This window comes from Bordetella sp., from assembly GCF_057362025.1.
Window position 1 is genome coordinate 1 of record NZ_JBMQQZ010000055.1, and the last position, 52,440, is coordinate 52,440.

A 52,440-nucleotide genomic window follows, 5' to 3' on the forward strand; every position below is an offset into this window, starting at 1 on the left:
CTACCCTCAGGACAATGTCTATCTCACAACCCTGAACGGTTACGAACTGGGCAGGCAGCCCATGCCGGCGATGGCCGATGACCAGCCACCGCCGGAAAGCCCGCAGAAGCGGGAACGGTGTCCTCAGAATATGTTCGACCCTATCCTGCAGCGCTTCGCCGCGTCACAGCCCGGGGTCGCGCTGCACTATGGGCACCGCCTGCTTTCCTTTCGGCAGGACGCGGACGGAGTGGTTTCCGAGGTTCAGAATCTGGAAACCGGCCAGATCCGCGAATACCGTTCGAAATTCCTGGTGGGATGCGATGGGGGGCGCAGCACCGTGCGCGAGCAATTGGGCATAGGCATGCAAGGCAAGGGTGTCCTGACCCATACGACCAACGTCATTTTCCGATGCCGGGACTTCAACGGCCTTCATGACAAAACGCCGGGCTACCGCTATATGTTCGTGGGGGAATCCGGCGTCTGGGCGACTATCGTCGCCATCAACGGGAATGACCAGTGGCGGATGTCCATCATCGGCAACGCCACGGAGCGGCACAACTATACGGAAGAGCAGCTCAAGCAGTTTGCCTACCGGGCCGTGGGCAAGCCGTTCGACCTGGAAGTGTTGAGTATCCTGCGCTGGACCCGTATCGAACAGGTCGCCGACAGCTATCGCCGAGGTCGTGTCTTCATTTGCGGAGATGCTTGCCACCTGACATCGCCGACCGGCGGCCTGGGTATGAATACCGGAATCGGCGATGCGGTGGACCTGTCCTGGAAACTGGCTGGCTGCCTCGAAGGCTGGGGCGGCGAATCGCTACTCGAATCCTACGAGGTCGAGCGCCGGCCCGTGGCGCATCGGATAACGCGGTTCTCCACCAGCAACCTGGAAGTCATGCAGAAAGTGCCGCATACCGTGAAGATATTCGCGGAGGGGCCCGAAGGCGACGAGGCGCGGGCGGCCGTCGGCAAGGCGCTGGGCGATGGCCTGCGCAAGGAGTGGTTCTCCAAGAACATGCATCTGGGCAACCGCTACATGCACTCGCCGGTCATCGTCTATAGCGAGCCGGAGAGCCAGGAACAGGTGACACAGGAGTTCCTTGACGCGGTGAACTATCAACCTACAACCCGGCCAGGCTGCAGGGCCCCGCACGTGTGGCTTGCGCGAGGCGTCTCGACGCTGGATTTGTTCGGCAAGAGATTCGTGCTGATGGCGTCCGAGACGCATCTCGGTGAGGCCTCTCGAATGGCCGAGGTGGCGAAAAATGAGGGCGTACCACTTACCGTGCACACGATGAAGGATGCTGGGGTCCAGACGGCCTATCAAAAACCCCTGGTGCTGGTGCGGCCCGACGGCCATGTCGCCTGGCGATCTGATGCGCCGGTCGCGGATGCCGTCGGGCTGATGCGGGCCGTGGCCGGGAGGTAGACAACTAACGACCCAGAGTTCGGGAACGTCTGATGAATCGGCGGACTTCCTGAACCGGGTTATCTACCGCGCACGCGCGCGCCGCTGAGATTCCTTCTTCGATTCGCTGCGTAGATACTGATCCAGCCGCCGCAGGTGCGCTCCCATCACGCCGACGGCCGCGTCCGCATTGCGTGCGCGCAGATGCTTGACCACCGTTCTCCGCACGGCGATGACGTCGCTCTTGGGCACGGGATCGACCTTTGCCAGGAGCGCGCGGCTGAGTTCGGACAGGGATTCCAGCAGCATCAGCAGTACGAGGTTATGCGTGGCCAACGCCAGCAACCGATAGAACTCAGTGATGTAGGTGGTGCGCCGGCTGAAATCTCCCCGTGCGGTCAGCTCTTCGATGTGATCGATATCGTGCTCCAGCGCGAGAAAGTCTTCCTCTGTCCCTCGCTCGCAAGCGAGCCGGATTGCTTGTTCCGTCAGCATAATCCGCGCTTCGGTCACATCGTCCCAAGGCACCTGGCCCAGCATCACCATATCGCTGACCGCCTGGGTCACGATGCCGGAGTCTCGCTGGCATATGAATGCGCCGCCGCCCATGCCCTGCTGGCAATACACCAGCCCCGCGTTTTCCAGGCTGCGCAAGGCTTCGCGCACGGCGGTACGGCTGACGCCGAGTTGCTCGCCGAACTCGCGCTCCGGTGGCAGGCGGTCTCCCGGCTTCAGCCTGCCCATGGCGATCTCGCGGCGGATCTGGTCGCAGACCTGTTCGAAGGCGCGCTTGGTTTTTATGGGCGCAAACGAGGGACCGTTTGCCTCATCCGCCACCGCAGGCGCGCCACGCGCCGCCTTCATTGCTTTAGTCATCGTCGATGTTTCCAATGCGATTCCGATAGTCTGCCACTAGTAGCATAAGCTGCGACCCGCAGCCATCGGAGATTATACCAATCATAAGGTCAGACCATATGATGTATTATGGCGTATCGGCAGAACAGGATCGATAGGCTGGTGCGCAGCGCTGGACGGAACCGGCCGGCCCAGGATGGAGCGATGGAATGAGCGAAGAGTCAACGATGCAGGACGCGCTCGCGCGTCAGAACCTAAAGGCAGAGCTGGCAAGGTTTAATTGCCGGGTGCACCAGCCGGACGATCCCCCCGTATTCACCCGCGAGCCGAAATCGACCACCCAGACCGTTCATTGGCGGTGGGCTGACTTGAAACCGCTGCTCGAACGCCTTGGCTTGGAGCTCGATATAGGATCGGGCGGTCAACGTCGTACATTGCGGCTGGCGAACCCCGGGCTGCCCTATGGCACGACGCACACTTTCTGGGCGTCCATCCAGGTGATCCTCCCTGGTGAAATCGCCGCCGCGCACCGGCACACCGCGAATGCTTTTCGGTTCATCATGCAAGGTGGCGGCGCCACGACCACCGTCGATGGCGAACGATATGCGATGAACGAGGGTGATCTGGTTCTCACTCCTTCGATGTGCTGGCACGACCATGAATACCATGGCGACCGGCCCATGATTTGGCTGGACATTCTGGACGTTGCAGTAATGCAGATGCTCCACGCCAGCTTCTTCGAGCCGCATGTTTCGGAGCAGCAGGCTGTTTTGCCCGTGCCTGACCGGTCCGAACGCTTGTTCGGAAATGCCTTGATGATGCCTCCGGGCGTGGATGCCACGGGTACGGCGGCGAATCCCTTGTTGGTCTACCCGCGGGCGATGGCGCTCGAATCGCTGGAAAGAATCGCGGCTCTGGGCAGCGATCCGGTCGATGATCTGATCCAGGAATATCGCAATCCCGTCACCGGAGGGCCTGCCATGCAGACCATGGACATGCGACTGCAACGGCTGCGCGCCGGTTTCCGCGGCGTGGCCCGCCGGCATACGGGAAGCAAGCTTTACTACGTCGTCGAGGGCGCCGGCAGGACGGTCGTGGACGGCGTGGCGTACGACTGGCAAGCAGGCGACTTTCTGACCGTCAGGCCGTGGACGTGGCACTCGCACGCGAACGACGGCAGCCGCGATGCGCTGCTTTTCCAGGTCAATGACTTTCCGGTGATGCAGACATTGGGCTACTACCGCGAGGAGACCGCCGATGAACCCGTTTCCGTATCGAAGAGCAACTGAACAATGAAGATCGCCTCTTTCAACGATTTCCAGGTCGGCGTCGTCACCGACGATGGCATCGCGGACGTCACTGCCGCATTGCCGGAGTTTCTCGGCGAGTTACCGCAACAGCGCATCAACTGGCTCATCGCGAACTGGGCCCGGTGCAAGCCGTTACTCGACAAAGCCGTAGCCGGCGCTCCCATGCATCGTCTTGGCGATGTGACGCTCCTGGCCGCCAATCCCGCGCCGCCGCATATTTTTGCGGCGCCCGCCAATTACCGTAAGCACATCGGGGAGTTGGGCGACCGCTCCGTTACGACAGGGGGGCGAAGCGCGAGGGAACAGGGATTCTTCCTGAAGGCGCCAGCCAGCGTGGTGGGGGCGGGCGGTACGCTCTGGCTGCCGAAAGGCTCCAGCAGGCGCTTCGATCATGAGTCCGAGCTTGCGGTCATCATAGGCAAGACGGCGCGGGATGTCCCCCGGGCCAACGCGTTCGAGTACATCTTCGGATATGCCTGCCTTATAGACGGGACGATGCGCATCGAGAAGGGGTCGGGCGAAGAAGAGCGCACGATGCGCAAGTCCTTCGACACTTTCACGCCACTCGGTCCCTACCTTGTCACGGCCGATGAGATTCCCGATTCGGGAAAGCTGCAAAATCGCCTTTGGGTCAATGACGATCTGCGGCAGGACGCGAACACCTCGGATTTGATCGTAGGCGTGGCCGAACTGATCGAAATGATCTCGTCGGTGCTGACCCTGCGTCCCGGAGACGTGATCGCGACGGGTACGCCGGAAGGCGTGGGGCCGATGTCTCATGGCGATACGGTACGGATCGCGATCGCCGGGGTCGGGGAAATGACGGTGAACGTGCGGGAGCGTGCAGTCGCCGCGCCGCGTCCTTATTGATTCGAGGGAGGTTTCAAGCGTCTCTTTACGCCGGGCGCGCCGAGAGACGCATGAAGCCGGCCCGCGATCCCGGATAAAGTCCCACGCCGCTATGACGGTATCCCCAGGCGCCGCTGTTGCCCCGCCGCCAGATCCCACCAGCCGGCATGAGCGGAGGCCGATTCATAAGCCTTTTCCGGCGGCTTGGCGGTATCCCAAAGATTTGCCCGGATGCGCCTGCAGGTCACGGCGTCCGCCGCCCTGGACAGCAGCCAACAAAGAGGCGGCGTCATGACATCGGCAGGTAGAAGCGCCTCGCGCGCGAGGTTCGGAAGGTCCGGCACCATGGGGGTATCCACCGTCCCTCCGGGGACAAGCACGTTTGCCGTGACTCCGGAGCCGTTCAATTCGCGTGCGAGAATTGACGTGTATGCCTCCAGTGCGGCCTTCGACGGGCCGTATGGGCCCGAGCCATTGGCCAGCATATGGTCCAGGCTGGTGGTAATGGTAACTACCCGGCCCCATCCGCCGGCCCGAAAGCGGCGGACTGCGGCATTTGTCAGCCGGATGGGGCTCATCGTATTGGCGTCGAACATGCTTTGCCACGCGGAAAAATCGATATCCCAAACCGGTGGGGGATTCTTCAGCAGGTCCCTGGTGTATATGGCGCGCCCGAGGCCGGCGCTGTTGACAAGTACATTAACGCGGCCGAAAGCCTGTTCCGCGGCCTCCAGCAAGCGGAGTGGCGCATTCGGATCGCTGAGATCCTGGCGAAGCAGCTTCAGGCTCGCGTCGCGAACGCTCGGCAGCGCGTCCTGCAAACCATCGAGTCGGGCGCCATCGATATCGGTTGCCAGGACCTTGGCGCCACCTTCCAGCAAGGCGCGCACGATTTCGCGCCCGATTCCGCCAGCCGCGCCTGTCACGATCGCGCTTACATGATCAAGTTGCATGTTCCCGCTCCATTCTCGAATGCGATTGTATGGTCGGACCATAATACATTACTATTGAGAAAAAGCGAGTTCGTACGGTTCCGGCGGACCGCATGTATATAACCAAGGAGAAGGAAATTGGCCCTGCTCGGAAAGACAGCCGTTGTGATCTATAGCAATTACCCGCCCGAATACCGCGAGGAGCACTGCAGGTTTCATTCATACGAACATCTGCTGGAGCGCGTAAGCACCAAGGGTTTCCTGCGCGGCCGGCGCCTGAATGCCCTCGATGCAGCATCGCCCTCCGCTTTCGCGCTGTACGAAGTCGCGGACAAATCCGTGACGGTCCAAGGCGAATACATCGACAAATTGAACAACCCGACGCCCTGGACACAGAAGTTCCGCCCGCTGGCCGACTACGCGAGCCGGACGCTCTGCGAAGTGGTGGCCAGCGCGGGTTTGGGAACCGGGTCGCGCGCTATGACGGTGCGCTTCTCCCCTCAGGCGGGGCGCGAAGACGAACTGAAGGCGTGGTTGCTTCAGACGGTCTCCGGCGAGTTCGCGTCCAGCGAATCCCGTGTCGGCGCGCATTTTCTCGTCCGCGACAGATCGATTGAAAGGCCCATGACCGAAGAAGAGCGCATTTGCGCCCGTGGCGCGGGTTCCGTCGAATCCGATTGGATCCTGCTTATAGAAGGGTGGGACGAGAACGCGCTGCGCGATCTGAAGCGCGGCATCCTGGGAGAAACAAGCCTTGCGTCGCACGGTGCGCGGCCAGGGGTGACTTTTGATTTCTACGCGTTATCCCACGTACTTAGCCACGAGGAAATGGTTCGCTCGGCCACCGTCGGCGTTCCACGGTAACGGGCCCTGCAAGGCGCCTCCATTAGAAGATCCTGTTGGGAGACACACATGAAATTCCGCAAGTTGTTCGCCGCCTTGGCGACGTTCGCGGCAGCCGCCTGCGTGGCGGGTGCCGCACATGCCGCATTCCCGGATAAACCCATTCGATTCATCATCCCGTTTCCGCCTGGCGGGTCGACGGATACCTTGGGCAGGATGGTCGCCAAAGGCATGAGCGATCGGCTTGGCCAGCCAGTCATCGTCGAGAACCTGGCCGGCGCGGCGGGTGCGCTCGGCGTGCAAAACGTCGTTAGGGCCAATCCGGAGGGATACACGTTGTTGTTTACCGTGTCCGGCCCGGTCACGCTCATACCCCTGGTGAACAAGGCGGTCCGCTACAAGATGGAAGACCTGGAGCCCATCGGTATCGTGGCGCACACACCGCTGCTGCTGGTAGTGCCATCGAGCTCTCCCTGGAAGAGCTTGAACGATCTCGTCGCTGCCGGAAAGAATACGAAGAAAGACAACTTCGCGTCACCCGGTATCGGGTCGGTCACGCATGTCGCCAGCGAAACGGTCAACCTGCGGGCGGGTACTCAGTTCCAGCACATTCCCTACAAAGGCACGCCGGACATCCTGATCGCGATGGCTGCCGGCGATGTGCAGTGGTACACGATTGCCGGCATCGATGGCAAGGGTCCCATCGCGGACGGAAGATTGCGGCCGCTTGCCACGCTAAGTCTGGAGAGGTCGCCCAACTTTCCTTCCATCCCTACCATGCAGGAGCAAGGCATCGCAGGTTTCGACATCTCGGCCTGGTTTGGTGTGTTCGCACCGCGCGATATCCCTGCTCAGCATCGGGATATATTGAATCGAGCGGTCAAGGCGGTGATGGCAGACCCGGCGTTCGTCAACCGCATGAAGGAGTTCGGCGCAGACGTCAAACCGGACGACGCCGATATCGGCCGCGTCAAGGCCTTCCTTGGCGAAGAGCGGGCGACGTACGAGAAGACGGTGAAGGTTTTGAACCTGGGCCAATAAGCCCATGCGGTAGGGGCGGCCATCGCCTTCGTCCGGGGATGAGACACTCCGGCAGTATCGCGCGGCGGGTCGCGACATAACGCGAGCCGCCCTTTTTCATCAATCGTCCAGCGCTATTGGTACTTCTTCCGCGATCATGTACTGATTCAAAGAGAGTTGCATCAGCCGTGCGCTGCTTGCTTTGCGCTTCTCGCTTTGCCAACCCTCCGATCGGATCGCGGCCTTGAGCGCTTCCAGGCTGTCGAAGTGCAACTCGACGATCGCATCGCAAGACAAGTGACGTCCGCTGGCGAGCGGTTCGGACTCCGAGACGTCGACCGGGAAATTGGCGACATACTTGCGCAGGCCGGGCAGCGTGCCTTTGACGAGCTGCGAGTGCACATTGAGCCAATACGCTCGGAAATCCGCGACGGACTCACCTTCGTGACGGTTGATCAGGCTGATATGTTTGATCATGGGTATCTCCATTTCGGTTGCGTGCAATGCGGCCGCCTTCCGCCCGCATCGACTTGGGGGGGCTGGTTCTATTGGCTGCGGATATTCAGTTGTTTGATCAAGGTCGACCACCGGCTGCGATGGCTTTCGAGGAGTTCTGAAAACTGCTCGGGAGACGAGCTGGCCGCGTGGATTCCCATCGAGGACAATGACTTCTGGTATTCGCTATCGCGCGCGACGGTGGCCATGGCGCCGGCCAGCTTCTCCACGACGGCTTGCGGCAGGTTGGCCGGACCGACCAGGCCGAAAAAAATCGGCACTTGCATATTCGGCACCCCTGCCTCTTTCACGGTGGGCACTTCAGGCATGGTGGGTTCGCGGACGTCACCCGACACCACGATCCCAACAAGCTTTCCGGCGCTCACCTGCGGAATGGCGATCTGTGACGAGACCCACGCAATGTCGACCTGGCCGCCCAATAGGGCCGAAATGCATTCGGCATCGCTCTTGTACGGCACATGGAGCAAATCGGTCTGGGTCTCTGACTTCAGAAGCTCCGCCAGCAAATGAGTCGATGTGCCGATACCGCTGGTGCCGAATGACACGGAGCCCGGTTGGGCCTTCGCCTTCGCGACCAGTGCCTGCAAGGTGCGCACGTCCAGTCCTGGACGCGCCAGCAGCGTGGATGAAGACAATCCCGCGAGGCTGACCGGCGTGAACGCCGTGGCGGGATCGTACGGAGGTTTGCCCTGTAAATAGGGCGCGATGGTAAGAGGGCTATTGCCGGCCCAGCCGAGGGTATATCCATCGGGTTTGGCCCTGGCCAATTGACCCAGGCCGACCATCCCGCCCGCGCCCGCCTTGTTCTCGACGACGAAGGTCTGGTGCAGTGACTTCGTCAGTAATTGCGCGGCAAGGCGGGCGGATTGATCCGTACCTCCTCCGGCCGCAAAGGGGACGATGATCGTTACGGGGTGGGTGGGATATTCCTGCGCGCCCGCGCAGGCACACGTGGCCGCCAGCGCGACGCCGATGCCTATATGCCGAATCATGATGTCTCCTGATATAGTATTATGGTCGGACCATATGACTATATAATAGCCAAGCGCGAACGGCAACGGTGAAAGTCCCGCCGGGGAGATTCCGCGTGGCGGACGACAAACTGGACGCACGCTAGTGGCGGTGCGCAGACACCGGTTGGCGTGCCTGGCGCCGGCGCACCGCCGACAGACCGATCCGACGCCGCCGGAAAAGGGTGATTGAGAGGAGACCAGGGAGATGGATGAGGCGGCAACGTATGACCTGATCGTGATCGGTGCGGGTATGGCTGGCCACTGCGCTGCCCTGGAGGCAGCGCGGTTAGGCGCCAGGGTCGTGCTACTGGAAAAGACCGGCACTTTCGGAGGTAGCACGCGCATGTGTGGCGGGGCGTTCGCGTTCGCCGGCACGGATGTGCAGCATCGAAACGGTATCGAGGATTCTCCGGAAAGACTCGCCGAGGATCTCTTGAAGGCCGGGAAGCACCGCAATGATCGCAGCCTGATCGAAACGTACGCGGCCAGGCAGCTCGACGCCTACCAGTGGCTGCGCGGGCTGGGCCTGGTCTTCGAGAAGGTGTCGCTAAGCGGCGCGCAATCGGTGCCTCGCAATCACAGCATCGATCCCGTGTTGGTGCTGGATACCTTGCATGACGCCGTGCTCGCGGCGGGTGTGGGATACCGGCCGATGGCGCACGTGCGCAGCCTCATCAAGGACCAGGAAGGGTGTGACGCTGTGGTTGGCGTCGAATTGATCGACGATGCACGAGTCCTGGCTGGCCGCGGTGTGGTCATCGCGACGGGCGGCTTCTCGCGTTCCGCGGATATGGTCGAACGTTTCGCTCCGCATCTCAGGTCCGCTCGTCCCATGGGGGGATACGGCAATACGGGTGACGGCCTGCGCATGGCCTGGGCGCTCGGCGCCGACCTTGTCGACATGGGCTACGTGAAGGGAACTTTCGGTGCGCCCGCATGGTACGGGAAGCAGAAGGAAGTAGACGAAGAACGGGCACCGCGCCTGATCTCGGCGATGTACAGGGGCGCGATCGTGGTCAACCAGGCAGGCAAGAGGTTTTGCGACGAGTCCATCTCCTACAAAGAGATCGGCGAGCTCTGCCTCCGGCAGGAGCATGCGCGAGGGTTCCAGATTTTCGACCAGCAAGTCATGGACCAGTCTTCCGAACTGCCGACGGTGGCGAACTTCAAGGCGGCGCACCGCGCGGGACTCTTCGTGGAGGCTCCATCGATCGACGCACTGGCCCGCGCTCTGGATATCGATCCCTTTGCTCTGAGCGAAACCGTCCGGAGCTACAACGAGGCATGCGACGGGAACCGCCCGGATGAGTTTGGACGGACGTCCCTCAGCACGGGTTATGGGCGCCCCACCCGCATCGATCAAGGGCCGTTCCTCGGCTACGCCTGCACGACGGGGTTGACGTCCACGTACTGCGGTTTGCTGGTGGATACCGACGCCCGGGTGCTCAACGTGTTCGGACACCCCATTGCAGGCCTGTACGCGGCGGGAGAGGTCATGGGCGGGTTCCACGGGGAGACCTATATGAGCGGTTCGTCCCTGGCCAAGGGTTGCATCTTCGGGCGACTTGCCGCCCAGCACGCCGTGGGCCGCGTGGGCGATGCATCGTTAACCAGGTAGAAGAATCAGGCGCGAATGGCACCGGGCGCCTGGCGGGTGCCATGCAAATAGAAGATGGAAAACTGGAGCAAGGAGACTATAAATGAACACTTACCTCAAATGGCTGAAGCGGGTTTTGATCATCGTGGCCGTCGGTTTCGCGAGCGCAGCGGCCAGCGCGGCGTACCCGGATAAACCTATCCGGATGGTCATCCCGTTTCCGCCTGGCGGTTCGACGGACCTCATCGGCCGCATGCTTGCGAAAAGCATGTCGGAAAAGCTCGGCCAGCCGGTTATCGTCGAGAACCTATCCGGAGCAGGGGGGACGATCGGCGTCCAGAAAGTGATCCGCTCCGAGCCGGACGGCTATACGGTGGTGCTGACGGTGTCCGGCGCCGTTACGCTGATCCCCTCTGTCAACAAACGTGTCAAGTATTCCGCGGAGGATCTGCAACCGATCGGGATGTTGCTGGAGAGCCCGCTGTTGCTGGTGGTGCAGTCTTCCTCGCCCTACAAGACACTCGGGGAGCTGCTGGCAAAAGGCAAGGGCGATGCGAAGGAGGCACCGGCGTTCGGTTCCTCGGGCATAGGGGCGATTTCGCACGTAGCGGCCGAGATGATCAACATCAAGGCCGGCACGAAGTTCATGCATGTCCCTTACAAGGGAACGTCCGAGACTCTGCAGGCGTTGATGACGAACGATGTCCAATGGGCGCTGATCAGCGGGATCGATGGGCAAGGTCCCATCCATGACGGCCGGCTGAGACCGCTGGCGGTAATGAGCAAGGAGCGGTCGCCGACCTTCCCCTCTGTTCCCACAATGGAAGAGCAAGGCGTGAAAGGGGTAGACGTGAGCGCCTGGTACGCGCTTCTCGGACCTAAGAACCTCCCGGCGCCCGTCGTGGACTTGCTTAACAAGACGATCAGAGAAATTGTCGCCGACCCGGAGTTCGCGAAGCGGGCAGTCACGCTTGGCAGCGACGTGCCCAAGCGGGATAACTCGCCTGCTGCCCTGGAGGCGTTGATCAAGACCGAGCGCGATAACTATCTGGCGACCGTACGCGCCCTGCACCTGTCGATCGAATAGCGACGCCAGGACCCGAACCGATAGACCGCTAGACCCGATTGACCCAGCGCGAGACGAAAGCCACCCTTATCAATGCCGGGAACCCTACAGTCTTTGTCTAAGCAACCGCGCTGGGCCTGGCTGGTACCGAATTGCAGGAAGACGTCAACGGCAATGCCGCTATCCTCGACCGGCTCGAAGACATCCGCTGCAAAGGGCCCATAAGGATGGGGCTTGCGAAGGCGGGCGACGACGTCGGGTGTAGCCATCACGGTGCGCGCTGGCCACACCCGCCGGTCCGGTGCGCTCAGTATCCGAGCGCCTTCAAGTCGTCGAGCGTCTTCCGGATGATCGCGATGGTCTTTTCGCGCTCCGCGCCCTCCAGATTGAGCCTTGGCGGCTTTACCGTCTCTGCCGAGCCCGATACGATGCTCTCCGCCAGTTTGATGTGCTGGACCAGTTTGACCACCGTATCCAGATGGAAAAGCGGAATCAAGGCGCCATAGAGCTTGCGCGCGCGCTCGAAGTCATTGTCCAGCGCCAGTTTCAGCAGCTCCACCGATTGCCTGGGCAGCGCATTGGCCATGCCGGAAACCCAGGCCTTGGCTCCCAGCGCCACGCTTTCGACGATCAGGTCGTCCACGCCGCAGACGACTGCAAGTCGATCGCCGAAGCGCGAAACCAGGTCGGTGACTCGCGTCGTGTCGTACGACTCTTCCTTGATGGCTTCGATGGTCGGTTCGGCCAGCAATTCCGCGATCACGTCGGGAACCAGGTCTACGCCGTAGCCGCGCGGGTTGTTGTACAGCAGGATGGAAAGCCTGGACGCTTGCGCCACGGATTTATAGAACGCGACCGTTTCGCGCGCATCGGACTTGTAGGTCAACGCGGGGAACACCATCAATCCGTCGACGCCGATGCGCTCAGCTTCGCGCGCGTAGTCGGTCGCTCGCGCCGTACTGGTTTCCGCCAGGCCGGAGATGATGGGGATGCGGTTCCCGATCACGTCCTTGGCGGTCTTCAGGACGGTGATCTTTTCGTCCGGCGAGAGCTGGGCATTCTCGCCCACCATGCCCATCATCACGACGCCGCTGACGCCGTTTTCGATCAGCCGCTCCAGCCCTTTTTCTATCGCGGGAGTATCCAGGGTGAAGTCCGGCTTGAGTTTCGTGGTAACGGCGGGGAAGACCCCATTCCAACGTATCGACATGCAGCTACTCCTTTGAACACGGTATTTGGGGCGGGGTACGACCGCGCGTCCCCGCCGAGGCAATTCATTCCACGGTGATGCCAAGATCCCGGATCAGCTTGGAATACTTGGCATCATCGCGTCGCAGCACCTGGGCAAACTGGTCCGGCGTCATTTCGATCGGCACGACTCCCATGTCGAGCATGCGCTTCTTGATCTCCGGCTTCATGAAGGTCTTGTTCATGGCGGCATTCAGGCTGGCCACGATATCGGGCGGCGTGCCCTTGGGGCCGAATGCGCCGTACCAGATGGTCATTTCGTAGCCCGCGACGGTCTCGCCCACGGTAGGGGTATCGGGCAACAGTTCCGAGCGCTTGCCTTCGGTCACGGCAAGCAGCCGCAGCCGGCCAGCTCTGACGTGGGGCAGGGTCTGCGTGCCGGCGCTGACGTCCAGTTGAGTTTCGCCGCTGACGGTGGACAGGATCGCCGGTGCGCCGCTACGGTAAGGTACATGGGTCATCTTGATGCCGGCGAGCCGTTCCAGCAGCAGCACGCCGATATGGTTGGTGCTTCCGACTCCGCCGGTCGCATAATTGATCTTCCCGGGGTGCTTCTTGGCATAGGCCACCAGTTCCTCGATGTTGTGCACCGGCAGGGTGGGATTGACCACCACGGTGGTCATCACATTGGCCAGGTATGCGATGGGTGTGAAGTCGTCGACGCCCTTGAACGGCGTCGAGGGGATCAACGTGGGATTGACGACGTGGTTCGTCATGGCGCCGATCAGCAGCGTGTAGCCGTCCGGTTTGGCTTTCGCTACGTAGCCTGTGCCGATGTTGCCGCCCGCGCCGGAGCGATTCTCCACCAGAAAGGACTGGCCATAGACCTGCGATAGGTCGGCCGCCAGTTCGCGGGCCAGGATATCCGTCGATCCGCCTGGGGCGGCCGGCACAATGAGCGTGACGGGTCTTTCGGGCCACGCGGCATGCGCCAGGGCGGGTGTCAGTACGGTCAGCCATAGGCCGACGAGCCGTCTCAATCCGGCTGTTCTCATGGTATTTCCCCTTGTGTGATTCCTATTCGCGCGACACTGGACCGCACATGGCGCTTCCGCGCCGCGTCGAACTCCGCGACAGGAAAAACCCACCGCATGCCTTCATGTTAGGAACGTGACAATCGCGGGGAAACCTGTTTTTTTTATTGCGCGATTAGGTGCAGCTTATGGCTGCGCCGCGGCGGCATGCATCTCGTTGCGCAGCCTGATGAGGCTGGCCGCCAGGTGCTCTTCCGCGGGCAAGGGATGGTCCCGCGTCTCGGAGATAAGGTGGATGGCGGGCAGCATCCATTGAAGCCGCAAGTCCAGCGTGGCGACGCGCGCGCGGCCGCGGAAGTCGTTGGCGACATCTTCGGGCACGATGGATACCATGCCTTCGTCGCTGGCGATCATCTCTTCGATGACCTCGGATGACTCCGTCTCGATGATTGGCGCCGGCGGCACCAGCTTGTGCTTGCGGAACTCATCGTTCAAGCGCTGGCGTGTAGGGGTGTCGGGTAAAGGCAGTAGCCAGCGCGCTTCCGACAGGTCCTTCAGCTGCACGTCGCGCGTGTGCAGGCGCCGGGCCAGCGCGGGATGGGCCACCAGTGCCGGCCGCTGCTCGTACAGCAGGCGATGGCTCAATCCGACCAGGTCGTCGTCCGGCGGCAGGCGGCCGACGACGCAGTCGACCTTGCGCTCGCGCAGCAGTTTCAGCAGTTGGCGCGTGTTGCCACGGTGCAAGGTCAGGCTCAGATTGACCTGTTGAACCAGGGTGCGGACGGTGCGCGCGAGCAGGGCGCTGGACAGGTGGGGAACCACGCCCAGGTTCAGGTGAGTGCGGTATCCGGAGCTCATGGCCTGTACTTCGCGTTCCCAGAACTCCACGTCCTGCAGGAAGCGGCGCGAACGCGCCAGCGCCATGACGCCGAGTTCGGTCGGCACCACGCCGCGCGACGAGCGGGAAAACAGCGGGCTGCCGAAGATGCCTTCGACTTCGGCCAGCGTCTGGGTCAGTGCCGACTGCGAGATGCCCAGGGCGTCCGCGGCGCGCGTGACCGAGCCGTGCTCGGCGATCGCGATCAGGACGGAAAAATGGCGGATTTTCAGGCGCCGCACGAAATTCAATGCGCTGGGGTCCATGGCTACGCTCCTATAAGCACTAGCTTATCCCACAATGAGAAGATCCGATGATGGCCGACGACCAACCCACTATCGTGAAGGCCCCATCGATAGATAAGAGTCTCGGAATGTCGGATGCCTTTACCACGCGGCCGGAAATCAGGGGTACGACCGGGGTGGTCTCCAGTACCCATTGGCTTGCCTCGCAAACGGCCATGAGCGTGCTGGAGCGCGGCGGCAATGCTTTCGACGCGGCGGTGGCTGGCGGATTCGTGCTGCAGATCGTGGAGCCGCACCTGAATGGTCCCGGCGGCGAGGTCCCCGTGCTTTTCTGGAGCGAAGGCGAAAAACGCATGCGCAGCTTGTGTGGCCAGGGCGGCGCGCCGGCATTGGCCACCACCGACTATTTCCGCCGGCTGGGGCTTAGCCAGATACCCGGCATCGGTCTGTTGCCGGCTGCGGTACCGGGCGCTTTCGGCGCATGGTTGACGCTGCTGCGCGACTACGGCACGTGGGAGCTGGCGGATGTCCTGGCGCCAGCGATCGAGTACGCCCGCGAGGGCTTTCCCATCGTTTCCCGGGTGTCGGCGTCCATATTGGCGGTGTCGCCGCTGTTTCGCGACGAGTGGAAGACGTCCGCACAGGCCTGGCTGCCGGGCGGGAAGGTACCGCGCCCCGACCGTCTGCTGCGGTCCACGGCGATCGCCGCGACCTATACCCGCATCCTCGATCTGGCCGGCGCGAAGGCCGGCGACAGGGCGGGGCGCATCGAAGCCGCGCTCGACGCCTGGTATCGCGGTTTCGTGGCTGACGCCATCGACCGCTTCTATCGCGATGAGCGGGTCTGGGATACCACCGGAGAAAGAAACGCCGGCTTGCTGCGCAAATCCGATCTGGCCGAATGGCGCGCAACGTACGAAGACCCGTTGACGGTGGTCTACGGCGACTACACGGTGGCCAAGTGCGGCACCTGGTCGCAGGGCGCGGTGCATTTGCAACAGCTCGCCATGCTGCGCGAGCTGAAGGTAGAGCGCCAGGATCCGCTGTCCGCGTCGTTCGTCCACACGATCGCCGAGGCGGCGAAACTGGCTTTCGCCGATCGGCTGGCATGGTACGGCGATCCCGAGTTCGCCGCGGTGCCGGTCGGCGACCTGCTGGGCGCTGCGTACGCCCGCGACCGCGCTGCCCTGATCCAGGCCGTCGCCAGCCGTGAGATCCGGCCCGGATCGCCCGGTGGCGCGCGGCCGAAGCTGCCCGATCTGGGCATCGCCGAGCGCACCTTGCGTGACGCCGATGTGCGTTATGGGGTGGGCGAACCGACGTTCGCCCAGTTGCCGCCCCTGGACAGGTGGGCCGACGATGAAATCTTCGTCGGAGATACCTGCCATCTGGACGTCATCGACCGGCACGGGAATATGGTGTCGGCGACACCGTCGGGCGGCTGGCTGGCGGCCAGCCCGACCATACCGGAACTGGGCTTCTCGATCACGACGCGGATGCAGATGGCATGGCTGGACGATGGCCTGCCGGGTTCGCTGCAGCCGCGCAAACGGCCGACCACGACGCTTTCCCCGGGGCTGGCGTTGCGCGGGGGGCGTCCGTATATGTGCTTCGGCACGCCCGGAGGCGATCAGCAGGATCAATGGACGGTGGCATTCCTGATCCGGCACATGCAGGGCATGAATCTGCAGGAGGCGATCGACTGCCCGGCCTGGCATATCGAACACTTCGTGACGTCCTTTTGGCCGCGGCCGGTAAAACTGAACAGGCTGATACTGGAAGATCGTTTCCCGCCGGAAACGGTCGAAGCGCTGCGCCAGGCCGGGCACGACGTGACCGTCGGCCCGTCGTGGTCGGAGGGCCGGATTACCGCATGCACGCAGGAGATGCTTCCCGGCGGACGCAGGTTGCTGAAGGCGGCGGCGAATCCGCGTGGCATGCAGGGCTACGCCGTGGGCCGCTGACAGCTGGATGGCGGGAAGGATGGCGCGAGACCGGATATCGAAGGAGCAGGGCGGATGCGTTGGAACAAGACATTGACCATGGTGAACTGCCACGCGGCTGGCGAGATCGGCCACGTGGTGACGGGCGGCGTCATCGACGTACCCGGCCAGACCATGTTCGACAAGATGGTGCACTTCGAAGAGCACCGGGACGATCTGAGGCGGATCTGCCTGTTCGAGCCCAGGGGCGGGCCGAACCAGAGCGTGAACTTCGTGCTGCCGCCCACGGATCCTCGTGCCCGCATGGGTTACGTCATCGCCGAGTCGATGGAATATCCGGCCATGTCGGGGTCGAACACGATATGCGTGGCGACCGTGCTGCTGGAAACGGGCATATTGCCGATGACCGAACCCATGACCGAAGTCATGCTGGAGTCGCCTGCCGGCCTGATCCTGGTGCGCTGCAGGTGCGCCAATGGCAAGGTAACCAGCGTGGAATTCACCAATCAGCCGGCTTTCGCCAACCATCTGGATCGGATGATAGAAGTGCCCGGCACGGGAACCCTGAAGGTGGACGTCGGCTTTGGCGGCATGACCTACGTCATCGTCGATGCCGCGGCGCTCGGGTTCGGGCTGACGCCCGACGAAGCTCGGGATATCTGTGAACTGGGCCAACGCATCAAGGCCGCGGCCGCCGAACAGCTGCCTTCCCCGCATCCATTGAATCCTGATATCAAGGGCATCACGCAAACGGAATTCGTACTGCCGCCGCGCCGCGCGGATGGCGTATTGCGGGCGCGCAATGCGGTCGTGGTGTCGCCCGGCCGCTGCGACAGGTCCCCGTGCGGCACCGGCACGTCGGCGCGCCTGGCCGTCATGCATGCCAAGGGGCAGATTGGCGTGGGCGAGACCTTCATACACGAATCCATCATCGGCACGGAGTTCGAGGCGCGCATCACGTCGACCACGACGGTGGGCGATTATCCGGCCGTTGGGTCCACCGTGGCGGGGCAGGCCTGGATCACGGGTATCACTCAGTTCGGCCTCGATCCCACCGACCCGTTTCCGCTCGGCTTCACGTTGGCCGACACCTGGCAGGAAGCGGTGGACGACAAGCTGATCAGATCGCGGAAGTGAAACATTCATATCGCGGGACAAGGATATACAGATGCTTGAACGAATTGGCTTCATCGGGACCGGCAGCATTACCGAGGCGGTGATACAAGGGCTGGCGGCCTCGCATGACAGGCCGGCCCAGGTGGTGGTGTCGCCGCGCAACGCGGAGACGGCAGCCCGGCTGGCCGCGCGCTATTCCTTCGTGCGGGTAGCGGCCGACAACCAGGATGTGCTGGACACTTGCGATGTCGTCTGCCTGGCCGTGCGTCCGCAGATCGCGATGGACGTGCTCGCCGGCTTGCGCTTCTCGCCCCGGCACCATGTGCTCAGCTTCATCGCAACCTTCAGGTTGGACCGGCTTGCGGCGCTCCTGCCCGAGGTCGCGCGCATTACCCGGCTGGCACCGCTGCCCATGGTGGCGCGGGGCCTGGGAACGACCATCATCCATCCCGCGGACCCGCTGGCCGCGCGCCTGTTCGACCAGGTCGGCCTGGGGCTGGAGGTCGAAGACGAATCCGCGTTCGACGTGCTGTTCGCCGCGACGGCGCTCATGGGCAGCTTCTTCACCATGCTGCACGCGCAAGGCGAATGGCTGCAGGAAAATGGCGTCGATTCCGCCACCGCGCGGTCCTACCTGGCATCCTTCTATTGCGGCTTGAGTTCCGTTGCCAAGGACACCGGCACCCCCTTCCCGGAACTGGCCCAGGAGTTTTCCACGCGCGGTGGCTTGAACGAACAGATGATCCAGGACTTGTCCGCGCAGGGATCCTTCGGCGCTTTCGCGCCGGCACTGGATCGGATATTGCAGCGTATACGGAAAGCCTGAGCCGTCCGGCTCAGCGCGCAAGCTTCCGGATGTCGTCGTAGAGCGACCCGCTGATCCATACGCCATGCTCGATACTCTTCTTCCTGGCTTCGAAGCGGCGCTGCGACGGCATCCGGGCGCCCTGGCCCACGATGGCGTCGAACAGCGCCTCCGCCGCCTGGCTGCCTTGCGCCGATCTGCCGCGTCCCAGCAGAGCCGGATCCATTGCGATGATCAATTCGCCATGGAAAGGCGTGGCGCCCGCGCCGGCATCGAAGGCCTGCGATTGCAGGCTGGTCAGGTCGCCGATCAAGGGGCCGGCCAGCAGTTCTATCATCGTGGACAGGGCCGATCCCTTGTACGAGCCGAAGGTCAGCAGCGCTCCCTCCAGGGCATCGGCGGGGTTCGTGGTGGGACGCCCCTCTTTGTCGAGCGCCCAGCCTTCGGGGATGGGCCGCCCCGCGCGGCGGTGCAATTCGATCTCGCCGCGCGCCACCATGCTGGTGGCGAAGTCGAAGACATAGGGATCCTTGCCGTCGCGCGGCCAGGCGAAGGCGAAGGGATTGGTGCCGAACACGGGTTTGCTGCCGCCGGCGGGAGCCACCCAGCTGTGGCTGGGCGTCATCGCGATGGCCGCCAGGCCATGGGCCGCGATGGCTTCGACTTCGGGCCATAAGGCGGAGAAATGGAAGCAATCGTTGATCGCCAACGCGGCAATCCCGTAACGTTGCGCCGTCTCCGCAAGATGCGGCAGGCCCTGTTGGAAGGCCAGCAGAGAGAAACCGCGCTTTGCATTCGCCTGGACGATGGCGGGCGCCGGATGCGAGATATCCGGCAAGGCGGCGGGATCGACGCGCCCGGCTCGCATGGTGTCCACGCACATGAACAATCGATACAGACCATGCGAATGGCAGTCGTCGCGCTGCCCGGCGGTGATCGTATGCGCGATCGCCGCCGCGTGAAGCCCGGAAAAGCCGCTGCGTGTCAGGACGTCGAAGGACAGGTTATAGACGTCTTCCAAGGACAAGTGGACGGCATCTTCCATCGTTGTGCCTTATTCCGTGTCCGAGGTTGCGCCGGCGGCAAGCCGGGTGTCGTGGCGGGGACGGCCCCAGTCGCCTGCTTCCTCGACCGCGCGCGGCAAATCTTCCTGCAGCATGAACCCTTGTTCCACGAGGCGTTGCGCCGCTTGCGCGATCGCGTTGCGATAGCCGTCGGCGCTTCCGTAGCGGCTCAGGATGGAGGGACGCGGGTCGCCAGTCACGCGTTGTTCATCCGGCGTGTCGGGCAATGGAATGTAGCTGCCGGTAGTGCCCAGCATGGCGCCATTGCCGAACTCGCGCCTGCGCATGCTCCACCCTGTGTAGGTGCCCAATGGCGCGCGCACGGCCGGCGCATGTACGCCGGCGACGTCCAGGCCGTCGCTGTCGACCGCCGGGACGAGGGTAGGGTAGGCCTGGCCCGGCAGTACGCGCGGTTGCGGATACACATCGCCGCGATCCAGGTCCGGCCCGAAATCCACGCGCTCCAGGGTGCTGGGCGACCCCGGAATCATCTGGCCCGGGATGGCGGGAAATTGCGTCTTCCAGGTGTCGTAGTCGCACAGCGTACCGTCGGCGCGCCGGGGAATGCGGCTGGCGGGCGGTGGCGTGCCGTGCGTGGCCCATTCGTCCATGCGGTCCAGCAGCGCACGAAAGAAGAACGACGTCGACACGCAGTTCTGGTAGTTCGTGCTCAGACCCGCGCTCGGGCGGATGGGGCCCGGCGCGCTGAAATGCTGAGAGGACGACCACATATACATGCGGACCGTATCGGGCTGCGGCAAATCCTGGCCCGCCGTATCCGTGTGCGCCAGGCTTGCGCGGCGATGCCAGTATTCCGAGGAGCTGTCGGTGTGGATGACCAGCGGATCGGTGTCCGGCCGTTTCAAAACGGCATCCGTGCGTCCGCTATGCACGTCCGTGCAGGAAGCGTAGGAAAACGGGAAGCGGTCGGCCGGGGTGTCGTGATTCTCGTAGTGCTGTCCCGGCAGCAGCGTCACATTGGCGAAGCGCTGATTCATCCACATCTTTCCTGCGCCAGCGACATGCGGCATGACGCCATCGAAGACGCGCCGATCCCGTGCGTCGGCGTTGAATCCGCCATGGACGAAATCGCGGATACAGCGGCCGGTTTGCGAGCGGCCCCAGGCGTAGGCCTTGCGTGGACGCATCTCGCCCTGGCCGAGCGGGTTCGGTTGCCCGGCCGCGTCCATGTCGTGGTACTTCAGGAAACTGACGAAATCGCGCACCGCGACATGGCCCAGGCCGAGCACCCGCGGATCCTGGGCCCGATAGCAGAGCTCGTAGATCCAGCCCGGCTCGAAGCCCTCGTGCAGCAGTATGTGATGGCGCGACGCGACGATGGCCCGCTCTTCTCCCTGGCTGTCCACGCCTATGCCGTCTTCCAGTCTTGCGAAGGCCCAGGCATCCTGGGGGATATCCTGGCGGCGGGAATGCGCATATCGGCGCCGGGTCAGCCGGGCGTGGCCGGTATCCAGGTCGGACGTCGGATAGCTGCGGGTCGACGCCAGGCTGGACAACGGGTAGACATAGGTCCCCGCGCGCGTGGGGACGAATTCGGTCCTGACCCACCCGCGGATGGGGTCTCCGCCATCGGTCGCGATCGGGACTTCAAGGATGAGCCGGCCCCCGCCCGGCAGCAGGTCGCCCTGCCAGCCGAGCCACGCAATCGCGTACCCGCGCCGCATCAGGAAGCCGTTGCCGGCATGTTCCAATCCGGTCGGAAAGTTGACCGGCGGCGCATCGTTGAAGAACTGCAGGGCGCGCTTGTTGCCGCGGTTGCCGTAATCGAAGAAAAGCCGGCCGTTGCCGCGCGCCATGTCGCATGGTTTAAGCAGCTGGAAGTCCGCCCGGTAGGCAACCAGCCCGTCCGCGTTGCGCTCCGCCTTGTCCAGGTCCACGACATTAGCCAGGTCCGGCGCCCTGGGGTCGGCAAGAAACCCGACTTTTCCGCTCAGCAGTTCATAGGCGCCGGCATCCGCGAATTCGTGACCAGGCGCGAATGGACGCCGATCGGTCAGGGTGTACCGCAAGGTGGGGGGCATGCGAATTTCCAATGGGGGGTAGGCGTAGGCAGGTGGCGCGGCGCGTATCCTTCATTCGGCCTTGATGCCGAATTGATGGATCAGCCCGGTCCATACCTTGATGTCGTTCTTGATGCTGTCGGTCAAGGCGGGCCCGGCGATGCGGTAGATCGACAGGTATTGGGCCTTGAACTGGGCTTGCAGCCGGCTGTCCTGCTGCGCGTCCTGCACGGCCTTTTCGATTACCTTGATCGCTTCGGGGTCCATGCCGGCCGGCCCGACCACGGCGGTCCAGGTGGGCAATGTGGGCAGATCCAGGCCCGCCTGCCGGGCGCTCGGCACGCCGGGCAGTTCCGGGATGGCGTCGGCACCGATGATCAGCAAGGGCGTGGCCGCGCCCGCCAGGAGCTGCGGCAGCGCGGGCCCGACCACGCTGGACATCAGGTCTGTCTGGCCGCCGATCACCGAACTGAACGCGGGGCCGGAACCGTTGAACGGCACGTGCATCAGTTTGATTCCCGCGTGGTACGCGACCATCTCGGTTGCCAGATGGGTGGAATTGCCGATGCCCGCGCTGGCGAAGGTGTAACGCCCGGGGTGGGCGGTGGCCGCCTTTTTCAAATCCGCGAAGGACTTCAACCCGCTTGCCTTGCTCGCCACCAGTACGAAAGGATTCTCGGCCACGCCGGCGATATAGGTGAAGTCCTTGATCGGGTCGTAGGGCAGATGCTTGTACAGGCCCGGATTCAACGTCATGGGCGAAGAGCCGCTAAGCAGCAAGGTGTAGCCGTCGGGCTTGGCCTTGGCAACGTAAGCGGTGGCAATCACGCCGTTGGCGCCGGGCCTGTTCTCCACCACCACGGACTGTCCCAGCGTTTGCGACATCCTGTCGCTCAGGATGCGCGCCACCGAGTCGACTCCCGAACCGGCGGACTGCGGGACGATGAGCCGGATCGGAGCGGCGGGATAGGCGGCGTGGACTTGGGTGGCGGCCAGCGATACCGCCAGGCCCGCCGCAATGCTGGCGGTAAGACGCATGAACATTATGGAATCCCCTTGTGCATTTATGCATGTATGTCTTCGCGACACGGTCCTTGCCAAGCAAAGAACGTTGTCACGAACGATTCTATGGACGCTCGCGAGCGGTCACAAATATGCAATAACGATGGGGCCATAGGAATTCACGATGGCCTTCGCTGTTTTCCACGCAGGCAGGCGTCGACAAGAGGTGCGCATGGATCTACGTCAACTTCGGTACTTCATCCAGATCGTCGATCTGGGCAGCATTTCATCGGCGGCCCAGGCATTGCATGTCGCGCAGCCGTCGCTGAGCCAGCACGTGGCCAACCTGGAAGGCGAACTGGAGACCCCGCTGCTGATACGCGGGCATAGCGGCGTACAGCCGACGAAGGCGGGCGACATCCTTTATCGGCACGCCAAGAGCGTGCTGCGGCAACTGGAGGAAACCCGGGCTGCCGTGAAGACGCATCGCGACACGCCGGCCGGCCAGGTAACGATAGGCCTGCCCACCAGCACGTCGCGGATCCTCGCCATCCCCCTCATGCGAGTCATTGCCGATCGTTATCCCGGCATACGCCTGAAGCTGGTCGAGCGATCCACCGCGGAGCTGGCCGAAGCCGTCGCGACCCAGAAAGCCGACCTGGGAATTTGCGTGGAGGTTCGTCCTCATGCCGGCATGCAGATCACGCCGGTACTGGACGAAGAGATCATGCTGGTGGCGCGACGGGACCATCCCGGGCGAGGACCCATTCCGATAGAGGAACTCGTGGAACTGCCCCTGATTCTTCCAAGCTTTCCGAACTCGGTGCGCGTGCTTTACGAACAAGTGCTGGCAAGGGGCGGACTGCCCTTGCGCCTGGTGGCTGAAACGTCGTCGACCGGTATTTCGCTGGCGGCGGTCGCGGCCGGCATAGGACACACGCTGCAACCCTGGTCGGCCACGCGGGGCTGGGAGGCTGGGCAAGCGTACGACTTCGTGTTGAGACCGCTGGCACACACGCCGCTGTTCAGGCGGATGTCACTATGCATATCGCATAGTGCATCGGTAAGCCGCACCTGCCAGACGGTCGCGCGGACCCTGTTGGAACTGATGCTGGAGATGGCGCATGGCGGTGCATGGCGAGGTGTGCGCCCGGTGGTGTCGGCCGGGGGCGACCGCGTTTCTGTCGGCGAGAATAAATAACAAAAGGTCATACCTTTCTCGGTAGGATGATAGGTCTGGCGCCGCGGGCCGCGATTGCGGCGGTTTCCCGCGGCGTATCCCTTCGACCTCTTCCGACAGGAGTTGACCGATGTCTGTCGCATTGAATCGCCGACGTGATTTTCGAGCGCATACCGTCTTCAAGCCCGAGTATCGCTTCGGCCTGGGCGGGGTGCCGCTGGGCAGCGAATTCGAAGTCGTCACGGATAGGGATGCCTACAGGACGCTGCAGGCTTCCTGGGACGCCGGTGTACGTTACTTCGATGTGTCGCCGTGGTACGGCCTGGGCAGCGCCGAACGCCGCTTCGGCATGTTCCTGCATAACAAGCCTCGTGACAGTTACCTGATTTCCACCAAGGTCGGCAAGTTGCTCAAGGCATCGCCCAAGAACAACGGCAGGGAGATGTTCCCCTTCAGCGACTCGCCGAACAACGTGGTGTTCGACTACACCGCGGATGGCGTGCGCCGGTCGGTGGAGGATAGCCTGCAGCGCCTGGGCATCGACTATATCGATGTGCTGTTCGTTCACGACATCTCGCCTGACAACCTGTTGTTGCCCAGGCCCTGGACCGAGGAATTCGCGATAGCGCTGAAAGGGGCGTTCCCCGCGCTGTCGCGCATGCGCGATGAAGGAATGATCAAAGCCTGGGGAATAGGCGTGAATACGCCGGAGCCCATCATGCGCGTGATTCGGGAGGCCGACCCGGACGTGTGCCTGCTGGCTTCGCAGTACTCGCTGGTCGACCATGCCTATGCCTTGAACAATGTATTTCCGCTGGCGCGCGAGCACGGCGTGGGGTTCGTCGTGGGATCCTCCCTGAATGCGGGCTTTGTCTCGGGCAGCGCGCGCTATAACTACGGCGCGAACCGGTGGAACATTTCAAGCGAGCACATCGCCAAGCGCGACCGCCTGCGGGCTGTCGCGAGCCAATTCGGAGTCGACCTGCGCGCCGCGGCCTTGCAGTTCTCCGCGGCGCCCGATGTGGCCCTGGCCTTGATCGTCGGGGCCCACACCGAAGCCCAGGCACTGGCCAACGCCAGCTCGATGAAGGACACGATTCCCGCCGCGTTCTGGGAAGAGCTGAAACGGCAAGGGCTTATCGAGCAGAATGCGCCGGTGCCGGAAGGCGGCAAGGTGGTATGAGCCGATCGCCGCGGGGGGCAGGCCGCCTGCGCGCGCTACCCGGTTGTCAGCGAGGCCCAGTTGGTGCGCGCCCGGAAGTGCTCCAGGCAAAACTCGATGAACAGTTGTACCTTCAGGGACCGATGGCGGGCCTTGTGCGTCACGATACACACGTCGTCGTCGAACCCGAAGGCGCTCGCCTGGTATTCCGCGAGCAGCGGCACCAGGCGGCCGGCGGCCAGATCGGGGCCGACCATCCATGTGGGTAGCAGCACCACGCCCAAGTGGCGCAATGCGCCTTCCCTCAGCACTTCGCTGCCGTCGGAACGAAGGCTTCCCGACACCGCGACTTCGGTCAATTCGCCGTCCTTGATGAATCGCCACGCCGGGCGCGGCACATCCGACCGGAAGGTCAGGCAGTTGTGTCCCGCCATGTCGGCGGGGCGCTGCGGCCTGCCGTACTTGTCCAGATAGCGTGGGCTGGCGCAGACGGTGCGCGGGCTGGAAACCAGCTTGCGCCTGACCAGCGAGGGACTGGTGACGTCGCCCCACAGAATCGCGACATCGATTTTCTCCGCCACCAGATCGGTGGGGTGGTCCGACAGTATCAACTCCACGCGCAAACCGCCGTGCCGGAGCAGAAACTCAGGCAGGATGGGGGCAAGATGCTTGTTCCCGAAGGCGACGCGCGACAGTACCCGCAGCGTGCCTTTCGGCGTGGCCTGCAGTTGCCCGATGTCGGCTTTCAGTTCGTCCATTGCGCCCAGGATGGACTGCAATCGCTCGTAGTAGAGCATTCCCGCCTCGGTAAGCGCGAGCCGCCTGCTTGTGCGGTTCAGCAGCTTGGCGCCTATCGAATCTTCCAGGGCATTCACCGCGCGGAATACGCTGGCCGGCGCGATCCCGGCCTGGCGCGCGGCGGCGGAGAAACTGCCCAGTTGCACGGAACGGGCAAATAGCTGCATGCAGACGATGGTATCCACGCGGCGGTCTTCATCTTTTCAGAAAACGAAAAGGTAGTTTGCGCGTCGGCGCATTGTCAATGGATTGGCGCTCTCCTACCGTAGCGGCTGTAAGCAATCATCAGAACGGAGACAACGATGGACGCACCATTTGACGGGCGCGTGGCGGGAATTGCATGTGGCTGGGCGACGCCCGGGATGCGACTCCTTCGAGGAGGACGCGGCCATGCCCGATGATTCCATGAAAAGCGTCAGCGGCCGCTGGGCGAGTTTCGCGAGCGGCCTGCGTTTCGAGGAACTTCCCGCCGGGATCGTCGAACTCGCCAAGGAGCGTCTGCTGGACTGCCTGGCGACCTCCATCCCGGCCACGCGCCTGCCCGTACCCACCGTGGCGATGGCGCTGGCGGGGCAGGGAGGCGGTCGCGCCACCATCATCGGTCATGCGGGTGGCTACGCCATGCCCGACGCGGCGTTCGTGAATGCGACCTTGATCAATGGCAGGACGCAGGATGACGTCCTGTACAAGTCGCATCCCGGCGCCGTCGTGGTGCCGGCCGCGTTGGCATCCTGTGAAGAACAGCATCGCGGCGGGCGCGATCTGCTGGCGGCGATGGTGGCCGGCTATGAGATCGTCGCGCGCGCCTATATCGGCGGCCCCGGCATGCTGCCGCGTTTTCGGGCCACCGGCGTGGCGGGGACCATAGGCGCCGCCGCCGCGGCTTCCCGGGCCCTGGGCCTGGACGTCCTGCAAACGCGCGACGCGCTCGGCTGCGCCGGCGTGTTCGCGGGCGGCTTCGGTGCCGGCTTCCTGACTGGCACGATGGACGTCAAGCTCAATGTCGGCATGGCCGCCCGCAACGGCGCATGCGCCGCCATGCTGGCGGCAGCCGGCGCGACGGCCTCGCCCCTTGCGTTCGAGGGCGAGGCGGGTTTCTACAAGGCCATGTCGAACACCGCGGACCAGGCGCACCGCGCGGTGGCCGGCCTGGGCGAACGACTGCTGATAACGGAGACGGTCTACAAGGAGTATCCGATCTGCATGTTCGTACAGACGCCGGTGGCGTTGGCATTGGCGCTCGCGAGCCGGCATGGGCTGGACGCGGCCGGCATCGATCATGTGCGCGTCACGGTCTCGGATGCGACGTTCACCAATCCCGGGTTTACCAATACGGCGCCCTTCGCCAGTGCCTTGCACGCCAGGATTTCCGCCAGATTCTGTGTCGCCGCCGCGCTGCTGGGCCGCCCGATCGACGAATACGACTATTACGAGAACCTGCGAGACGAAGGCGTATTGAGGTTGGCGGAGAAGATCGAACTGGTACGCGACAGTCAACGCGGCGACCAGGTGGACGTCGAAATCGCCACCTCCGACGGCCGGCTTCTGCGCATGACGGGATCCGAAGGCGAAACCATGAAACCGTCCAGGGAAAAGACCGAAACCAAGTTCAGACGCATCGCCGCGGCGGCCAGCCATGGGCGTGCCGAGCGGATCATCGAGATGGTGGGCAGTCTGGAGCATATCGGCGATGTCAATGAACTGACCGTTCTGCTGCGGGCGTCCACCGCCTAGCTTGCCGGCCACGTCGAAAACGAAACATTTACAGGAGAGGAAGATGTACGGCTGGAGAGCAAAGATCGGATTCATGGTGCCGCCGGGCGCGCCTACCGTGGAGGTCGAAATGCCGCGCCTGGCGCCCCCGGGGGTCTCGGTGCATTTCACGCGCATGGACGCTTCCGAGGGCGTGGGAACGCAATGGGGCCAGGAAGAGCGGAACCGGCGCCAGGCCGCCAGCGTGGACGAGTGCGCACGGTTGCTCGCAATGGTGAAGCCTGCGGTCATCGTCATGGCCCACACGGCCACGAGCTACACCATAGGCGCGGAACGCGAGGCCGAGATTACGGCGCGCGTCGAAAGAACCACCGGCTGCCGCTTCATTACGGCCTTCGGTAGTTCACTGGCGGCGCTTCGGGAATTAGGGGTTAAGCGTATCGGATTGGCCACACCTTACTCGGAGGAAATTACGCTGATAGGCAAGACGCATCTTGAGCAGCACGGGATCAGCGTCGTACGGTATGCGCACCTGCAGGATTGCCCCAACGTTTATGACGAGACGCCCGAGCGAGCGTATACGGTGGCGCGACGTGCCGATAGCAGCGACGTCGATGCGATCTTCCTGAGCGGCGTCGGGATGCCGACCCTGCCAGCTATCCAGCAACTCGAGGACGATCTGAAGAAGCCCGTCGTGTCGGCAGCAGCCTGCATGATGTGGAACGCTTTGCGTACGGCCGGGGTGGACTATAGGCAGCCCGGCTACGGCAGGCTTTTCGCACGGTAATCACGTGTACGGCGTGTACCGGCCGGCGCGGAAAGAAGCTTCCGGCCGCCGGGCGATGCAAAACCATAATCGGAGACATGAATGAACAAAATCAATCGGCGCCGTGCCATGCAGGCTATGGCCGCTGGCCTGCTACTGCCCGCATTCGCGAAAATCGCCAGCGCGAAGGCCTATCCGGACCAGCCGGTGAAGGTGATCAATCCCTTCCCGCCGGGCGGGTCCAGCGATGTGATCGTTCGCGCGGTGACTGCCAAAATGAGCGAGTTCCTGGGCGGCTCGATGTACGTCCAGAATCTGCCTGGCGCGGGTGGCACCATAGGGTCTGACCGCGCGGCCAAGTCGGCGCCCGACGGCTATACGCTCCTGCTGTCCAACAACGCGTCGCAGGCGATAGCGCCGAGCTTGTACGCACGGTTGCCCTACGACCCGATAAAGGACTTCGACCACATCGGGTTGATAGGTACGCTGCCCAATGTGCTTCTGGTCGGGCCGGCTGTAAAGGCGACGAACTTCCAGCAGTTCCTGGCTGAAGCCAGGGAACGTTCGGCTACGAACCCGATGGCATTCGGTTCCGGCGGCAATGGATCGTCGCTGCATCTTTGCGGCGAGTACTTCCGGCACCTGACCGGCATCAACGCGCTGCACATACCGTTCAAAGGCAATGCGCCCGCGCTCGTGGCCCTGCTGGGTGGAGAGACGGCATTCCAGTTCGACAATATCACCACGGCGATTCCGCAGATTCGCGCGAACAAGCTGCGGGCACTCGGCGTCACCAGCGCCAAGCGCTCGCCCGCGCTGCCCGACGTGCCCACAATGGTGGAGCTCGGCTACAAGGATTTTGTACTGGGATCCTGGAATGGGCTTTCGGCGCCCGCCGGTACGCCGGCGGACATCCTCGATGCCGTCGCCAAGGCGCTAACGAAGGCACTTGCAGACCCGGCGGTCGCTTCGCAGTTGACCCAATACGGCATGCAACTGCCCGACTTCCCGCCATCCGGCTACCGCGGCTTTGTCGAGGCCGAAGTCAAGCGGTGGGGCAGCCTGGTCCGGTTGACCGGCGCGAAGCTGGACTGACGTCGCTTCGCGCGGCATCCCCGAGGCGCGGGCGGGGATGGTCAGATAAGCTTCTCCATTGTGATGGGCAGGTCGCGTACCCGTTTACCGGTGGCATGGTAGACGGCATTGCCGATGGCCGCGGCAACGCCGACTATGCCCAGCTCACCCACCGCCTTACCGCCGAGGGCGGTGGCCTGCAGGTCCGGTACGCCGACCGAAATCGTGGTGATGTCGGGCACATCCGCGTTGACGGCGACCAGGTAGTCCGCCAGGCTGGCGCTGACGACGCGTCCCGTCCTTGGATCGAATACCCCATCTTCCAGCAAGGCTTGGCCCAGGCCCATGATCATCCCGCCCATCCACTGGCTGCGCGCCAGCTTCGGATTGAAGACCCGGCCGCTGTCGAAGGCGCCCACCATGCGGCGAACGCGTACCGTACCGAAATCCTCGTCGACACGGACTTCCACGAATTGCGCGCTCCAGGCGTGCGCTGATACGCCGTCAGCGGTCGGAGACACCATCTTCCTGAACGTACGGTTGGCCTCGTGGCGGTCCTGCTGATTCGCGCCATCGGCGAAGGTGTCTGCGTTGACATCGACCCGGTCGCGCCCGGTGGCTCGCAGCAGCGCGCCGAAGTCCATCGCGATCCCGGGTGTGCGGCTCGAGAGCACCTTGCCGTCCGCCAGCACGAGTTCCGACGCCCGGGTGTGTCGCAGGGGCGAGCCGGAGTCCATCGCCGCAATCCGCAGCAGCTCGGCGCGCAAGGCAAGCGCAGCCTTGTGGACGGCGCCCACCAGGACATTGGCCAACTGCGATCCGCCGGCCAACGGCGCCAGCGGCAGCGAGGTATCTCCGAGGATGACGTCAACCTGTCCGGCGGGCAGGGCCAATGCCTCGGCGACGGTTTGGGAAAGAATCGTATAAGTGCCTGTTCCCAGGTCTACGCCGGCGCTGCGGACTTCGATCCGACCGTCCTGGAGCAGGGTGATCCTGGCCTGGCCGGGTGTGCGGCGGACCGGGTAAGTCCCCGTGGCCATGCCCCAGCCGATCAGTTCGCGCCCCTCCCGCATCGACCGGGGCCGCGGCGAGCGTCCGGCCCAGCCGAAGGCCTGCGCGCCCGCGGCGTAGGCTTCTTTCAACTGGCGCGTGGTCCACGGCAGTCTGGCTTCCGGATCGCTCTCCGCGTAGTTCTTCAAGCGCAACTCGAGAGGGTCGATGCCGAGTTCGTACGACAACTCGTCCATGGCCGTCTCTAGCGCGTAGGCGCTGGGGTTTTCTCCCGGTGCGCGCAGCCATCCGGGATTGACGGTGTGCGTGCGCCGCAGGCTATGGCGGGAAGAGAAATTCGGCACGGCGTACATCAGCGGCGTCACCGCGTTGCAGGGCTCCTGGTGGATGTCCTCCATGGCGGTCTCGTTCCAGCTGCGATGGTGAATAGCCACCAGCGTGCCGTCGCGCTTCGCGCCCAAGGTCAATTCCTGATGGGTCCTGGGGCGGCCGCCATAGCCGGTGAACGTCTGCTGCCGGGTCAGCGAGGTCTTGATCGGCCGGCCCAGCGCGCGAGCGGCGGCGCAAGTAATGGCGACATGGGGATGGGGAGACACCTTGCTGCCGAACCCTCCGCCGATGAACGGCGAGACGACGTGGACCTTGTCCACAGGGATGCCCATCCATTCCGCAATGACCGCCCCGGCTCCGCCCACCCATTGGCTGGGCTCCCATACCGTGAGTTCATCGCCTTGCCATGAAGCGATGCAGGCGTGGAGCTCGATGGGAAGGTTATATTCCCGGGGCGTCGTGTAAACGCCATGGACGTGAACCTCGGCCTGCTGCATGGCGGCCTGGGCATCCCCCCAGCTTACGTCCAGGGCGTCGATGGGCACGACAGGCGCGTCGGGGCTGCCGGCGTCCAGGATGGGCGTGGACGCCTCGTACTGGACTTCGATAAGGTGCGCGGCCCCGGTGGCCTGCTCCAACGTTTCCGCCACGACGAAGGCAATGTGCTGTCCATTCCAAAGGACGCGGTCGTCCTGCAGGGGGAGGAAGCTTTCGGTGGCGGCGCCGCCCTTGGTGTAGACGGTTGCCGGCAATATCCGTGGCGCGTTGGCGTGCGTGTACACGGCCAGAACGCCAGGCGCCGCTCGCGCCTTATCGGTTTCGATGCGCGAGACGCGACCGTTCGCGATGGCGGACTGCACGAGAACGCCATGGGCCAGGCCTTCGACGCGATGCTCGATCGCATAGGAAGCGAGCCCGGTGACTTTCAGCTGCCCGTCGACCCGGGGGATGGCGGCACCGAGCGCGTCGCTGGAAGCGGCGGCGGCCGGTGACGGCGCGGCCGCCTGCCCGGCGTTCGCGCTTGCGAGGGCAGCGGCCGGCAGCGCGCTGGAGGTGGCCCCCGCCGCCAGCAATTGCAGGAGTTCCCTGCGCTTGATCAGGACATCCAATCCGTGACTCATGCGAGACTCCCGGCTTCCAGCAGTGCCCGGGTTACGACCCGCGGGATCAGCGTGATTTTGTACATATTGTGTTCCCTGGCTACCGCGCCATCCGTGGCGCGGTTCGCCGCGGTTCTGATGACGCTCTCGGTGAAGGGCTTGCCGACCAGCTCGGCCTCTACCGCGCGAGCGCGCCAGGGCCTGGTGGCGACACCGCCCAGGGCGATGCGGACGTCCTTGATGGTTTTTCCGTCGCTTTGCAGTTCCACGCCGGCCGCCGCGCTGGCGGCGGCAAACTCGTACGATGCCCGATCCCGTACCTTCAGGTAATGCGAGTGTCGGAGCGCGGCGGTGACGGGGACTTCGACAGCCGTAATGATCTCGCCGGGCAGCAAGCTGTTTTCGATATGGGGCGTGCTGCCCGGTGACTTGAAGAACTCGTCGGCCATGACGACCCGCTCGCCGCTACCCTGGATGTGGATCCTGCCGTCGAAGGCCGCCAGCGCCGTGGCGAAGTCACCCGGATAGACGGCGATGCAGGATTCGCTGCCGCCCAGCACGGCGTGATTGCGATTGATGCCATCGCGCGCGGCGCAACCCGAGCCCGGCATCCGCTTGTTGCAGGGCGCAGCTCCCGCAGCGTCGCGGAAATAGGGGCAGCGCGTCCGTTGCAGCAGATTGCCACCCATCGTGGCCATGTTGCGGATCTGCGCCGAGGCCGCGCGCGCCAGGCTTTCCGCCAGGGCGGGTGCGGCAGCCTTGATGCGCGCGTGGTCGGCCACCGCGCTCATGCGAGCCAGGCTGCCGATGCGTATCCTTGTATCGTCGACATCGATGTGGTCCAGCCCCGTGAGGCGGGTAATGTCGACCAGGCGCCGCGGCCGCTCGACATCGCATTTCATCAGGTCGACCAGGGTGGTGCCGCCAGCCAGGATGCGGCAGGCCGGGTCCGCCACGAGGGCCGCGGCGCCGGTGACCTCGGCGGCGCGTGTGTATTCAAAGTCTTGCATGCGTCGCCTCCCCGTTGAGCGTGCGGGCCGCATCCTGGATCGCGGCAACGATGTTGGGATAGGCACCGCAGCGGCAGATATTGCCGCTCATGTATTCGCGGATCTCGGCCGCGCTGCCGGCATGGCCCTCCCGGATGCAGGCCACGGCCGACATGATCTGGCCAGGCGTGCAATAACCGCATTGGAACGCGTCATGCTTCACGAACGCGGCTTGCATGGCGTGCAGCACACCCGACTCTTCGGCCAGCCCTTCGATCGTGGTGATCGGCAGGCCCTCGGCCTGCGCGGCCAGGGTCAGGCAACTCAGCACGCGCTGTCCGTCCACGTGGACGGTACAGGCGCCGCACTGGCCGTGATCGCATCCTTTCTTGGTGCCGGTCAATCCGGCCTGTTCACGCAGTGCGTCGAGTAAAGTGGTTCGGGGATCCAGCGGCAGCGTCCTGGCGCCGCCATTGATCCGGAGCGTGATGGTTTTCGATTGAGTCATGCGCGAGCCCACATAGTCCAGCCTGGAGGCAGGTATTCCAGGTCATGTACCGACTATATGTTGCGGACCGTGCAGTCGCTGAGCCCGATCCTCTGCGATGATTGCCCAATCCTGTCGCTATGGGAGCGCCATCAAGGAACGTACGTCGCGGATCGGCGGCTGGCCGAACTGCCGCCGATATTCCCGGTTGAACTGCGTGCTGCTCTCGTAGCCTACCCGGAAGGCAACGGTGCTGGCGTCGGCCTGCTCCGTCAATAACAGGCGCCGGGCCTCGTGCAGGCGCAACTGCTTTTGATACTGAAGCGGGCTCATGGACGTAATGGCCCGGAAATGATGGTGAAAGGTGGAGACCCCCATGCCGGCCAGCGCGGCCAGCTCTTCGACTTTGACGGAACGGGGGTAGTTGTCCTTAAGCCAACTGATGGCCCTGGCGACCTTGCTGCCCTGGGTGCCAAGCAGGACAGTCTGCTTGAATCTCGCGCCCATTGGTCCGACCAGCAGCCTGTAGATGATTTCGCGCTGGAGTATTTTCCACAGGTACTCCGGATTTCCCGGATATTCGCAAAGGTCCAGCGTCCTGCGGACCAGATCGAAGATCTCCGGTGTCGCCGGACCCGTGGCCATGGCGGAATCCGGCGAGATATCGCCCGCGCCGTTCAACTCGATTTCGGCCAGCACTTCGCGGGCGATTGCCAGATCCAGCTTGATGAGCACCGAGACATAGGGATCGCGTTCGCTCGCGCCCAGTACCTCCGTCATGGTCGGCAGGTTGATGGACGTCAACAGGAAGCGCGACGCGTCGTAAAGATGGATGGAGTCGCCTAGTTGGACCCGTTTCCTGCCCTTCAGTATGACCGCCAGACTGGGTTCGTAGAAATAACCCGTGGGCGGCAGGGGGGTATCACGGTAATACACGTAGACACCCGGAAGCAGTTCAGTGTCCGGTGGATGCTGGTCGAACAGCTTCACCGCGGCGCGTGCCAGCTGCTCGCGTACCGCAGCGGTTTCGCTCAGCAGGCGGCTATCTTCCTCGGTCGTTGCATCGCGCATGGCAAGTTCCTTGTGGCGGACACGCTATTCCATGTTCAACGTGAACGAGTCTACCAGCCGGCCCGGCGATCCGGAGTGTCGGGCATCTGATCGACGACTCTTGCCTCCTGGACAGGTCGGATCTTGAACCAGATGGCATACAGTGCCGGCAGGAAGACAAGCGTCAGAACGGTCCCGCCTATGGTGCCGCCAATGAGTGTATAGGCAAGAGATCCCCAAAAGACCGAGAAAGTCAAAGGGATAAAGGCCAGCACAGCGGCAAGCGCCGTCAATACCACAGGCCGGGCCCGCTGGACCGTCGCTTCGACTACCGCGTTGAAGGGCGACAATCCTTCCTTCTCGTTGATGTGTATCTGCCCGACCAGGATCAGCGTATTGCGCATGATGATTCCGGCCAATCCGATCAGGCCCAGAATGGCGTTGAATCCGAAGGGTTGGTGGAACAGCAAGAGCGTTGGGACGACGCCCACCAGGGCGAGCGGGGCCGTCAGCACTACCATCGCCATGGCGGACATCGAACGTACCTGAAAGATGATGACGACCAGCATCAGGATGAACATGAGCGGGAATACCGCCGCAAGCGCCTTGTTTGCCTTGGCGGCCTCCTCCAGGTCCGCTGCCGTCTCGATGCGGTAGCCCGCCGGCAGTTTGGCGATAATAGGCTGCAGCTGCGGCAGGATCTGCAGCGAGACGTCGGGCGGCTGCATGCCTTCGGCGACGTCGCCGCGCACCGTGATTGTGACGTCGCGGTCCCGTCGGCGCTGAATGGGGTTCTCCATGCGCACTTCGGTACGACCGATCTGGTCCAGCGGCACGCGCTGCCCGGCGGCCCCGGTCAAGGTGAATGCCCCAATGCGCGATGGGTCCAAGCGTTCATCGCCCGCGCTGCGCGCCACAACGTCGACAGATCTGATGTCCTCGCGTACGCGCGTCACGGTCACCCCCGTTAGCAGGAATTGCAACTGTTGGGCGGCATCTTCGGAGCTAAGTCCAAACGCGCGCAGCCGATCCTGATCCAGAATGAAGTGAAGCGTTGGCGCCCGCTCGCCCCAGTCCGAATTGACCTGGCGTATGGACGGGTTGGCCAGCATGACTCGCTGCACCTGCCGGGCAATGTCGCGCACGACGACCTCTGAAGGTCCCATCACGCGGAAAGCAACCGGGAAGGGGGAGTAGGGCCCGAAAACCAGTTGGGAAACCCGTACACGCGCCTCGGGAGCGAGCTGATCGGCAACCGCCTGGCGCGCCCGATGCTTCAGTGCATCCCGGTCCTTTTCGCTTCCTGTCAGTACGACGATCTTGGCAAAGGACGGATCCGGGAGTTCGGGTGACATCGCCAGGTAAAAACGAGGCGCGCCTTGGCCGATATAGCTGGTCACCAGTTTCGTCTCCGGCTGGTTCTTGAGCCACCGCTCTATTTTGGCGACTGCGCCGCTGGTGGCCTCGATGCTGGTGCCTTCCGGCAGCTGCACTTCGAACAGGACTTCAGGCCGGTCGGAAACGGGGAAAAATTGTTGCTTGACGTGCCCCAGCCCCACAAAGGCAACGAGGAAAATCGCGCCTACGCACAAAACGACCTTCTTCTTGTGCGCCACTGCCCAGACGATGAGCGCACGCAAGCGGCGGTACCCGGGGGTGCCATAGATGGCGGCATGACCGCCCGCTACCCGCTTGATATCCGGCAGGAGCTTTACGCCGATATAGGGAGTGAACGCGACCGCGACGACCCAGGACGTCAGCAGCGCGAAGGCGACCACCCAGAAGATATTGCCGGCATACTCGCCCGCGCTGGACTTCGCGAATCCTACCGGCATCAGGCCGATGGCGGTCACCAGCGTGCCAGCCAGCATGGGCGCCGCCGTGTGGCCCCAGGCATAGGTGGCCGCGGACACGCGATCCAGTCCTTCTTCCATCTTGACGACCATGGCTTCGATCACGATGATCGCGTCGTCCACCAGCAGTCCTAGTGCGAGAATCAGGGCTCCCAGGGTGATTCGGTCGAAATCCCGCCCTGTTGCCAGCATGATGATGAACACGCCAGCAAGTGTCAGGGGGACCGCCGCGGCAACGACTACGCCGACGCGCCACCCCAGGCTGATCAGGCTGACGACGATCACAACCAGCAACGCGACGAAGAACTTCAGCATGAACTCGTCGTAGGCTTCCTTGATGTTTACCGCCTGGTCCGTGATCTTTGTGAACGTCATGCCCAGCGGAAGCTCATGGGAAATGCGGCTTGCTTCACTTTCGAGTGCTTTGCCCAAGTCCAGGCCGTTGTACCGGTCTCTCATGACGACGCCCAGCAGAAGCGCCGGTTCACCCTGGCTGCGGATCAGGAAGGTGGCGGGATCCTCGTAACCGCGTTTGACCTCCGCGACGTCGCCGATACGCAGCGTGCGGCCGTTGGCCACGATCGGTGTGGCGCGAATCTGCTCCAAGTTCTCCAGGGCGCCGTCGAGCCTGACCTGGACCTGCTGTCCGTGGGTTTCCACCGAGCCTGCCGGGGTGACGGCGTTGCGCGCGTTGAGCGCGGTGAAGATGTCGCGTGCGGATATGCCTAACGTGGCCAGTCGCTCATATGAGAATTCGACGAAGATGCGCTCGGGCCGTTCGCCCAGGATGTTGACCTTCTTGACGCCTTCGACCTTGAGCAGGCGTTGACGCAGGGCCTCTGCCTCGCGGACGAGCTTGCGCTGCGGTTCGCCTTGTGCCTTCAGGGCATAGAGAGCGAAGGTGACATCGGCGTATTCGTCATTAATGACGGGCGGCAGCACGCCGGGCGGTAGCTTGACTGCTTCATCGCCCAGCTTCTTTCGGGCTTGATAGAACTCCTCGGGTACTTCGCCGGGGGGCGTGCTGTCCTTGAGCGTCACCGTCATAAAGGCCAGGCCAGGGCGCGTGAACGTTTCCGTGCGGTCGTACCACTTCAGCTCCTGCATGCGCTTTTCCAAGGGCTCCGCAACCTGGTCCTGCATCTCCTGGGCTGTGGCGCCGGGCCAGGCGGTCACAACCGTTAAGGTCTTGATGGTGAAGCTTGGGTCTTCGGCCCGCCCCAGCTTCAGGAACGCAAAGGCACCGGAGACCGAAACCGCAATAATCAGGAATAGGGTGACCGCCCGTTCGCGCACGGCAATAGCGGAAATGTTGAAACCGCTCATCGTGTCACCTCGTTACGTGCGACGGCATCGCCACCATCGCCGCGCGGCGCTGTGGCGTTAGTTATCGCACCCGCCGCTCGAACCTGCTCTCCTTCATGAAGCAGGTGGGCCCCCAGCGCCACGAAGCGCTCGCCCGGCGCCAATCCTCCGCTTACCGTGACGGTCTCTATACCCAGGCCGGCGACATGCACGGCTCGCCAAGCGACCTTTGCGGGGTCTCCGGACACAATCCATACGCCAGGGCCCGCGCCCCGGTCATAGAGCGCCGCCAGGGGGACCTGCACCACGCTGGTACCGGTGGCGTCGGCGAAGCTGACGCTGATCGTCGATCCCAGCGGCGCCTGCGCGGCTGCATGGTCCAGGACGTAGCGGGCCTCGAAGGTGCGGGTGCGCGGATCCGCATAGTCGGATAGTTCGCGCAACCGGACGGCCACCGCCGGTCCTTTGCCGCCATATAGTCGTGCCTCGCCGATGGAGCCCAAGGCGGGTCTTAGCGTTTCCGGCAGATCGATGACGGCCTCTCGCGGGCCGGCTCGCGCGACTCGGACCACGGTCTGTCCCGCCGTTACCACCTGGCCAGGTTCGGCCAACGTCGTCATGACAACGCCGTCGGCGTCTGCGTAAAGGGTGGCGTAGCCAGATTCATTACGCGCCACGTCAGCCTGGGCCTGTGCGGCGCTGAGGTCAGCACGCGCGGTGTCGGCGGCGGCTCGTGCCTGATCGTAGGCCGAGGCGGACACCGCACCGGCGCCGACCAGTTCCCGGTAGCGTTTTTCATCCGCGGCAGTCTGCAGGGCGCGCGCGCGCGCCGCGCTAACGGCCTGCTCCCGCGCTCGCATCGCCAGCGCCAGATCGGTTGCGTCGATGCGCATCAGCGCCTGGCCGCGGCGGACATGTTGACCCGTATCCACCAGCCGCTCGACAACCTTGCCGTTAACGCGGAACCCAAGGTCGCTCTGCACGCGAGCGACAACAATGCCGGTGAAGGTGCGTGTGCTGGGGCGGGGCTGCTCGACCGTGGCCACTCGTACCAGCGGAGCCGCGGTCCGAGGATCGTCGGCGGGTGTCGGCGTGCAGCCGGTTAGCGCACTGACCAGGAAAAGGGCTAAAGCGGCCGGAAAGGGCGGCAGCGCCGAACGAAGCAGATGTGGCATTGGAGTCCCCGGGGACAAGCAGAATGCCGGCAGTCTGATTCTAATGACCAATATTGTCAATAGTCACCAAACTAACGAAATTGGCCACCATCGACGGCCCGCGAAGAAAATTCCGCTGGACGTGTCGAATATCAAGGGCTCACGGGGCGAGGCTTCGGAGCACCAGGCTCGCAACCTCGCGAGGAGCCTCCGGCAACCGGTCCAGGTTGTACTGAAGCATCAGGGGGTTGATGAAGGGATACATCACCAGGTAGATCGAGCGGGTGGCCTCGTCGAGCGGGGTTTTCCGCTCGAACTCGCCGGCCTCGCGGCCTTCGCGCAGAATGCCGGCCAGCAGGCTTTGAATGCGTGCTTCGTAGGCGCGCGAGCTCTCCCACTTTTCCGATACGGAGTGCGCCGCAATCTCGTAGAGCTTGCGGTCTTCGAAGAAAAGCTGCGCGGAGAGCTCCACAAGCGTGATGAAAAGCCGGCGAAAGCGCTCGGTGGCGGATTGCGCGCCGTCCATGGCGCTGACGACGCCATCCATCACGTGCGCCAGGCAATCCGCGCAGATTGCCTCGCCGATGGCCTGTTTGGAGTCGAAAAACTTGTAGATGTAGGCCTTGGAAAAACCGATCTCGCGGGCCAGGTCGGACACCGTGGTCTTCGCGTAGCCATAGCGGCTGAAATGCTCGTTGGCCGCTTGCACGATCTGGTCGCGCACACTGTGATCGGCGGGGCCGCGTCGGCCCTGCTGCATAGGCAAAGTCTCAGTCATGGTCAGCAATGTCCCTGGAGTGGGTCGAAGTGCCGATGGGGAGACGGCAACTCATGCGGCGGCGCCGCGGGAAACAGGGTGAGAAAAGCATAAGTTGACTACTAATGACCATATCGTACAATGGTCACTAAGATCTTACTCAAATTGTATCTGCCTGCGAGCCATTCCGCCGACGTCCACCAGGATCCACCATGCATCCGCTCAAACCCGTCCTTCCTATTGTCGTCGCAGGCCTGCTGTTGACGGGCTGCGCGGTCGGTCCCGACTATGAAGCGCCCAAAGTTGCCACCAGCGATCGTTTTCAAGGGGAGGCAGCGGTCGAGGCCCGCCACGCAAGACCTGGCGCGGATATGCGAGTCTGGTGGGAGGGGTTCAACGACCCGCTCCTGTCGCAGCTCGTCACGCGCGCGCTGGCCGAGAACCTCGATATCGCCCAGGCTGTCGCACGCGTTAGTCAGTCGCGCGCCTCGCTGCGCGAAGCCAACGCCGCACTCCTTCCCTCGGGCACGGTGGATGGACTGGCGGGACGCGCACGGCAGTCATTGGAAACGCCGCAAGGGCGGCTTCTCAATGCCAGCCCGGGGTACAACCGCAACGGGAACTACTACGAACTCGATCTGAACACGGCGTGGGAGCTCGATCTCTTTGGAGGGTTGGGGCGCGAGCGGGAGGCAGCCATTGCCAGTTACGAAGCAGCGCAGGCTTCCGCGGAGGCAGTCCGGCTTGCCGTGGGCGCACAGACCGCGGATGTGTACGTGACCATCCGGGGCCTGCAGGCAAGGTTGGCTATTGCGCAGGATCAGGTCAGAACGAGGGCCCGGCTCTTGTCCACCGTCAAGCTCCAATTCGATAAGGGACTGGCCGCCGAACTCCAGGTCCGTCAATCCGAAGGTGCGTTGGCGGACGTCCGCGCAACGGTCCCCGTGCTGCAGGATGGCCTGCAGGCGGCGATGAACGCGCTTGACGTCTTGCTGGCAAGGCCGCCGGGCTCCAGCGCCGGCATGCTGGCCCCGGCAACCCCTATCCCCGTCGCCCCCGCAATTGCCGATGCCGGCACACCCGCGGACTTGATCCGGCGCCGGCCCGACCTGATCGCTGCCGAGCGGCGGCTGGCAGCCAGTAATGCGCGCATCGGCGCGGCGATCGCCGAGTACTATCCGAAATTCTCCCTGGGGGCGGTGCTCGGAACCGCAACCACGGTATCGGGCCATCTGTTCAATGACAGCGCAAACCAGGTGCAGGGTGTCCTGGGTTTGCGTTGGCGCCTGTTCGACTTCGGACGGATCGAGGCTCAGATCGCAGATGCGCGGGGGCGCAATGCCGAAGCGCTGGCGGCTTATCGGCTGGCTGTCCTGCATGCATCGGAGGACGTGGAGAACGCGTTCTCCACTTTGGTCAAGCGCGAGGAACAGGCACGGTATCTTGACGAAGGGACTACGGCCTACGAACGGGCGCGGACGACCTCGTTCACTGCCTATCAGAGCGGCTTGGTAAGTCTCATCGAAGTGCTCGACGCCGACAGCGCCTTGCTACGGTCCCGCGATGCCGGCGTGATAGCACGTACGGAGGCTACCCGGGCGGCGATCGCATCCTATCGTGCCTTGGGGGGAGGCTGGGATCGCCCCGCAACCGGCGCCGCAGTCGCTGCGAAGTAGTAGCGGGCAATTCCAGCTTCGACATTAAAGTATCCCTGGGTCGAGACGGAACGGGCGCCCGTGCACGCCCGCGTCTACACGTACTCTGCCGGTTGAGGATGAGAAAATGATGGGACTTGGCGCGCGATTGCGGTGCCCGGCATCATTCACCATCCTATTCAGAACGAAATGAACCAGCGGAATGTCACCCATCGGATGATCGAGGCTTTCCAGGCTGCCATGCAGCACGGTGGCGTCAGTGCCGGCGCCGATGCGCTTGGGATATCGCAGCCGGCAATGAGCCGGCTGCTTGCCGGTCTGCAGAAATCGGTAGGCTTCCCGCTGTTCGCCAAGAGCGGGCGCACGGTCAAGCCCACGGATGAAGCGCATGCCCTGATGGCGAAGGTGCAGCAGTCTTTCCTGGGCCTGGAGCAGATCGTCGATTTTTCCGCCCAGCTCCGCAAGCAGAAGCTGGGCCGGCTGAGCATCTGCGCCATTCCGTCGATTGGACACTCGATCATGCCCAGGGTTGTCGCGCAGCTCCGGCGCAGGTTCCCCGACGTCCTGATCAGCCTGCAGGTCAGTTCGTACGTCGACGTGGCGCGCCAGGTCAAGACGCGGCAGGCCGACATAGGATTGACCGGCGATACGTTCTCGCTGGGGGGAGTGGAGACGGTCGCGGAATTTTCCGCGGATTGCGTTTGCATCGGCACGTCCGCGTGGCTGGCGCCGGGGGCGACGCACGTGGACGTGGAAGAGCTGGGCCGGTTGCCCTTCATTGCCTCGACGGGCACGTTTCGCCCGCGCCTGGATGCCTGGCTTCGGGCGAACGAGGTGCGGGTCGATGCCATGGCCGAAGCCTCGCTCTTCCAGTCCATCAGCGATCTGTGCCTGGAAGGCCTTGGCGTGGCCGTCGTGGATCGCTTGACGGGTATCAAGCACCGGGAGCGCGGCGGCCTGACCCTGCCGCTGCGGCCCTCCATGGCGTACACGGTATACGCCACGGCGATGAGCGACACACGTATGTCGGCGCCGGCACGCGAACTTATCCGGCTTGTCGCCGCGGCGCACGGCTGAAAACATAACATTCAGGTATGGGTCGATGACCTGGCATCCATGGATACCGGGGCGATGCCTTTTTAGGATGGAGCCTCAATAAATTTCTAGGGGAATCCTGATGTCCTGGAGCATTGCGTATCGGCCGTGGATAGTCGCGGCTTCGATGGGGCTGGTCTTCGCCGTGCCGGCGGCGCATGCCGAGTGGCCCGATCGGCCCATTCGGTTCATCGTCAATGCCGCCGCGGGCGGCGCCGCCGATGGCACCGCCCGGGTGCTGGCCGAGGGACTGGGAAAGCGGTTGGGCCAATCCGTCATCATCGAAAACAAGCCGGGCGCCTCCGGTGCCATCGGTCTGGATACCGTCGCCAAGGCGGCCCCCGATGGCTACACCATCGGCAACGCCAACCTGGCGACATACACCGTCACCGCGTTGACGGCGAAGTCGCTTCCCTATAACCCCGATAAAGACTTCACGCCCATTGCGAAGCAATGGACACAGCCGAATCTGCTGGGCGTCAGTCCCAAGCTTCCGGTCAAGACCGTCGCCGAGCTGGTGGCATATGCCAAGGCGCATCCCAACGAAGTGTTCTACGGCTCCACCGGTACCGGCACCGCATTGCATGTGCTCGGTGCGTTGTTCGCGAATCTGTCCGGGGCGCAACTGATCCATGTGCCCTACAAAAGCGCGCCCGCGGCCGAACTCGATCTGTCGACCGGGCAGATCCAGATGATGTTCAGCAATTTCACGTCCATGGAACCGCAGGCGCGCGCGGGCCGCATTCGCGCTTTGGCCATCACCGGCCCGACGCGTTCGCCCATGCTTCCCGATGTGCCCACCATCCGCGAGGCGGGTTACCCGGCGCTGGAGATGGAAACCTGGGGCGGTGTCGTCGGTCCGGCGAATATGCCGCCGGCTATCGTGGACAGGCTGAATCGCGAGATCAATGCGGTGCTGGCCGATCCCGCCGTGATCAAGAAGCACGCTGCCCTGGGCGCGACAGTGGCGCCGGCCTCCATTGCGGAGTTCAAGCAGATGCTCGATGCCGACAGCGCCCGTTGGGGTGAAGTAATACGGCGCAACAACATCACGCTCGAGTAGCGAAGCTTAGTGATCCTCTGAACGCACGCGGCCGGGGCGGACCCCGTCGCCGCGCAGAGGACAGATCATTCCTGGAAGACCTGGCCATTCGTATGTCCTCAAATGAAATCATCGTCGTAGGCGGCGGCCTGGTCGGCGCCGCCATTGCGTACGGAATAGCCAAAACCGGCGGTACCGTGACCCTGCTGGACCAGGGAGATATCGCGCATCGTGCCTCGCGCGGCAATTTCGGCCTGGTCTGGCTGCAAAGCAAGGGCGCCGGCTTCCCGCGCTATGCCCAGTGGAGTCGCGACGCGGTAGACCACTGGGGACCGCTCGCGAGAGAACTGGCCCAACTTACCGGCGTCGATGTCGATCTGCAGCAGAACGGCGGCTTCTGGATCGGCTTCAGCGAGAAGGAGGTCGTCGAACGCGCGGCCATGCTGGCCGAGATCAATGTCGACGGCCGCACGCCGTTCGAAATGCTGGATCACGTGGAACTGAAAGCGCGCCTTCCGGCCATCGGTCCGAAGGTAGTGGGCGGCAGTTGGTGCCACCTCGACGGGCATGTGAATCCCCTGAAACTGCTGCATGCCTTGCATGCCGGTCTGAAGTTGCGCGGTGGACGGATCTGCAACGGCGTCGACGTGCGTGAGGTCAGCGCGGACGAGAAATCGTCGCGTTTCCTGGCCAGATCGGTCGACGGACGATCCTGGACCGGCGACAGGATCGTGCTGGCCGCGGGATTGAGCAACGACACGCTTGCGTCGCAGTTGGGACTGCACGCGCCCGTCGTGGCCAATCGGGGCCAGGTGCTGATTACGGAACGGCTGAAGAGGTTCCTGCCGTATCCGACGAACAAGGCCCGCCAGACGGCGGAAGGGACGGTTCAACTCGGGTTCTCCGTCGAGGACGTGGGCCTGGACGACGGCACGACGGTGTCCGCCATCGAATGGATAGCAAAACGCGCGGTGACGACCTTTCCGGTTCTATCGACCGTGAAACTGGTGCGCGCATGGGGCGCGCTTCGGGTGATGACGCCCGATGGCGCTCCGATCTACCAGGAGTCGGCGAAGTATCCGGGCGCATTCGTTGCGACCAGCCATAGCGGCGTCTCGCTGGCGGGTTCGCATGCCTATGAGATCGCCCCCTGGATCGCCGGCGTCAAGCCGCCTCCGCGCGGCGTGGAGCAGTTCGCCGGGGAGCGCTTTCTCGACCCCAACAGGAAATTCAGCAATGCGCACTAACGACCAGGACACCGCCATTTCGCTATTTGTCTCGGAAGAAAGTCCCGGCGCGAGAACCGTCCGTATCCATCTCGACGGCAAGCCGCTGTCGGTGCCGGAAGGGATCAGCGTCGCCTCGGCCTTGCTGATGTCGGGCCTGCGCACATTCAGGTCTACCCCGGTCTCCGGATCGCCGCGGGCGCCGTACTGCATGATGGGTGTGTGCTTCGAATGTCTGGTGGAGATCGACGGCCGCCCGGGCCGGCAGTCCTGTCTTGTCCAGGTCCGAGATGGAATGCATGTCAGGCGCCAGGAAGGCGCCACAGAACTGGATGATGCGAGCGATAAGGGCTGATATGGATTCGAATGTCGAGCAATTCGACCTGGTGGTCGTGGGCGCGGGCCCGGCCGGTCTCTCCGCCGCGCTAGAGGCCCGGCATGCCGGATTGAGCGTCGTCCTGCTGGACGAGCAGCGGCGCGTCGGCGGGCAGATCTACCGGGCCGTCGAGGAGGCGCCGCCGCGCAGGCGCAGCGTGCTGGGCGCGGATTACGCCGCCGGTGCGTCCCTTGCGGAGTCGTTCGCGGCCAGCGGCGCGGTTCACCGGGCAGGCGCCGCCGTCTGGAACGTCGATAGGGATAAAACGGTTTCCTATCTGCAGGACGGCCGTGGAAAAACCGTTCAAGGCCGCGCCGTGGTGCTGGCCAGCGGCGCGATGGAGCGTCCCTTTCCGGTTCCCGGTTGGACCTTGCCCGGCGTCATGGGCGCCGGTGCGGCCCAGATACTCTACAAGGCGTCCGGGGCAATCCCGGCCGAGCCTGTCGTCATCGCCGGATGCGGACCGTTGCTGCTGCTTCTGGCGCAGCAGTATCTGCGCGCCGGAGTCAGGATCAAGGCCTTGGTGCAGACCACCGGCGCCGCGGATTACTGGCGCGCGGCCTTGCATCTTCCGCATGCCGTGCGAGCTTGGGAAGACCTTGCAAAGGGCGCGAAGATGCTCAGGGCTATCCGCGCGCATGGCGTCGACACGTACAACGGCGCAAGCGGCTTTTCCATTGAAGGCACCGATAGGGCCGAGGCCATTGCCTTCACGCATAAAGGCCGGCGCAAGCGCATCGCGTCCCCGCTGGTTCTGCTTCATCATGGAGTGGTCCCCAACACGCAGCTGAGCTGGTCGCTGCGAGCCGAGCATCGGTGGGATGACGCGCAACTCTGCTGGGTGCCGCGGACCGATCCCTATGGCCAGATCCAGGACACGCACATCTATATCGCCGGCGACAGCCGGGGCATCGTCGGCGCCAAGGCATCGGCTGCGCAAGGGCGCCTGGCCGCCTTGGATATTGCCCGTCGCCTGCGGACTATCGACGCGAAGGCCATGCAGCGCCGCGAGGCCGAAGTGCAGGCGGAGTTTCGCAGGCATGTACGTATCCGGCCCTTCCTGGACACCCTGTATCGGCCCAGGGACGACCATCGCATTCCGGTCGACGGGAACGTGATCGTCTGCCGTTGCGAAGAGGTCCCCGCCGGAAAGATCAGGAAATACGTGGAGGTCGGGTGTCTTGGGCCCAACCAGACCAAGGCTTTCGGCCGGTGTGGGATGGGCCCGTGCCAGGGCCGGCTCTGCGGATTGACGGTGACCGAAGTCATCGCGCACGAACGCAATGTCAGTCCAGGGGACGTCGGGTACTACCGGATCAGGCCGCCCATCAAGCCCATCACGCTGGGCGAACTAGCCAATCTCGACCAATAGTTTTTTCAACCTGCCCCGAGGAGTCTCAGACATGGAAATCAAACGCATCGCGACCGACACGCGCCGATCGCGCGCAGTGGTCTACAACAACATGGTTTTCGTGGGTGGCCAGACCGCCGACGATCGCAGCCAGGACATCCGCGGCCAGACTGCCCAGACGCTGGCCAAGATCGAGAAATTCCTGGCCGAAGCCGGTACGGACAAGAGCCGTCTGCTGACGGCGCAGATATGGATCAAGGATCTGGAGCGCGACTTCGCCGGCATGAACGAGGTCTGGGATGCCTGGACCGCGCCGAATGCGGCACCGACCCGCGCGACGGCGCAATGCGATCTGGCGGCGAAGGATATTCTCGTCGAGATTATCGTCACTGCTGCCGTGTAAGTGCGCCGCCTGCCCCCTCAGGGCAACACCAGCGCCAGGGTTTCCTTGACCTCTTCCATGACGACATAGCTGTGCGAAGAGGCCGAGGCGGGCAGGCGCTTGAGCAGATCGCCCAGCAGGCGGCGATACGCGCTCATCGCCGTCAGTCGTGCCTTGACCAGATAGTCGAATTCGCCGGATACCAGATGGCATTCGAGGACCTCCGGCACCTTGAGCAATTCCGCGCGCACCTTGTCGAACACATCGCCGGACTTCGCCGACAGCTTGATCTCCAGAAACACCAGCAGCTCCAGCCCGAGTGCCCGCGGATTCAAGTGTGCGTGATATCCCATGATGATGCCATCGCGTTCCAGACGACGGACACGCTCCGCGCACGGCGTGGCGGATAGGTTCACCTTCGTGGCGAGTTCGGTGATGGCTATCCGGCCGTCACGCTGCAGGATGTCGAGGATCTTGTAATCCGTGCGATCGAGGGTGCGCATGTTTTCTCTGTGCACAATAGAAAATCAGATTCGATGTAGCGACTTTAACCAAGATTCAACGGAACTATGGTTAAAAACACTGGCGACACCAAAATAAAATAGCGATTTGACCATGAACAAGGGGAGTCCGGCCATGCATGTGGTCGTTCTGGGCGGTGGCGTTATCGGCACCACCACCGCGTATTACCTGGCACGCGCAGGGGCGCGAGTCACTGTGCTGGAACGGCAGCCGGGTGTCGCGCTTGAAACCAGCTTCGCCAATGCCGGGCAGATCTCGCCCGGGTATTCCACGCCGTGGGCGGCGCCCGGTATTCCTTCCAAGGCCCTCAAATGGATGTTCCAGCGGCATGCGCCATTGGCCTTGCGCTGCGACGGCAGCCTGTTCCAGCTGCGGTGGCTGGCGGCATTGCTGGCCAATTGCAACGCGGCACGCTACGCGACCAACAAGGAGCGCATGCTGCGCCTGGCTGAATTCAGCCGCCATTGCCTGCAGGCCGTGCGCGCGGAAACCGGTATCGAGTACGAGGGCCGGAGCCTGGGATTGCTGCAGCTCTTTCGCGATGCCGCGCAGTTCGAGGCCGCGCAGCGCGATATTTCGGTACTGCAGGAACAAGGCATACCGTACGAACTGTTAAGCGCCACTGAGCTGGCAAAGGCCGAGCCGGCGCTGGCGCGCGCACGTTGCCGCCTTGCCGGCGGCCTGCGGTTGCCGAACGACGAAACCGGCGACTGCCACCTGTTCACGCGGGAGCTCGCCATCCTGGCGGCCCGGCTGGGCGTCGACTTCCGCTACGGCGTTTCCGCCGAAGCCCTGGTCGTGGAGGGCGACCGCGTGGCGGGCGTGCGCGCCGGCGGCAAGTTGCTGGCCGCCGACCGCACGGTCCTGGCGCTGGGTTCGATGTCGCGCGCAATGGCCGCGCCCCTGGGCATGGACCTGCCGGTGTATCCCGTCAAGGGATATTCGTTGACCGTACCGATCGTCGACGAATCGGCAGCGCCGGTTTCCACGCTGCTGGACGAGACCTACAAGGTAGCCGTCACCCGGCTGGGGCGGCGTATACGCGTGGGAGGCATGGCGGAGCTGGCGGGCTACGACCTGCGTCTGAAGCCACGCCGGCGCGCAACGCTGTCCATGGTGTTGCAGGACTTGTATCCCGGGGCCGGCGACGTCGAGCGAGCCGACTTTTGGACCGGCCTGCGGCCCATGACGCCGGACGGCACCCCCATCGTCGGCCGCAGCCGCTATCGGGATCTGTACCTCAACACCGGACACGGCACGTTGGGATGGACCATGGCTTGCGGTTCAGGCCGTATCGTCGCCGACCAGATCTGCGGCCGCGCGCCGGAGATTTCCATCGAGGGCCTGGAATACTCCCGGTACGGCGCATGAGCAGGCCCGCCCATGCCCACCGGGTTTTCGCGATGCGCGACGTGGACGCCGGGCACGGCGAGGGCTACGGTGCCCGATTCGTCGCGCGGCAGCCGGCTCAGAACCGATAGCCGACCCCCACGGCACCATAAGCGGACGTGCGCCGCTCCACGATGGGGCTGTCGCGGGCATCGCCCAGCAGTGTGCGCACTCCCACCGTGGTAAACACGCTCCATTGCCGGTCGATCGCGTAACGCCAGTTCGCGTACAGGCCGACCGACCGGAATCCGGCGCCGGCCGAATAACTGCCCAGGCCGGCCTCGCTGCGCGCGGCTTCCGAGCTGCCGACGCCGAACCAGGTCGACATATCGTCATGGCTGGCCCAGGCCGTTTGCGCGCCCAGCCGGACGACGTTGCGGCCCGCATCCCAGACCGCATAGGAGCCATTGAGTTCGATGCGAGTGCCATAGCCCGCGTGCAAGGCCTGGATCGCCGTGGTGGTGATGCGCCAGCGGCCGGGCTGCCAGCGCAGGAACGCGCCCACGGTGGCGTGCGCGTCGATATCGTCCAAGCCCTTCAGGCGGTCGTGGTCGTCCGCATCCCGGCCCAGGCGCATCCCGGCGAAAACGCCTGCCTGCCAATCCGGGGCCAGCCGCGTGCGCAGCCCCACGTTGGGCAGGCCGTCGTGCGTGCCGACGAAGAACGCGCCGCGCTGGTAGGAAAGCCGCAGCACCGGTACGGCGTGGTAGTCTTTCGCGCCAGCGTATTCGGGTGCGATGCCGACGCCCAGCCCGACGCTGTTTTCGGCCTGGGCTTCGGTGCTCGCCAGCAGGGCGGCGATGCTCCACAGGGCCGTCCATGCATAGGCACGCCGGCGGCGCGGAATCGGCGCGCCGCGCGAGCGCAACGCCTGTGTTCTGATGGTCATCGATATACCTTTGCGTGCGGCCACCGGATAGGCAGCCTTCCGGACCGGCATTGTCGGGAAAGCGTTTTAAAAGTTTTTTAATGCCCCGGCTGTACGCTGCGCATCGTTACCCACGGAGGCCCCTTGCACCTACTGCTGATCGAGGACGACCCGATGCTTGGCGACGCGCTGTGCGGAGGGTTGCGGGAAGCGGGCTACACGGTGGACTGGATGACGGACGCCGCGCAGGCGCGGGCCGCCGTCACCGACCACGACTACGGCGCAATCCTGCTGGACCTGCAACTGCCGCGCGGGTCCGGCCTGGCAATACTGAAAAGCGTGCGCGAGCGCTACGACGCCACGCCTATCGTCATCCTGTCCGCGCGCGACCGCCTGAGCGATCGCATCAAGGGCCTGGACGAAGGCGCGGACGATTACCTGGTCAAGCCGTTTCCCGTCGAGGAGTTGCTGGCGCGGCTGCGCGCGGTCACGCGGCGCGCCAGCCATCGCGTGGTACCGCTGATGCGGATTGGGGACGTGCAGGTCGATCCCGCGCGCCGGCACGTCACGCAGGCGGGCAAACCGGTGAAACTGAGCATCCACGAATACCGGACGCTGGTCGCGCTGCTGGAACGCCAGGGCCACGTCGTCACGCGGGAACAACTGGAGGACGCGGTGTACGGCAGGCACGGCACCATAGAGAGCAACACCGTGGCGGTCTACGTGCATCAGCTGCGCCGCAAGCTGGGCAATGACCTGATCGCGACCGTCCACGGCTTCGGCTATCGGGTCGGCGAGGCCCTGCAATGAAGGGGTGGCTTGCGATTGCCGCGAGAGCGAACAGCCTGCGCGCCCGGCTGCTGTGCGCCACGCTGATCGGCATCGTCGCCTTCGGTGGGGCATGGTATTCGCTGCGTACCTGGGAGATGAATATCCCTGAAACCGGTCGTGCGGACGAACGCTTGCGCGACATCGCCGGCCTGGTCATAGAGTCCATCCCGCGCACCCTGTCCGCGGATGGTTCCGTCGCGGCGTACAGCAGCCCCCAAGGTTTTGGCCCGTCGACGCCGAGCACGATTTTTCAGGTTTGGCATCTGCCCTCCAGGAAGCTGATCCTGAGGTCGCCCACTGCGCCGGATATCCCGATGAAGCCGGACTTCGCCACGGGCTATGGACACGCTTCCGCGCGCGATGAAGCGTGGCGCGTCTATGCCCTGTCGGATCGCACCGGCACCATCCAGGTCCAGACTGCCACCAGCCAGGAAACGCTGGACGAGACCTACCGCGATTGGGTCAGGGAAGGCACGTTCGCGGCCATCGGCATCTTCCTTTTGCTGGCCTTGATCCTGTGGGGCGCCATCCGCCTGAGCCTGCGCCCGCTGGATCTGGCCCGCGACACGATCGCGCGGCGCTCGCCCTTCGACAACTCGCCCCTGGCCGAGCGCAGCCTGCCCGGCGAGATCCGGCCATTCGTGTCGGCCATCAATCACCTGCTGGAGCGCCAGAACGCGGCGCTGGTACGAGAGCGGCAACTGATCGCCGACGCCGCGCACGAGCTGCGCACGCCGCTGGCGGCCATCCAGGCGCAGGCACAACGGGCCACCTCGGCCCTGGATGCGGAAACCGCGCGCGCGGAAGCCGCCAAGCTGCAGGGTGTCGCCGCCCGCGCCGCCCGCATCGTCGAACAACTGCTGGACCAGGCACGCCTGGACTCGGACGACGCCCTGCCGATGGAGCCGGTGGACCTGGCGGATCTGGTCGACCTGGTAGTGCGCGACTTCGAGGGCAAGGCCGCCCGCAGATCGCAGAAGATCTCCATCGCCGCGGAAAGCTGCCCCGTGCGGGGGAATATCGATGCGCTGGGCATCCTGCTGGGAAACCTGATGGACAATGCCGTGCGCTATACGCCGGAGCATGGGCATATTGCGGTGTCGTGCGGATTGGATCGCGGGATACCCGTGCTGGCCATCGCGGACGATGGCCCCGGCGTCCCGGCGGCATACCGTGGTCGAGTCTACGACCGGTTCTTCCGGGTGCCGGGCAGGGCCGCGGGCGGTACCGGCATAGGCTTGTCGCTGGTGGCCCGCATCGCGCGCTTGCACGACGCGCAACTGGTTGAACTGGATGCCGCCAGGGGCTTCCATCTGGCGGTGCGATTTCCGACGGCCCCGGCGTCCCTGGATGCCTAGTGGCTGGGCAGCATCGTTTGGGCGTATTGAATGCCGACGCCGAAGGCCCCGCCGAACCTGCGCGAAATGCCCACGGTCAGGTCGTAGGTTTCCAGTCGGGCCCAGTCGCGCTGCAGCTCCAGCAGATAGGTCAACGAGGTGATCGGGCGCGCGCCGGCCTGAACCATGCGTTGGACGGCGCGTTCATGCGCCTCGGCGGTGCAGTCGCCGCACGCGTCCGTCACGACGTAGACTTCGAATCCCTGCTCAAGGGCGGAAATGACGGGGCCGTTGCAGCAGACGGAGGTCCACAGGCCTGCCATTACCAGCCGGTTCTTGCCGGCGGCATTGATGCGGGCGATGAAGTGTTCGTCTTCCCAGGCGTTGGAGGTCGTGCGATCCGTGATTTGCGCGTCGGGAAAGGCGTCGGCGATCTCGTCGAACAGCGGACCGGCGAACGTGTCCTTGGAGATCGTCGTGATGATGGTGGGTACCTTGAAGCCCTTGGCGGTGTTGGCCAGGATCGCGGTGTTTGCGCGCAGGTTGGTGACGTCTATGGATTTGGTATTGAAGGCCATCTCGGATTGATGGTCGATCAGGACCAGCACATGATCGTTCGGGCTTAACAGGCTGCTGGCAGGCTTGGCGGTCGCTTTGATGCTCATCGAATTCCTCGGTCGAGTCGGGCAGCCCGGATGGCTGGTGTGGCCGGCGGGCCGCGGGGATTGCGGTCCGGAAATTCTATGGGTGCGCCGGCCGGACTTGCGTGCGTTGGCGCGTAACCGTCTTTGCAGAAATGCAGGCTGGCGGCCCGTCATGGCGCTACGCGGACGATTCCGCGCGCGGCCGCTTGCCTTCGATGAAGTCGCGCTTCGTCTCGATTGCCCTTGCGCAATGCGCCATGAAGGCGGTAATCCGGGGAGACCGGCGGATGTCCGGGTGCGTCAGCAG

At 63.9% G+C, this 52,440-nt stretch carries 46 protein-coding genes and 1 pseudogene; 26 read left to right on the forward strand and 21 right to left on the reverse strand.

The features are described from left to right. Positions 1 to 1,411: FAD-dependent monooxygenase (locus tag ACO1P8_RS10810; RefSeq protein ID WP_486295892.1), on the forward strand; the 1,411-nt coding region annotated here is incomplete at its 5' end. Positions 1,412 to 1,474: 63 nt separating this feature from the next. Here ACO1P8_RS10810 and ACO1P8_RS10815 read toward each other — a convergent pair. Then, positions 1,475 to 2,266, reverse strand: coding sequence for a FadR/GntR family transcriptional regulator (locus tag ACO1P8_RS10815; protein ID WP_486295893.1), 792 nt, complete (start codon positions 2,264 to 2,266; stop codon positions 1,475 to 1,477). Positions 2,267 to 2,454: 188 nt separating this feature from the next. Between ACO1P8_RS10815 and ACO1P8_RS10820 the strand changes: the two genes are divergently transcribed. Together ACO1P8_RS10820 and ACO1P8_RS10825 are read left to right on the forward strand one after the other, a co-directional pair. Then, positions 2,455 to 3,534 carry a cupin domain-containing protein gene (locus ACO1P8_RS10820; RefSeq protein ID WP_486295894.1) on the forward strand — a complete coding sequence of 360 codons (1,080 nt, stop codon included), beginning with the start codon at positions 2,455 to 2,457 and terminating at the stop codon, positions 3,532 to 3,534. A gap of 3 nt (positions 3,535 to 3,537) precedes the next feature. Then, positions 3,538 to 4,425, forward strand: coding sequence for a fumarylacetoacetate hydrolase family protein (locus ACO1P8_RS10825; RefSeq protein ID WP_486295895.1), 888 nt, complete (start codon positions 3,538 to 3,540; stop codon positions 4,423 to 4,425). An 89-nt stretch (positions 4,426 to 4,514) separates the two neighbouring features. Here ACO1P8_RS10825 and ACO1P8_RS10830 read toward each other — a convergent pair whose 3' ends face one another. Next, entirely contained in the window at positions 4,515 to 5,357 is an 843-nt protein-coding gene (locus ACO1P8_RS10830; protein ID WP_486295896.1) for an SDR family NAD(P)-dependent oxidoreductase, read from the reverse strand. 117 nt (positions 5,358 to 5,474) lie between these two features. On the opposite strand from ACO1P8_RS10830, the gene ACO1P8_RS10835 reads away from it, so the two are divergent. Then, complete coding sequence (locus ACO1P8_RS10835) at positions 5,475 to 6,200, forward strand: hypothetical protein (protein WP_486295897.1); 726 nt, start codon at positions 5,475 to 5,477, stop codon at positions 6,198 to 6,200. A 48-nt stretch (positions 6,201 to 6,248) separates the two neighbouring features. Further along, entirely contained in the window at positions 6,249 to 7,220 is a 972-nt protein-coding gene (locus tag ACO1P8_RS10840; protein ID WP_486295898.1) for a tripartite tricarboxylate transporter substrate binding protein, read from the forward strand. Positions 7,221 to 7,319: 99 nt separating this feature from the next. Here the strand turns inward: ACO1P8_RS10840 and ACO1P8_RS10845 are convergent, their stop codons facing one another. Both ACO1P8_RS10845 and ACO1P8_RS10850 read right to left on the reverse strand, forming a co-directional pair. Beyond that, the gene (locus tag ACO1P8_RS10845; protein WP_486295899.1) at positions 7,320 to 7,676 is read right to left on the reverse strand and encodes an EthD domain-containing protein; all 357 of its coding nucleotides are present in this window, start codon (positions 7,674 to 7,676) and stop codon (positions 7,320 to 7,322) included. Between the two features lie 68 nt (positions 7,677 to 7,744). Further along, entirely contained in the window at positions 7,745 to 8,707 is a 963-nt protein-coding gene (locus ACO1P8_RS10850; RefSeq protein ID WP_486295900.1) for a Bug family tripartite tricarboxylate transporter substrate binding protein, read from the reverse strand. A gap of 226 nt (positions 8,708 to 8,933) precedes the next feature. Between ACO1P8_RS10850 and ACO1P8_RS10855 the strand changes: the two genes are divergently transcribed. The 3 genes and pseudogenes from ACO1P8_RS10855 to ACO1P8_RS10865 form a co-directional block, all read left to right on the forward strand. Then, positions 8,934 to 10,346: an FAD-dependent oxidoreductase gene (locus tag ACO1P8_RS10855; RefSeq protein WP_486295901.1), complete on the forward strand. Its 1,413-nt coding sequence runs from the start codon at positions 8,934 to 8,936 to the stop codon at positions 10,344 to 10,346. An 82-nt stretch (positions 10,347 to 10,428) separates the two neighbouring features. Continuing rightward, entirely contained in the window at positions 10,429 to 11,412 is a 984-nt protein-coding gene (locus ACO1P8_RS10860; protein WP_486295902.1) for a tripartite tricarboxylate transporter substrate binding protein, read from the forward strand. 110 nt (positions 11,413 to 11,522) lie between these two features. After that, positions 11,523 to 11,645, forward strand: a pseudogene (locus ACO1P8_RS10865) (hypothetical protein); the annotation flags it as partial. Positions 11,646 to 11,698: 53 nt separating this feature from the next. On the opposite strand, the gene ACO1P8_RS10870 reads toward ACO1P8_RS10865, so the two are convergent. The 3 genes from ACO1P8_RS10870 to ACO1P8_RS10880 form a co-directional block, all read right to left on the reverse strand. Beyond that, the gene (locus ACO1P8_RS10870) at positions 11,699 to 12,601 is read right to left on the reverse strand and encodes a dihydrodipicolinate synthase family protein (protein ID WP_486295903.1); all 903 of its coding nucleotides are present in this window, start codon (positions 12,599 to 12,601) and stop codon (positions 11,699 to 11,701) included. Between the two features lie 64 nt (positions 12,602 to 12,665). After that, complete coding sequence (locus tag ACO1P8_RS10875) at positions 12,666 to 13,634, reverse strand: Bug family tripartite tricarboxylate transporter substrate binding protein (RefSeq protein ID WP_486295904.1); 969 nt, start codon at positions 13,632 to 13,634, stop codon at positions 12,666 to 12,668. A 165-nt stretch (positions 13,635 to 13,799) separates the two neighbouring features. Further along, the gene (locus tag ACO1P8_RS10880; protein WP_486295905.1) at positions 13,800 to 14,756 is read right to left on the reverse strand and encodes a LysR family transcriptional regulator; all 957 of its coding nucleotides are present in this window, start codon (positions 14,754 to 14,756) and stop codon (positions 13,800 to 13,802) included. A 107-nt stretch (positions 14,757 to 14,863) separates the two neighbouring features. Here ACO1P8_RS10880 and ACO1P8_RS10885 point away from each other — a divergent pair, with 107 nt between their 5' ends. The 3 genes from ACO1P8_RS10885 to ACO1P8_RS10895 are packed head-to-tail and all read left to right on the forward strand — an operon-like array spanning position 14,864 to position 18,620. After that, positions 14,864 to 16,699, forward strand: coding sequence for a gamma-glutamyltransferase family protein (locus ACO1P8_RS10885; RefSeq protein WP_486295906.1), 1,836 nt, complete (start codon positions 14,864 to 14,866; stop codon positions 16,697 to 16,699). Positions 16,700 to 16,753: 54 nt separating this feature from the next. After that, entirely contained in the window at positions 16,754 to 17,815 is a 1,062-nt protein-coding gene (locus ACO1P8_RS10890) for a proline racemase family protein (RefSeq protein WP_486295907.1), read from the forward strand. 31 nt (positions 17,816 to 17,846) lie between these two features. After that, the gene (locus ACO1P8_RS10895; protein ID WP_486295908.1) at positions 17,847 to 18,620 is read left to right on the forward strand and encodes a pyrroline-5-carboxylate reductase; all 774 of its coding nucleotides are present in this window, start codon (positions 17,847 to 17,849) and stop codon (positions 18,618 to 18,620) included. 10 nt (positions 18,621 to 18,630) lie between these two features. On the opposite strand, the gene ACO1P8_RS10900 is transcribed toward ACO1P8_RS10895, so the two are convergent. From ACO1P8_RS10900 to ACO1P8_RS10910, 3 genes are read right to left on the reverse strand one after another with little or no spacing between them, the layout of a single operon-like run. Continuing rightward, positions 18,631 to 19,644 (reverse strand): Ldh family oxidoreductase, encoded by a 1,014-nt coding sequence (locus ACO1P8_RS10900; protein ID WP_486295909.1) that lies wholly within the window; start codon positions 19,642 to 19,644, stop codon positions 18,631 to 18,633. A gap of 9 nt (positions 19,645 to 19,653) precedes the next feature. Further along, a complete protein-coding gene (locus ACO1P8_RS10905) occupies positions 19,654 to 21,705 on the reverse strand; it encodes an alpha/beta hydrolase domain-containing protein (RefSeq protein WP_486295910.1) in 2,052 nt (683 codons plus the stop codon). Positions 21,706 to 21,756: 51 nt separating this feature from the next. Next, positions 21,757 to 22,728 carry a Bug family tripartite tricarboxylate transporter substrate binding protein gene (locus ACO1P8_RS10910; RefSeq protein WP_486295911.1) on the reverse strand — a complete coding sequence of 324 codons (972 nt, stop codon included), beginning with the start codon at positions 22,726 to 22,728 and terminating at the stop codon, positions 21,757 to 21,759. 190 nt (positions 22,729 to 22,918) lie between these two features. Between ACO1P8_RS10910 and ACO1P8_RS10915 the strand changes: the two genes are divergently transcribed. Both ACO1P8_RS10915 and ACO1P8_RS10920 read left to right on the forward strand, forming a co-directional pair. Continuing rightward, a complete protein-coding gene (locus tag ACO1P8_RS10915) occupies positions 22,919 to 23,887 on the forward strand; it encodes a LysR substrate-binding domain-containing protein (protein ID WP_486295912.1) in 969 nt (322 codons plus the stop codon). 109 nt (positions 23,888 to 23,996) lie between these two features. Beyond that, entirely contained in the window at positions 23,997 to 25,049 is a 1,053-nt protein-coding gene (locus tag ACO1P8_RS10920; RefSeq protein WP_486295913.1) for an aldo/keto reductase, read from the forward strand. Between the two features lie 35 nt (positions 25,050 to 25,084). On the opposite strand, the gene ACO1P8_RS10925 is transcribed toward ACO1P8_RS10920, so the two are convergent. Continuing rightward, the gene (locus tag ACO1P8_RS10925) at positions 25,085 to 26,011 is read right to left on the reverse strand and encodes a LysR family transcriptional regulator (RefSeq protein WP_486295914.1); all 927 of its coding nucleotides are present in this window, start codon (positions 26,009 to 26,011) and stop codon (positions 25,085 to 25,087) included. 205 nt (positions 26,012 to 26,216) lie between these two features. Between ACO1P8_RS10925 and ACO1P8_RS10930 the strand changes: the two genes are divergently transcribed. From ACO1P8_RS10930 to ACO1P8_RS10940, 3 genes are all read left to right on the forward strand, one after another. Then, entirely contained in the window at positions 26,217 to 27,560 is a 1,344-nt protein-coding gene (locus ACO1P8_RS10930; RefSeq protein WP_486295915.1) for an MmgE/PrpD family protein, read from the forward strand. A 43-nt stretch (positions 27,561 to 27,603) separates the two neighbouring features. Then, positions 27,604 to 28,326, forward strand: a complete 723-nt coding sequence (locus tag ACO1P8_RS10935; RefSeq protein WP_486295916.1) for a maleate cis-trans isomerase family protein — start codon at positions 27,604 to 27,606, stop codon at positions 28,324 to 28,326. 81 nt (positions 28,327 to 28,407) lie between these two features. After that, a complete protein-coding gene (locus ACO1P8_RS10940; protein WP_486295917.1) occupies positions 28,408 to 29,400 on the forward strand; it encodes a Bug family tripartite tricarboxylate transporter substrate binding protein in 993 nt (330 codons plus the stop codon). Positions 29,401 to 29,441: 41 nt separating this feature from the next. Here the strand turns inward: ACO1P8_RS10940 and ACO1P8_RS10945 are convergent, their stop codons facing one another. The 7 genes from ACO1P8_RS10945 to ACO1P8_RS10975 all read right to left on the reverse strand — a co-directional run bounded on the left by ACO1P8_RS10945 (position 29,442) and on the right by ACO1P8_RS10975 (position 39,436). Beyond that, positions 29,442 to 31,841: a xanthine dehydrogenase family protein molybdopterin-binding subunit gene (locus ACO1P8_RS10945; protein ID WP_486295918.1), complete on the reverse strand. Its 2,400-nt coding sequence runs from the start codon at positions 31,839 to 31,841 to the stop codon at positions 29,442 to 29,444. Then, entirely contained in the window at positions 31,838 to 32,830 is a 993-nt protein-coding gene (locus tag ACO1P8_RS10950) for an FAD binding domain-containing protein (RefSeq protein ID WP_486295919.1), read from the reverse strand. The genes ACO1P8_RS10945 and ACO1P8_RS10950 overlap by 4 nt, the downstream gene beginning before the upstream one ends. After that, positions 32,817 to 33,317: a (2Fe-2S)-binding protein gene (locus ACO1P8_RS10955; protein WP_486295920.1), complete on the reverse strand. Its 501-nt coding sequence runs from the start codon at positions 33,315 to 33,317 to the stop codon at positions 32,817 to 32,819. Before ACO1P8_RS10955 ends, ACO1P8_RS10950 begins: the two co-directional genes overlap by 14 nt. Before the next feature lie 117 nt (positions 33,318 to 33,434). Further along, positions 33,435 to 34,367, reverse strand: coding sequence for an AraC family transcriptional regulator (locus tag ACO1P8_RS10960; protein ID WP_486295921.1), 933 nt, complete (start codon positions 34,365 to 34,367; stop codon positions 33,435 to 33,437). Positions 34,368 to 34,417: 50 nt separating this feature from the next. After that, positions 34,418 to 37,525, reverse strand: coding sequence for an efflux RND transporter permease subunit (locus tag ACO1P8_RS10965; RefSeq protein WP_486295922.1), 3,108 nt, complete (start codon positions 37,523 to 37,525; stop codon positions 34,418 to 34,420). Next, entirely contained in the window at positions 37,522 to 38,679 is a 1,158-nt protein-coding gene (locus ACO1P8_RS10970) for an efflux RND transporter periplasmic adaptor subunit (protein ID WP_486295923.1), read from the reverse strand. The genes ACO1P8_RS10965 and ACO1P8_RS10970 overlap by 4 nt, the downstream gene beginning before the upstream one ends. Before the next feature lie 139 nt (positions 38,680 to 38,818). Further along, a complete protein-coding gene (locus ACO1P8_RS10975) occupies positions 38,819 to 39,436 on the reverse strand; it encodes a TetR/AcrR family transcriptional regulator (RefSeq protein WP_486295924.1) in 618 nt (205 codons plus the stop codon). 191 nt (positions 39,437 to 39,627) lie between these two features. Between ACO1P8_RS10975 and ACO1P8_RS10980 the strand changes: the two genes are divergently transcribed. The 7 genes from ACO1P8_RS10980 (at position 39,628) to ACO1P8_RS11010 (ending at position 46,563) form a co-directional block, all read left to right on the forward strand. Continuing rightward, positions 39,628 to 41,091: an efflux transporter outer membrane subunit gene (locus tag ACO1P8_RS10980; RefSeq protein ID WP_486295925.1), complete on the forward strand. Its 1,464-nt coding sequence runs from the start codon at positions 39,628 to 39,630 to the stop codon at positions 41,089 to 41,091. 168 nt (positions 41,092 to 41,259) lie between these two features. Next, positions 41,260 to 42,147: a LysR family transcriptional regulator gene (locus tag ACO1P8_RS10985; protein ID WP_486295926.1), complete on the forward strand. Its 888-nt coding sequence runs from the start codon at positions 41,260 to 41,262 to the stop codon at positions 42,145 to 42,147. 100 nt (positions 42,148 to 42,247) lie between these two features. After that, the gene (locus ACO1P8_RS10990; protein ID WP_486295927.1) at positions 42,248 to 43,228 is read left to right on the forward strand and encodes a Bug family tripartite tricarboxylate transporter substrate binding protein; all 981 of its coding nucleotides are present in this window, start codon (positions 42,248 to 42,250) and stop codon (positions 43,226 to 43,228) included. Between the two features lie 92 nt (positions 43,229 to 43,320). Continuing rightward, positions 43,321 to 44,454 carry an NAD(P)/FAD-dependent oxidoreductase gene (locus tag ACO1P8_RS10995; protein ID WP_486295928.1) on the forward strand — a complete coding sequence of 378 codons (1,134 nt, stop codon included), beginning with the start codon at positions 43,321 to 43,323 and terminating at the stop codon, positions 44,452 to 44,454. Beyond that, positions 44,444 to 44,788 carry a (2Fe-2S)-binding protein gene (locus ACO1P8_RS11000; RefSeq protein WP_486295929.1) on the forward strand — a complete coding sequence of 115 codons (345 nt, stop codon included), beginning with the start codon at positions 44,444 to 44,446 and terminating at the stop codon, positions 44,786 to 44,788. The genes ACO1P8_RS10995 and ACO1P8_RS11000 overlap by 11 nt, the downstream gene beginning before the upstream one ends. Before the next feature lies 1 nt (position 44,789). Next, the gene (locus ACO1P8_RS11005) at positions 44,790 to 46,181 is read left to right on the forward strand and encodes an FAD-dependent oxidoreductase (protein ID WP_486295930.1); all 1,392 of its coding nucleotides are present in this window, start codon (positions 44,790 to 44,792) and stop codon (positions 46,179 to 46,181) included. A 31-nt stretch (positions 46,182 to 46,212) separates the two neighbouring features. Continuing rightward, the gene (locus ACO1P8_RS11010; RefSeq protein ID WP_094839958.1) at positions 46,213 to 46,563 is read left to right on the forward strand and encodes a RidA family protein; all 351 of its coding nucleotides are present in this window, start codon (positions 46,213 to 46,215) and stop codon (positions 46,561 to 46,563) included. Positions 46,564 to 46,580: 17 nt separating this feature from the next. Here the strand turns inward: ACO1P8_RS11010 and ACO1P8_RS11015 are convergent, their stop codons facing one another. Beyond that, positions 46,581 to 47,045: a winged helix-turn-helix transcriptional regulator gene (locus tag ACO1P8_RS11015; protein WP_486295931.1), complete on the reverse strand. Its 465-nt coding sequence runs from the start codon at positions 47,043 to 47,045 to the stop codon at positions 46,581 to 46,583. Positions 47,046 to 47,178: 133 nt separating this feature from the next. Here ACO1P8_RS11015 and ACO1P8_RS11020 point away from each other — a divergent pair, with 133 nt between their 5' ends. Continuing rightward, positions 47,179 to 48,435, forward strand: coding sequence for a D-amino acid dehydrogenase (locus ACO1P8_RS11020; protein ID WP_486295932.1), 1,257 nt, complete (start codon positions 47,179 to 47,181; stop codon positions 48,433 to 48,435). Between the two features lie 97 nt (positions 48,436 to 48,532). Here ACO1P8_RS11020 and ACO1P8_RS11025 read toward each other — a convergent pair whose 3' ends face one another. Continuing rightward, entirely contained in the window at positions 48,533 to 49,342 is an 810-nt protein-coding gene (locus ACO1P8_RS11025; protein ID WP_486295933.1) for a MipA/OmpV family protein, read from the reverse strand. Between the two features lie 123 nt (positions 49,343 to 49,465). On the opposite strand from ACO1P8_RS11025, the gene ACO1P8_RS11030 reads away from it, so the two are divergent. Both ACO1P8_RS11030 and ACO1P8_RS11035 read left to right on the forward strand, forming a co-directional pair. Next, the gene (locus ACO1P8_RS11030) at positions 49,466 to 50,131 is read left to right on the forward strand and encodes a response regulator transcription factor (protein WP_486295934.1); all 666 of its coding nucleotides are present in this window, start codon (positions 49,466 to 49,468) and stop codon (positions 50,129 to 50,131) included. After that, positions 50,128 to 51,510 (forward strand): ATP-binding protein, encoded by a 1,383-nt coding sequence (locus tag ACO1P8_RS11035; protein WP_486295935.1) that lies wholly within the window; start codon positions 50,128 to 50,130, stop codon positions 51,508 to 51,510. The genes ACO1P8_RS11030 and ACO1P8_RS11035 overlap by 4 nt, the downstream gene beginning before the upstream one ends. Here ACO1P8_RS11035 and ACO1P8_RS11040 read toward each other — a convergent pair. Beyond that, entirely contained in the window at positions 51,507 to 52,154 is a 648-nt protein-coding gene (locus tag ACO1P8_RS11040) for a hydrolase (RefSeq protein ID WP_486295936.1), read from the reverse strand. The two genes, ACO1P8_RS11035 and ACO1P8_RS11040, sit on opposite strands and share 4 nt — an antisense overlap. Positions 52,155 to 52,440 lie beyond the last annotated feature (286 nt).

Coding starts and splice junctions, on each gene's coding strand:
- ACO1P8_RS10815 (WP_486295893.1), bottom strand. CDS start 2,266: ATGACTAAAGCAATGAAGGCGGCGCGTGGCGCGCCTGCGGTGGCGGAT.
- ACO1P8_RS10820 (WP_486295894.1), top strand. CDS start 2,455: ATGAGCGAAGAGTCAACGATGCAGGACGCGCTCGCGCGTCAGAACCTA.
- ACO1P8_RS10825 (WP_486295895.1), top strand. CDS start 3,538: ATGAAGATCGCCTCTTTCAACGATTTCCAGGTCGGCGTCGTCACCGAC.
- ACO1P8_RS10830 (WP_486295896.1), bottom strand. CDS start 5,357: ATGCAACTTGATCATGTAAGCGCGATCGTGACAGGCGCGGCTGGCGGA.
- ACO1P8_RS10840 (WP_486295898.1), top strand. CDS start 6,249: ATGAAATTCCGCAAGTTGTTCGCCGCCTTGGCGACGTTCGCGGCAGCC.
- ACO1P8_RS10845 (WP_486295899.1), bottom strand. CDS start 7,676: ATGATCAAACATATCAGCCTGATCAACCGTCACGAAGGTGAGTCCGTC.
- ACO1P8_RS10850 (WP_486295900.1), bottom strand. CDS start 8,707: ATGATTCGGCATATAGGCATCGGCGTCGCGCTGGCGGCCACGTGTGCC.
- ACO1P8_RS10855 (WP_486295901.1), top strand. CDS start 8,934: ATGGATGAGGCGGCAACGTATGACCTGATCGTGATCGGTGCGGGTATG.
- ACO1P8_RS10860 (WP_486295902.1), top strand. CDS start 10,429: ATGAACACTTACCTCAAATGGCTGAAGCGGGTTTTGATCATCGTGGCC.
- ACO1P8_RS10870 (WP_486295903.1), bottom strand. CDS start 12,601: ATGTCGATACGTTGGAATGGGGTCTTCCCCGCCGTTACCACGAAACTC.
- ACO1P8_RS10875 (WP_486295904.1), bottom strand. CDS start 13,634: ATGAGAACAGCCGGATTGAGACGGCTCGTCGGCCTATGGCTGACCGTA.
- ACO1P8_RS10880 (WP_486295905.1), bottom strand. CDS start 14,756: ATGGACCCCAGCGCATTGAATTTCGTGCGGCGCCTGAAAATCCGCCAT.
- ACO1P8_RS10885 (WP_486295906.1), top strand. CDS start 14,864: ATGTCGGATGCCTTTACCACGCGGCCGGAAATCAGGGGTACGACCGGG.
- ACO1P8_RS10890 (WP_486295907.1), top strand. CDS start 16,754: ATGCGTTGGAACAAGACATTGACCATGGTGAACTGCCACGCGGCTGGC.
- ACO1P8_RS10895 (WP_486295908.1), top strand. CDS start 17,847: ATGCTTGAACGAATTGGCTTCATCGGGACCGGCAGCATTACCGAGGCG.
- ACO1P8_RS10900 (WP_486295909.1), bottom strand. CDS start 19,644: ATGGAAGATGCCGTCCACTTGTCCTTGGAAGACGTCTATAACCTGTCC.
- ACO1P8_RS10905 (WP_486295910.1), bottom strand. CDS start 21,705: ATGCCCCCCACCTTGCGGTACACCCTGACCGATCGGCGTCCATTCGCG.
- ACO1P8_RS10910 (WP_486295911.1), bottom strand. CDS start 22,728: ATGTTCATGCGTCTTACCGCCAGCATTGCGGCGGGCCTGGCGGTATCG.
- ACO1P8_RS10915 (WP_486295912.1), top strand. CDS start 22,919: ATGGATCTACGTCAACTTCGGTACTTCATCCAGATCGTCGATCTGGGC.
- ACO1P8_RS10920 (WP_486295913.1), top strand. CDS start 23,997: ATGTCTGTCGCATTGAATCGCCGACGTGATTTTCGAGCGCATACCGTC.
- ACO1P8_RS10930 (WP_486295915.1), top strand. CDS start 26,217: ATGCCCGATGATTCCATGAAAAGCGTCAGCGGCCGCTGGGCGAGTTTC.
- ACO1P8_RS10935 (WP_486295916.1), top strand. CDS start 27,604: ATGTACGGCTGGAGAGCAAAGATCGGATTCATGGTGCCGCCGGGCGCG.
- ACO1P8_RS10940 (WP_486295917.1), top strand. CDS start 28,408: ATGAACAAAATCAATCGGCGCCGTGCCATGCAGGCTATGGCCGCTGGC.
- ACO1P8_RS10945 (WP_486295918.1), bottom strand. CDS start 31,841: ATGAGTCACGGATTGGATGTCCTGATCAAGCGCAGGGAACTCCTGCAA.
- ACO1P8_RS10950 (WP_486295919.1), bottom strand. CDS start 32,830: ATGCAAGACTTTGAATACACACGCGCCGCCGAGGTCACCGGCGCCGCG.
- ACO1P8_RS10955 (WP_486295920.1), bottom strand. CDS start 33,317: ATGACTCAATCGAAAACCATCACGCTCCGGATCAATGGCGGCGCCAGG.
- ACO1P8_RS10960 (WP_486295921.1), bottom strand. CDS start 34,367: ATGCGCGATGCAACGACCGAGGAAGATAGCCGCCTGCTGAGCGAAACC.
- ACO1P8_RS10965 (WP_486295922.1), bottom strand. CDS start 37,525: ATGAGCGGTTTCAACATTTCCGCTATTGCCGTGCGCGAACGGGCGGTC.
- ACO1P8_RS10970 (WP_486295923.1), bottom strand. CDS start 38,679: ATGCCACATCTGCTTCGTTCGGCGCTGCCGCCCTTTCCGGCCGCTTTA.
- ACO1P8_RS10975 (WP_486295924.1), bottom strand. CDS start 39,436: ATGACTGAGACTTTGCCTATGCAGCAGGGCCGACGCGGCCCCGCCGAT.
- ACO1P8_RS10980 (WP_486295925.1), top strand. CDS start 39,628: ATGCATCCGCTCAAACCCGTCCTTCCTATTGTCGTCGCAGGCCTGCTG.
- ACO1P8_RS10985 (WP_486295926.1), top strand. CDS start 41,260: ATGAACCAGCGGAATGTCACCCATCGGATGATCGAGGCTTTCCAGGCT.
- ACO1P8_RS10990 (WP_486295927.1), top strand. CDS start 42,248: ATGTCCTGGAGCATTGCGTATCGGCCGTGGATAGTCGCGGCTTCGATG.
- ACO1P8_RS10995 (WP_486295928.1), top strand. CDS start 43,321: ATGTCCTCAAATGAAATCATCGTCGTAGGCGGCGGCCTGGTCGGCGCC.
- ACO1P8_RS11000 (WP_486295929.1), top strand. CDS start 44,444: ATGCGCACTAACGACCAGGACACCGCCATTTCGCTATTTGTCTCGGAA.
- ACO1P8_RS11005 (WP_486295930.1), top strand. CDS start 44,790: ATGGATTCGAATGTCGAGCAATTCGACCTGGTGGTCGTGGGCGCGGGC.
- ACO1P8_RS11010 (WP_094839958.1), top strand. CDS start 46,213: ATGGAAATCAAACGCATCGCGACCGACACGCGCCGATCGCGCGCAGTG.
- ACO1P8_RS11015 (WP_486295931.1), bottom strand. CDS start 47,045: ATGCGCACCCTCGATCGCACGGATTACAAGATCCTCGACATCCTGCAG.
- ACO1P8_RS11020 (WP_486295932.1), top strand. CDS start 47,179: ATGCATGTGGTCGTTCTGGGCGGTGGCGTTATCGGCACCACCACCGCG.
- ACO1P8_RS11025 (WP_486295933.1), bottom strand. CDS start 49,342: ATGACCATCAGAACACAGGCGTTGCGCTCGCGCGGCGCGCCGATTCCG.
- ACO1P8_RS11035 (WP_486295935.1), top strand. CDS start 50,128: ATGAAGGGGTGGCTTGCGATTGCCGCGAGAGCGAACAGCCTGCGCGCC.
- ACO1P8_RS11040 (WP_486295936.1), bottom strand. CDS start 52,154: ATGAGCATCAAAGCGACCGCCAAGCCTGCCAGCAGCCTGTTAAGCCCG.